Source organism: Kitasatospora sp. NPDC059673 (genome assembly GCF_042734215.1).
GTDB lineage: Bacteria > Actinomycetota > Actinomycetes > Streptomycetales > Streptomycetaceae > Kitasatospora.
On sequence record NZ_JBHWEN010000024.1, the window covers coordinates 57,672 to 110,059 of the forward strand.

The 52,388-nt window shown below is 72.6% G+C and carries 43 protein-coding genes (1 of these 43 only partly in view); 33 read left to right on the top strand and 10 right to left on the bottom strand.

Features of this window, described 5'->3' with window-relative positions; genetic code table 11:
- On the top strand, window positions 1-63 hold the 3' portion of the coding sequence (locus ACFV18_RS25445; protein ID WP_380486903.1) for a DUF4192 family protein. 1,440 nt of this gene lie to the left of the window's left edge; 63 of the gene's 1,503 nt are visible here — the last part of the coding sequence; the start codon falls outside the window, past its left edge; its stop codon occupies window positions 61-63.
- A 37-nt stretch (window positions 64-100) separates the two neighbouring features.
- Here ACFV18_RS25445 and ACFV18_RS25450 read toward each other — a convergent pair whose 3' ends face one another.
- Window positions 101-1,414, bottom strand: a complete 1,314-nt coding sequence (locus ACFV18_RS25450) for an alpha/beta fold hydrolase (RefSeq protein WP_380486905.1) — start codon at window positions 1,412-1,414, stop codon at window positions 101-103.
- An 897-nt stretch (window positions 1,415-2,311) separates the two neighbouring features.
- On the opposite strand from ACFV18_RS25450, the gene ACFV18_RS25455 reads away from it, so the two are divergent.
- The 7 genes from ACFV18_RS25455 (at window position 2,312) to ACFV18_RS25485 (ending at window position 12,941) form a co-directional block, all read left to right on the top strand.
- Window positions 2,312-4,747: a glycogen debranching N-terminal domain-containing protein gene (locus ACFV18_RS25455; RefSeq protein WP_380486906.1), complete on the top strand. Its 2,436-nt coding sequence runs from the start codon at window positions 2,312-2,314 to the stop codon at window positions 4,745-4,747.
- A 147-nt stretch (window positions 4,748-4,894) separates the two neighbouring features.
- Entirely contained in the window at window positions 4,895-5,653 is a 759-nt protein-coding gene (locus tag ACFV18_RS25460) for an NUDIX domain-containing protein (protein WP_380486908.1), read from the top strand.
- Window positions 5,654-5,927: 274 nt separating this feature from the next.
- Window positions 5,928-7,682: an ATP-binding cassette domain-containing protein gene (locus tag ACFV18_RS25465; protein WP_380486910.1), complete on the top strand. Its 1,755-nt coding sequence runs from the start codon at window positions 5,928-5,930 to the stop codon at window positions 7,680-7,682.
- Between the two features lie 43 nt (window positions 7,683-7,725).
- On the top strand, window positions 7,726-8,535 hold the full coding sequence (locus tag ACFV18_RS25470; protein WP_380486912.1) for a hypothetical protein: 810 nt from the start codon (window positions 7,726-7,728) through the stop codon (window positions 8,533-8,535).
- A gap of 378 nt (window positions 8,536-8,913) precedes the next feature.
- The gene (locus ACFV18_RS25475; protein WP_380486914.1) at window positions 8,914-9,786 is read left to right on the top strand and encodes a FadR/GntR family transcriptional regulator; all 873 of its coding nucleotides are present in this window, start codon (window positions 8,914-8,916) and stop codon (window positions 9,784-9,786) included.
- 474 nt (window positions 9,787-10,260) lie between these two features.
- A complete protein-coding gene (locus ACFV18_RS25480; RefSeq protein ID WP_380486916.1) occupies window positions 10,261-11,880 on the top strand; it encodes an RNA polymerase sigma factor in 1,620 nt (539 codons plus the stop codon).
- A 209-nt stretch (window positions 11,881-12,089) separates the two neighbouring features.
- Complete coding sequence (locus ACFV18_RS25485; protein ID WP_380486918.1) at window positions 12,090-12,941, top strand: S1 family peptidase; 852 nt, start codon at window positions 12,090-12,092, stop codon at window positions 12,939-12,941.
- A 112-nt stretch (window positions 12,942-13,053) separates the two neighbouring features.
- Here the strand turns inward: ACFV18_RS25485 and ACFV18_RS25490 are convergent, their stop codons facing one another.
- Complete coding sequence (locus ACFV18_RS25490) at window positions 13,054-13,284, bottom strand: hypothetical protein (RefSeq protein WP_043909846.1); 231 nt, start codon at window positions 13,282-13,284, stop codon at window positions 13,054-13,056.
- A gap of 429 nt (window positions 13,285-13,713) precedes the next feature.
- Here ACFV18_RS25490 and ACFV18_RS25495 point away from each other — a divergent pair, with 429 nt between their 5' ends.
- From ACFV18_RS25495 to ACFV18_RS25520, 6 genes are all read left to right on the top strand, one after another.
- Entirely contained in the window at window positions 13,714-15,864 is a 2,151-nt protein-coding gene (locus tag ACFV18_RS25495; RefSeq protein ID WP_380486920.1) for a type IIA DNA topoisomerase subunit B, read from the top strand.
- 141 nt (window positions 15,865-16,005) lie between these two features.
- Entirely contained in the window at window positions 16,006-16,488 is a 483-nt protein-coding gene (locus ACFV18_RS25500) for a DUF1453 domain-containing protein (RefSeq protein WP_380486922.1), read from the top strand.
- A 72-nt stretch (window positions 16,489-16,560) separates the two neighbouring features.
- On the top strand, window positions 16,561-17,721 hold the full coding sequence (locus ACFV18_RS25505; RefSeq protein WP_380486924.1) for a sensor histidine kinase: 1,161 nt from the start codon (window positions 16,561-16,563) through the stop codon (window positions 17,719-17,721).
- Window positions 17,691-18,467, top strand: coding sequence for a response regulator (locus ACFV18_RS25510; RefSeq protein ID WP_380486925.1), 777 nt, complete (start codon window positions 17,691-17,693; stop codon window positions 18,465-18,467). The genes ACFV18_RS25505 and ACFV18_RS25510 overlap by 31 nt, the downstream gene beginning before the upstream one ends.
- A gap of 114 nt (window positions 18,468-18,581) precedes the next feature.
- Window positions 18,582-19,007: a DUF485 domain-containing protein gene (locus ACFV18_RS25515; RefSeq protein WP_380486927.1), complete on the top strand. Its 426-nt coding sequence runs from the start codon at window positions 18,582-18,584 to the stop codon at window positions 19,005-19,007.
- On the top strand, window positions 19,004-20,611 hold the full coding sequence (locus ACFV18_RS25520) for a cation acetate symporter (protein ID WP_380486929.1): 1,608 nt from the start codon (window positions 19,004-19,006) through the stop codon (window positions 20,609-20,611). Before ACFV18_RS25515 ends, ACFV18_RS25520 begins: the two co-directional genes overlap by 4 nt.
- 48 nt (window positions 20,612-20,659) lie before the next feature.
- Here ACFV18_RS25520 and ACFV18_RS25525 read toward each other — a convergent pair whose 3' ends face one another.
- On the bottom strand, window positions 20,660-21,565 hold the full coding sequence (locus ACFV18_RS25525) for a sucrase ferredoxin (RefSeq protein ID WP_380486931.1): 906 nt from the start codon (window positions 21,563-21,565) through the stop codon (window positions 20,660-20,662).
- 120 nt (window positions 21,566-21,685) lie between these two features.
- Between ACFV18_RS25525 and ACFV18_RS25530 the strand changes: the two genes are divergently transcribed.
- Genes ACFV18_RS25530 through ACFV18_RS25545 form a run of 4 tightly spaced genes read left to right on the top strand, consistent with a single transcriptional unit; the run spans window position 21,686 to window position 24,571 of the window.
- Window positions 21,686-21,982: a WXG100 family type VII secretion target gene (locus tag ACFV18_RS25530; RefSeq protein WP_380486933.1), complete on the top strand. Its 297-nt coding sequence runs from the start codon at window positions 21,686-21,688 to the stop codon at window positions 21,980-21,982.
- Entirely contained in the window at window positions 21,979-23,433 is a 1,455-nt protein-coding gene (locus ACFV18_RS25535) for a putative T7SS-secreted protein (protein WP_380486935.1), read from the top strand. Before ACFV18_RS25530 ends, ACFV18_RS25535 begins: the two co-directional genes overlap by 4 nt.
- A complete protein-coding gene (locus ACFV18_RS25540; RefSeq protein WP_380486937.1) occupies window positions 23,433-23,945 on the top strand; it encodes a hypothetical protein in 513 nt (170 codons plus the stop codon). The genes ACFV18_RS25535 and ACFV18_RS25540 overlap by 1 nt, the downstream gene beginning before the upstream one ends.
- Window positions 23,942-24,571 (top strand): hypothetical protein, encoded by a 630-nt coding sequence (locus ACFV18_RS25545; RefSeq protein ID WP_380486939.1) that lies wholly within the window; start codon window positions 23,942-23,944, stop codon window positions 24,569-24,571. The genes ACFV18_RS25540 and ACFV18_RS25545 overlap by 4 nt, the downstream gene beginning before the upstream one ends.
- A gap of 59 nt (window positions 24,572-24,630) precedes the next feature.
- Here ACFV18_RS25545 and ACFV18_RS25550 read toward each other — a convergent pair whose 3' ends face one another.
- Complete coding sequence (locus ACFV18_RS25550) at window positions 24,631-27,078, bottom strand: DNA topoisomerase (ATP-hydrolyzing) subunit A (RefSeq protein WP_380486941.1); 2,448 nt, start codon at window positions 27,076-27,078, stop codon at window positions 24,631-24,633.
- 227 nt (window positions 27,079-27,305) lie between these two features.
- On the opposite strand from ACFV18_RS25550, the gene ACFV18_RS25555 reads away from it, so the two are divergent.
- The 3 genes from ACFV18_RS25555 to ACFV18_RS25565 all read left to right on the top strand — a co-directional run bounded on the left by ACFV18_RS25555 (window position 27,306) and on the right by ACFV18_RS25565 (window position 31,583).
- Window positions 27,306-28,640 (top strand): M16 family metallopeptidase, encoded by a 1,335-nt coding sequence (locus tag ACFV18_RS25555; RefSeq protein WP_380486942.1) that lies wholly within the window; start codon window positions 27,306-27,308, stop codon window positions 28,638-28,640.
- A 29-nt stretch (window positions 28,641-28,669) separates the two neighbouring features.
- Window positions 28,670-30,037 carry a M16 family metallopeptidase gene (locus tag ACFV18_RS25560; RefSeq protein WP_380486981.1) on the top strand — a complete coding sequence of 456 codons (1,368 nt, stop codon included), beginning with the start codon at window positions 28,670-28,672 and terminating at the stop codon, window positions 30,035-30,037.
- Between the two features lie 346 nt (window positions 30,038-30,383).
- Window positions 30,384-31,583, top strand: coding sequence for an RtcB family protein (locus ACFV18_RS25565; RefSeq protein ID WP_380486944.1), 1,200 nt, complete (start codon window positions 30,384-30,386; stop codon window positions 31,581-31,583).
- Window positions 31,584-31,700: 117 nt separating this feature from the next.
- Here the strand turns inward: ACFV18_RS25565 and ACFV18_RS25570 are convergent, their stop codons facing one another.
- Together ACFV18_RS25570 and ACFV18_RS25575 are read right to left on the bottom strand one after the other, a co-directional pair.
- Window positions 31,701-33,302: an ABC-F family ATP-binding cassette domain-containing protein gene (locus ACFV18_RS25570; protein ID WP_380486945.1), complete on the bottom strand. Its 1,602-nt coding sequence runs from the start codon at window positions 33,300-33,302 to the stop codon at window positions 31,701-31,703.
- A 225-nt stretch (window positions 33,303-33,527) separates the two neighbouring features.
- Entirely contained in the window at window positions 33,528-33,806 is a 279-nt protein-coding gene (locus tag ACFV18_RS25575; protein WP_380486947.1) for an HPr family phosphocarrier protein, read from the bottom strand.
- Between the two features lie 181 nt (window positions 33,807-33,987).
- Here ACFV18_RS25575 and ACFV18_RS25580 point away from each other — a divergent pair, with 181 nt between their 5' ends.
- The 5 genes from ACFV18_RS25580 to ACFV18_RS25600 all read left to right on the top strand — a co-directional run bounded on the left by ACFV18_RS25580 (window position 33,988) and on the right by ACFV18_RS25600 (window position 40,190).
- Window positions 33,988-36,759, top strand: a complete 2,772-nt coding sequence (locus ACFV18_RS25580) for a GNAT family N-acetyltransferase (protein ID WP_380486983.1) — start codon at window positions 33,988-33,990, stop codon at window positions 36,757-36,759.
- Between the two features lie 122 nt (window positions 36,760-36,881).
- Entirely contained in the window at window positions 36,882-37,466 is a 585-nt protein-coding gene (locus ACFV18_RS25585; RefSeq protein WP_380486948.1) for a DUF5998 family protein, read from the top strand.
- Window positions 37,467-37,473: 7 nt separating this feature from the next.
- Window positions 37,474-38,634 (top strand): alkaline phosphatase family protein, encoded by a 1,161-nt coding sequence (locus ACFV18_RS25590; RefSeq protein ID WP_380486950.1) that lies wholly within the window; start codon window positions 37,474-37,476, stop codon window positions 38,632-38,634.
- 46 nt (window positions 38,635-38,680) lie between these two features.
- Window positions 38,681-39,328 (top strand): thymidine kinase, encoded by a 648-nt coding sequence (locus ACFV18_RS25595; RefSeq protein ID WP_380486952.1) that lies wholly within the window; start codon window positions 38,681-38,683, stop codon window positions 39,326-39,328.
- 37 nt (window positions 39,329-39,365) lie between these two features.
- Window positions 39,366-40,190, top strand: a complete 825-nt coding sequence (locus ACFV18_RS25600) for a sulfurtransferase (RefSeq protein ID WP_380486954.1) — start codon at window positions 39,366-39,368, stop codon at window positions 40,188-40,190.
- 28 nt (window positions 40,191-40,218) lie between these two features.
- Here the strand turns inward: ACFV18_RS25600 and sepH are convergent, their stop codons facing one another.
- Window positions 40,219-41,283, bottom strand: a complete 1,065-nt coding sequence (gene sepH, locus ACFV18_RS25605; protein ID WP_380486956.1) for a septation protein SepH — start codon at window positions 41,281-41,283, stop codon at window positions 40,219-40,221.
- A 437-nt stretch (window positions 41,284-41,720) separates the two neighbouring features.
- Here sepH and ACFV18_RS25610 point away from each other — a divergent pair, with 437 nt between their 5' ends.
- Window positions 41,721-42,557, top strand: coding sequence for a hypothetical protein (locus tag ACFV18_RS25610; protein WP_380486957.1), 837 nt, complete (start codon window positions 41,721-41,723; stop codon window positions 42,555-42,557).
- A 7-nt stretch (window positions 42,558-42,564) separates the two neighbouring features.
- Here the strand turns inward: ACFV18_RS25610 and ACFV18_RS25615 are convergent, their stop codons facing one another.
- Window positions 42,565-43,866: a D-arabinono-1,4-lactone oxidase gene (locus ACFV18_RS25615; RefSeq protein WP_380486959.1), complete on the bottom strand. Its 1,302-nt coding sequence runs from the start codon at window positions 43,864-43,866 to the stop codon at window positions 42,565-42,567.
- 148 nt (window positions 43,867-44,014) lie between these two features.
- Window positions 44,015-45,262 carry an MFS transporter gene (locus ACFV18_RS25620; protein ID WP_380486961.1) on the bottom strand — a complete coding sequence of 416 codons (1,248 nt, stop codon included), beginning with the start codon at window positions 45,260-45,262 and terminating at the stop codon, window positions 44,015-44,017.
- Between the two features lie 184 nt (window positions 45,263-45,446).
- Between ACFV18_RS25620 and ACFV18_RS25625 the strand changes: the two genes are divergently transcribed.
- Complete coding sequence (locus ACFV18_RS25625; RefSeq protein ID WP_380486963.1) at window positions 45,447-46,583, top strand: ferrochelatase; 1,137 nt, start codon at window positions 45,447-45,449, stop codon at window positions 46,581-46,583.
- Window positions 46,584-46,588: 5 nt separating this feature from the next.
- Complete coding sequence (locus tag ACFV18_RS25630; protein WP_380486985.1) at window positions 46,589-47,389, top strand: inositol monophosphatase family protein; 801 nt, start codon at window positions 46,589-46,591, stop codon at window positions 47,387-47,389.
- Window positions 47,390-47,464: 75 nt separating this feature from the next.
- Here ACFV18_RS25630 and ACFV18_RS25635 read toward each other — a convergent pair whose 3' ends face one another.
- A complete protein-coding gene (locus ACFV18_RS25635; protein ID WP_380486965.1) occupies window positions 47,465-47,650 on the bottom strand; it encodes a hypothetical protein in 186 nt (61 codons plus the stop codon).
- A gap of 466 nt (window positions 47,651-48,116) precedes the next feature.
- Here ACFV18_RS25635 and ACFV18_RS25640 point away from each other — a divergent pair, with 466 nt between their 5' ends.
- From ACFV18_RS25640 to ACFV18_RS25655, 4 genes are all read left to right on the top strand, one after another.
- A complete protein-coding gene (locus ACFV18_RS25640; RefSeq protein WP_099903185.1) occupies window positions 48,117-48,770 on the top strand; it encodes a response regulator transcription factor in 654 nt (217 codons plus the stop codon).
- Window positions 48,771-48,815: 45 nt separating this feature from the next.
- On the top strand, window positions 48,816-50,120 hold the full coding sequence (locus ACFV18_RS25645; RefSeq protein WP_380486967.1) for a sensor histidine kinase: 1,305 nt from the start codon (window positions 48,816-48,818) through the stop codon (window positions 50,118-50,120).
- Between the two features lie 201 nt (window positions 50,121-50,321).
- Window positions 50,322-51,299 carry an acyl-ACP desaturase gene (locus ACFV18_RS25650; protein WP_380486969.1) on the top strand — a complete coding sequence of 326 codons (978 nt, stop codon included), beginning with the start codon at window positions 50,322-50,324 and terminating at the stop codon, window positions 51,297-51,299.
- 578 nt (window positions 51,300-51,877) lie between these two features.
- The gene (locus tag ACFV18_RS25655) at window positions 51,878-52,177 is read left to right on the top strand and encodes a DUF4193 domain-containing protein (RefSeq protein ID WP_043909894.1); all 300 of its coding nucleotides are present in this window, start codon (window positions 51,878-51,880) and stop codon (window positions 52,175-52,177) included.
- The last annotated feature ends 211 nt before the right edge of the window (window positions 52,178-52,388 follow it).

Sequence of the window (52,388 nt, forward strand, 5' to 3'; positions counted from 1 at the left end):
GCGCCGCGAATCCCCAGGCCCCGCAGCAGGGCACCCCGACACCAGCAGTCCACCGGAGGCTGACATGCGTACGCCCAGCCCGCGCCCGCGCGGCAAGCGGCTAGACCTCGCCGCGCGCCATCCGCATCAGGCGGTCCAGCACCCGGCGGCCGCTCACCCGCACTCCATCGTGCTCCCACTCGTTGGTGATCCAGGTCCGCACACTGGCCACCGCATCCGCGGTCTCCAGCGAATGCGCCGTGTCCACGTACATGTCGTCGTGATACACCGCCGCGTACACCGGTACCTGGTTCGAAGCCAGGCGCTGCGGGTCGTACAGGTCGGGCCACTCGGTGCGCTCGGCCAGCAGCTGCGCCGTCTCGCGCAGCGGCCGCAGAGATGGGTCGGTCTCGAACATCCAGGGGTAGATCATCTCGCCGGTGAGCAGTACCGGTCCGTCCCCCGCCAGCGCCGCCGCAGCGTCGAACTCGGGAAACTCCTTGCGCACCCGCTCCGCCGACCAGTCGGTGGCCCCGCCGTCGACCGAGCGCTGCCCGTAGATCGACTCGTGCAGCACGGCGTACAGCGGCCCCTGGGCGAAGGACAACTGCGCCTGCGCCCCCGCCAGGAAAGTGTCGGAGAGCTCCGGCCCGTCCGGTCCCTCCACCCAGGCCTCCTCCAGCAGGTAGTGCAGGACGAAGGAGCCGGTGCCACTGCCCAGCATCATGCCCAGCGCCTGGAAGGCCTGGACGGTGAGGAGCCCGCCGTCCGGCAGGGTCGCAGGCTGCTCGATCAGGTGCGCCGCGATTCGCCGTACCGCCGCCACGTCCTGGGGGAAGCGCGCGTAGTGCCCGGCGTTCTTGCGGGCGACCCGCGGGTACGCGGCGCGGTAGACCTCGTCAGCCGAGCGGCGAAGCCCGGCCAGCCCGCCGGTGACGAACGCCTCGCGCAGGCCCTCCGGGGCCAGCGAGAGGTAGGTGAGGGTGCAGAAACCACCGAAACTCTGTCCCAGCAGGCTCCACCGGCCGTCCTCGCCCAACAGCTGGCGGCGGATCAGCTCGGCGTCCCGGACGATCGAGTCGGCGCGGAAGTGCGCCAGGTAGTCGGCCTGCTGCCGGGCGTCGCCGCGCCGGGCCAGGCTCTGCCGGTTGGCGGGCGTGGAGCGGCCGGTGCCGCGCTGGTCCAAGAGCAGCACCCGGTGGTCGTCGAGCGCCCGGTCCAGCCAACCGTCCCGGCCGAGCGGCCGGTTGGCCTTGCCGCCCGGTCCGCCCTGCAGGTACAGCAGCCACGGAAGCTCGTCGTGCTCGCGTCCGGCGGCCACCACCTCGCGGGCGTAGACCTTGATCGCCTCGCCGCCCGGAGCTCCGTGGTCCAGCGGCACCCGGAAGACATGATCCGTGGCGACGATCCCGGGGATGCGGCTGAGGGAGGACATGCAACTCCTAGGAGTGAGCTGGTCACAGGCTGGTTGCGGCGCAGATCACCGAGGTCACCGGTGGTTCCGTCGTCGTGCTCGCACCGTATCCTGACGGCGGACAGGAGCCGCCAGGGGGCGCCCGCCAGAGGCGGAGAACCCCGAACGGCGCCACGACACAGCGGGCGCCCCGGGTGCCGACCGCAGACCGCCGATGGACCGATGGCGCGTGGCTGCATCCGACCGGAGGTCCGCCGGACAGGCGTGACCTCGGGCAGGTGTGCGGCGTTCAACCAGCAGAACGCCGCAACCAAATCCGGCACCGCCGGGCCCGTAGCGGCCAGGGCGACCGTGTCGGGCATCGGTCACGCGTCGCTCGACCCGGCACCGCCGGGCCACGCGCGACCCTGGCGTCCGGGCCGGGGCTTCATCCCGGTCGGGGCGGAGCGCCGGCGATCCGGTCCCGCCCAGGTAAGAGCCGCGTGTTCCGGCGGCAGAGCAGCACAGTCCGCGATCGAGCACGCTCGCGGCCGGCCGAGCCCGCAGCCTTCGGCCGGCCGAGGGGAGGAGAGCCTGGTGACCGATTCAAGGCCACCCCACGCAGCATCCCAACCGCTGCCACCCGCCAACCCGGCCGCACCGGGCGGCATTTCGGCACCCACCGGAGCATCGGCTTCCCCCGTCCCCTCACACCTGGCGGGCCCGCCGAATCCCCGCCAGGCCACGCCCCCCTTCGGCACACCCGCCGGCCATGCGCCTGGGACACCCGGCGCGGCCCTGACGGTTCCCGGCGGAGCCCAGGCCCTTGGCACCCCGGCACTTGGCACCCCCGCGCATGGCACGCCGTTCGCGGGTACCGCCGCCCAGCCGTACGGAGCCCCGCTCAGCACGCCTCCGTACGGCACACCCAGCACGCCCATGCCGTTCGCGCCGGGGGCAACTCCGTCGTACGGCACGCTCACCACGCCCACCCCGTATGCGCCAGGGGCGACCCCGCCGTACGGCACCCCGACCCCGCCGTACGGCACCCCGACCCGGCCGGGTCCGGGTGTGACGGCTCCGGGGGTGGCGACACCGGGGCGCGGTGGGGCGGGCGCGTGGTCGGAGCAGGTGGCCGGTGCGGCCGCCCCAGGGGCGGCCCGCCAGTCGAGCCCGGCGGTGGTGCCACGACCGCAGCCGTCGGCGGCGCACGACATCCTGTGCGTCAACGCCCCGGGCATGGCGGCCTCCGGTCCGGACGGGCAGCTTCGAGGCCAGAGCCTGCACGGCTTCTTCCGGCACGGGGTGCGCACCCTGGCCAGGATGGAGTTGCGCCTCGGTGGCGTGGAGCCGCTGCCGCTCCAGGGCACCCTGACGTCCGTGGCGGCGGCGCGCTTCCTCGGCTCGGTCCGGGCACCGGGCGATCTCGACCCGGATCCGGCGTTGACAGTGGAGCGGCTGCGGCACGCCGACGGTGCGGAGACCGTGACGGTCCGGAACACCGGTGCCCGGCCGGCTCGCCTCCCGCTGGAGATCGCCCTGGGTACCGACCTGGGCCAGCTCACCGACATCGCGGCGGGTCGGCGCTCGGCCGACCTACCGGGCCAGGTCCAGTCCTCGGGCCTGCGCTGGGCCGGGCAGGGCCGCGCGGCCACCGTCAGCGCCCGCCCGTCGCCGCACGCGGTGCTGGCCGGTGCGGGCGTGCTCCGGTGGGACTTGGAGATCCAGCCCGGGGCCCGTTGGTCCGTGGACCTGCAGGTGGAACTGGAGGCTCCGTCGACCGGTCGTCCACCGACGGGGCGCGGCCCGGGTGTGCCGCTGCCGTGGTCCGAGCCGGAGGTCCGGGCCGACGACCGCCGCGCCGCACGCCTGGTCGGCCGCGCCCTGGACACACTGGGCGGGCTGCTGCTCGCGGACGCGGACCGTCCGACCGACCTGTACACCGCCTCGGGCGCCCCCTGGCGTTTCGGCCTCACCGCTGCGGACGCGCTCTGGGCAGCCCGGATGACGCTGCCGCTCGGCACCCGGCTCGCCGCCGGAACGCTCCGCGCGACGGCCCGCCGCCAGCACCTCGCGCCCCAGCAACCGGCAGGCGTCGCCCGCCCGGTCGAGGGTGGCACGGCTGACGGGGCATCGAGCCCGTCTGCGGTCGGCCCGGCGCAGGCCGGGAGCGCGCCGGGGGCCGGCGGCTCCGGAGGCGCTCCGGCCGCGCAGCCTGCCGCAGTTCAGGGTGCGGGCAGCCCGTCCGCCCCCGGGGCGGAGAGCGGCGTGGCGGCACAGGCGATGGACGGTGTGATTCCCGGGCCGCTGCGGCACGGCGGTCCCGAGCTGCCGGCGAGCTGCACGGCCACGGAAGCGACGCTGCTGTTCGTCACGGTGCTTGCGGAGGCCTGGCGTTGGGGCATGCCCCGGGCCGAGGTCGCCGAGCTGCTGCCGGCCGCGGAGCGTGCCCTCGGGGCGCTGCGGGCCGCGGTGGCGGAGGGGCCGGTCGGGTTCGTCACCGACCTCGGCCGCCCGGCGGAGGAACGGGCCGCGCGACCAGGTCCGGCCAGGTGCGAAGTGCAGGCGCAGGCGCATCGGGCGGCGCTCCAAGGGGCGGACTTGCTGGAGGCGTTCGGCCGCCCCGGGGCGGCCGAGTGGCGGGCCTGGGCGGCCGAGTTGAGGGAACGGTTCCGCGAGCAGTTCTGGATCGACGACCTGTCAGGTGGTCGGCCGGCAGCCGCGTTGCTGGCCCCGGACCGGCCGGTGCCGGCCCTCGCCTCCACCCTGGTCCACCTCTTCGACGTCGGGCTGGCTGCCGAGGGCGAGCTGCACGAGGGCCTGCTCGACCGGGAGCAGACCAGGTTGCTCGCCCAGCGGCTGGTAACGCCCGAACTCGACTGCGGGTGGGGCCTGCGGACGTTGAGCGCGAAGTCCCCACGGTTCAATCCGCTCGGCCACCGCAGCGGCGTGGTGCGGGTGCAGGAGACCGCGCTCGCGGTGAGCGGGCTGGTGGACGCCGGGTTCGAACGGGAGGCCGAGATCCTGCTGGAAGGCCTGCTGGAGGCGTCCGCACACTTCGAGTACCGGCTGCCGGAGATGTACGCGGGCGAGCAGAAGGTTGCCGACTGCCCACCGGTGCCGCACTCGGCTGCCTGCCGTCCCGCCGCCATGTCGGCGGCCGCTGCCGTCCACCTGGTGCTCTCGTTGGCCGGTGTCCGGCCCGACGTCCCATCAGGGCGGGTGGCGACCCGCCCGGCGAGCACCGCCCCCCTGGGGGCATTGGAACTGACCGGCCTGCGGGTGGCCGGTGAGCCGTTTTCGGTCCGGGTCAGCAGGATCGGGGTCGCGGTCGTGGAGGAGGCGCCGTCGTTCCTGCAACTGGCCGCCAGCTGACCGCCTTCAAGCGGTCCAGAAGCCGGGAGAGGCGATGGGAAGCACGCGGGAAGCACGCGGGAAGGAAGTGGGAGGGAGGCCGGAAAGGAGGCCGGAACAGGGCCGTGGTCTGTGATTATCGTCAGAGAGACGACTAAGATCGGCGACATGTCGCGTTATGACCCGTCGGCCTTCCCCCCGTTCGCAGTCACGGTTGACCTGGTGGTGCTGACGGTGCGCGACCATGAGCTGTGCGCCCTGCTGGTGAAGCGCGGTGAGGCACCGTTCCAGGGCTACTGGGCGCTGCCTGGCGGGTTCGTGCGGCCCGACGAGGGTCTGGCCGAGGCGGCGTCGAGGGAACTGGCGGAGGAGACCGGGCTGCGGGCGCAGTCCGCGCCGGGTCAAGTCCTGGCCGGGCAGAACCCGTTCGGCGCGCACCTGGAGCAACTGGCCACCTACGGTCACCCGCAGCGTGACCCCCGGATGCGGGTGGTGAGCGTCGCGTACTTGGTGCTCGCCCCGGATCTGCCCTCGCCCCGTGCGGGCGGCGATGCCAGCAGCGCCCGGTGGGCACCGGTCAGTGAGTTGTTCGGTGTCGACGGCAACGACGGCGAACTGCTGGCCTTCGACCACGGGCAGATCCTGGCGGACGGCGTGGAACGGGCCAGGTCGAAGATCGAGTACTCCTCGTTGGCAACGGCCTTCTGCCCGCCGGAGTTCACCGTCGGCGAGCTGCGCCGGGTGTACGAGGCGGTCTGGGGCGTGGTGTTGGACCCGCGGAACTTTCATCGCAAGGTCACCGGCACTCCGGGTTTCCTGCTGCCCTCCGGTGGCACGACGACCCGTCAAGGCGGGCGTCCCGCCCAGTTGTTCACGGCAGGCGGGGCGACCGTCCTCAACCCGCCGATGCTCCGCCCCGAGGCCTGACGCCCGGCCCCGGCGGGGTCGTGGTCGTCGTCGTCGAAGGGTAGGCGCTCGCGATACGAGGTGGGCCAGTTTCCTTGCGGCGATGGGGTGGTGGCGACCCGTAAGGAAAGCGTCAGTGGTGTGAGCGCGCTGTCCCCTGTTCGGGTGAGCTCGGCGCTAACACCGTCCACGATGCATCCGGAATGCCTGGTTTCATCGCTTCCGCGTCCTACTGTGCAGGCTCAGGCCTGGCGGACGAACCCCGGTCTGCCGGCGGGCGAGGGAGCGGGCGGCGATGATCCAAATCACCGGACTGACCAAGAAGTACCGAAGGGGCCACCCCCCGGCGGTGCTGGACCTGACTTTCGACGCCCGGCCAAGGATGATCACCACGCTGCTGGGGGACGAAGGGGCGGGCAAGTCCACCGCGTTCCGGCTGATGGTGGAGCTCGAACGCGGCCACGGCCTCACGCTGTTCGACGGCCGCACCTACCGCCGAATCCGGCGGCCGGAGCGGGAGATCGGCGCGCTGCTGCCGTCCGGCAGGCCGGAGGCCGGGCATCCGGGTCAGCGGGCCCGGGCGCACCTGCGGATGTTGGCCGGGGCGGTCGGCGTTTCGGCACGCCGGGCCGATGATCTGTTGGAGCAGGTCCGCCTCGCCCCGGTCGCCGACCACCGGATCGGCACCTTCTCGCCCGGAATGCACTGCCGGCTCGCCCTTGCCGCCGCCCTGCTCGGCGACCCCGCGACGCTGCTGCTGGACGCCCCGGCCGAGGGCCTCTCCCCGCGCAGCGAGGAGTGGCTGTACGGCTTCCTGCGTTCCTTCGCGCTGACGGGCGGCACCGTGCTGATGTCCACCCGCAGTCCGGAAGTGGCCGCCGTGCTCGCCGACCGGGTGGTCACCCTGGACGCGGGCAGGTTGGCTGCCGACCAGCCCGTGGTGGAGTTCCGCCGCAGCCGGTTGCACCCCGAAGTCCTGGTCCGGGGTCCGCAGATGGCCCGCCTCGCGGATCTGCTGGTCGCCCAGGGCGCGCAGGTCCGGCGGGAGGGTGGCGTCGGTCTCGCGGTGAGTGGGGTCGGCCGCACCGAGATCGGTGAACTCGCCTACCGCAACGGTGTCCTGCTGCACGAGCTGGCCGACCGGGTGGTGCAGCGCCCGATCTCCTTCCCCACCGCCCTGCCCAGCGGCTCGGGCCACTCCGGCCAGGTCGCGATCCGGCCGGCCCGCAAGAGCCCGGTCCGCCAGAACATCGGCGGGCAGCCCCAGATCGCCCCGGCCGCCACCCCCGTCGCCTCCGTCGCCCCGAGGCCCGCCACCGTCGGCCGCCCGGCCACCGGCCCCGACGGCGAGCGCACCAGTGAGCACCGCGCCCTCGGCCACCGCGGCCTCCAGGCCGGCCGTTGGGCCACCGCCGCCCTCGCGCCCGACCCGTCCGCACCGGCCGCCCCCGTCGCAGCGCCAGCCCTGACGGCGCCGACAGCCCAGGCCGAGGCGCCCGTTGTGGACCTCACCCGGCGGACGCCCCGCGGCGCCTCCGCGCTCCGCCGCGTGCGCGCCGAGCAGTCGGCCACCGATCATCCGGAGCAGTCGGCCGCACGCGCCTCCGAGCCCACGCCCGTACCCGCTGCGCCCGCACCAGCCGTGCCCGCAGCGACCCCGTCCGGCCCAACTCCCGCCGGGTCCACGCCGATCGTGCTCGACGCCGAGCAACTGACCGCCGAGCAGGTGGCCGCCAACCCGACCGACGCGGAGCTGCTGACTCCCGCCCGGATCAGGGGAGTCGGCCACGGTTCCACCCCGGCGCAACCCCAGGGCCCGGTGCCGGCGCCGGACCAGGACCGGGTGCAGGTGCGTCTCCGGCCGATCCACACCACCGAGTTGCGACCGGCCGGGCAGACCGGGCCGGTCGGGTCGGTCGAGCAGGCCAGGTCGGCCGGGCAGGTCGGTCAGGCCGGGCAGGCGGCGGGTCGGGCGCAGGTGGTGGCGGGTGGGGGCGGGGCGAGCGCGGTGCGCAGGCGTGCCGTCGGTGACGAGAACGGGAGTGAGTGAGACCGTGCGGTTGGTGGCTTGTGAGGTGCGTCGGCTTCGCGGGGTGCGCTCCACGTGGGTGGTGGTCGCGGCGGCGCTGGTGCTGAACGCGGCGCTGGCGGCGGTGTCGGCCCAGCAGTTCCCGGCAGGGGAGTTGGCGGTGTCGGGCGCGGTGCGGGCGATGGCCGGCGTGGTCCCGTGGCTGCCGCTCCCGCTGACCGCGCTGGCCGCCGCGGTGCTCGGCGCGCTGGCGTACAGCAACGAGATGCGCTGGCCGGGCCTGGCCGCGTCCCGGGTGAGTCTGGGCCGTCGGCTCGGCGCGCTCCTCGCGAAGCTGGTGGTGGTCGGGGCGGCGGCGCTCCTGCTGGCGGTGCTGACGCTGGTGGTGAACACCCTGGTGGTCCGGTTCGCGCTGCCCGGCACGGTGGATGCCTCGTCGGTGCTCGCCCTGCCGCGTCCCGGCGAGCTGATGGCCTTCCCGGGCCTGACGCCCGCCCCGGCGACGGGCCCGTTCGCCATGGGCGGGCTCGGTCGCCCGCTCCCGGCGTTCCTGGCGCTGGCGGTGGCCGGCGGCTGGGCCGGCCTGCTGCTGGCGACGCTGGTGCGCAGTGCGGTCGTGGCAGTTCTGCTCACCTGCGCGACGCCCGCTCTGCTGGAGCCGACCGCCGGTCTGCTGCTGCACCGATTCGGCCGGAACTGGCCGCTGTGGGTCTGGGAGTTGATGCCCTTCCAGTACGGCTTCAACCTGGTGCGCGAGGCGGCCGACCGGACGGCGGCGGCGCTGGACGGCGTGGTGATCGCCGCCCTGCTGACCCCGGGCGCCCTGCTGGTGCTGGCCGTGCTGGTGGCCCAGTTCCGCCGCCGCGCCCTGTAGCGCCCGGCGCGCAACAAAGATCCCGTCCGCAACAAAGACCCGCCCGCCGCAAGGATCCTGCCCGCAGCAAAGGCCCGCCCGCCGCAAGGATCCTGCCCACCGCAAGGGTCCGGGCGGAAACCCGCCCCGGAACTCTCGGCGCCGGCGCATTCGGCAACCGGTGCTGACGGTGCGGCAGGTGCGCCGGTGTCGGTGACGGTGCCGATGCGTGCAGGGCTGAGCGTTGTTCGGAACGGCAGCTGAATTCGAGCCAGGATGACCGATATGCGCATTTCCGCCTGATAAGAAGTCAATTATCCAGACACGGCCGATCACCCTTTCGTGTGCTTTTCAGGAGAATGCTCAAGACGGCCTCGCCGATCGCCGACAAAGGATGGCGTGAGTACCCTTGCGCACCCCACCGTGACCGCCGCTCGCCAGGCCGAGTCGATCTCCGCCTCCGAGCTGGACCGTTTTCCGTACGCCGATCGCCCGATGCCACCCGCTCCCCGCTGGGAGGGGGCGGAGAGCGAACTCGCCCGGGCCGGTCGGAAGACCACCAGCAGCCGCGGCCGCGGCCTGCACGGCCAGCTGGTTCAGCAGCTCGGCCAGATGATCGTCTCCGGAGACCTGGGCGCCGACCGCCCGCTGGTGCCGGAGGAGATCGGCCAGCGCTTCGAGGTCTCCCGCACCGTGGTGCGCGAGTCGCTCCGGGTGCTGGAGGCCAAGGGCCTGGTCTCGGCCCGACCGAACGTCGGCACCCGGGTCCGCCCGGTCAGCGATTGGAACCTGCTGGACCCCGACATCATCGAGTGGCGTGCCTTCGGGCCGCAGCGCGACGAGCAGCGCCGTGAGCTGTTCGAGCTGCGCTGGGCGATCGAGCCGCTGGCCGCCCGCCTCGCCGCCGGCCACGGCCGGGAGGACGTCCAGCAGCGGCTGGTCGAGCTGACCGAGATCATGAGCCAGGCCGGCAGTCAGGGCGACCTGGTCAGCTACGCCCGCGCCGACGCCGAGCTGCACAGTCTGGTGCTGCAGATGGCCGGGAACCGGATGCTGGAGCACCTGTCCGGGATCGTGGCCGGCGCGCTCCAGGTGTCCGGCGGCTCCGGCAGCACCTGTGAGCGCCCGTCCGAGTCGGCGGTCGGCCTGCACACCCGCCTGGTCGACGCGCTCGGCACCGGGGACGGCACCGCCTCCGAGGCGGCCGTCCGTGCGCTGCTCACCGTCCACCCGGACGTCGAGCACGCCGTTCCGGCCCCACGGGAGCACTGAGCGGTCCAGCCCTGCCCGTTCCGAACGGATGGCCCTTCTGCTGCTCCACCCGCAGCCGGGGGGCCATCGGCGTGTCGCGTCCCACACAGTTGCGCAGGCCACACCGCGAGGCGGCCCGTGCCGACTCGCGAGTACCGTTCGGCGAAGGCTCGCGGCCCGTTCGTGAAAGGCGCCCCCGAGGCCCTGGCCGCCGACCGCGAAGGCCCCGGCGCCCCGCTCGCCGATAGGCCGCCCGGGGCAGCCCGTACCGGCCGCCGGGTGGTGTGACGGGCGCCACGACGGGCATGCGTAACACTTGAGTGGCGGCAGCGATGTGTACGGAGCGGAAGCAGCTCCGGAATACCACCACAGACCAGATGGCTGTGCTGGTGCGCGGCGCTGCTGCCGTCCTGCAGACCCCGATCACCGTCCACCCACCCGAGCTGCTCGGGTGGTCGGTGCGGGATCGTCCACTCATCGTCCGAGAGGTTGTTCGTGTCGGCCAGCACATCCCGTTCGCTTCCCCCCGAGATCGCCGAGTCCGCGGCACTGCTGGCGCTCATCGAGCGGGGCAAGGCCCAGGGGCAGATCGCCGGTGACGACGTGCGCCACGCGTTCGAGGCGGACCAGATCCCGGTCACCAAGTGGAAGAACGTCATGCGCAGCCTCAACCAGGTGCTGATTGAGGAGGGGGTGGAGCTGATGGTCAGCGCGGCCGAGCCGGCCGGCGCCAAGCGCAAGAGCGTCGCGGCCAAGAGCACCACCAAGCGCACCGCGACCAAGGCGGTCACCACCCGCACGCCGGTCGCCCAGACCAAGCCCCCGGTCCGGATCGCCCCCAACGCGACCGTGTCCCCGTCGGTGGCCGTGGCCGCCGCGGTGACGACCAGCGAGGTCACCGTCGTCGAGACCATCGGTCTCGCCGAGGCCCGCCCGGCCGCCAAGAAGGCCGCGCCGGCGAAGAAGGCGGCGGCCAAGAAGACCGCCGCTCCCGCGAAGAAGACCGCCGCCAAGAAGACCGCGGCCGGCAAGCCGGGAGCCAAGGGCGAAGAGGACATGATCGGCGAGGAAGAGCTCCTCGAAGACGTGGCCCTGCCCGGCGACGGCAAGGAGGAAGGCGGCCCCGAGGAGGAGTCGGACCAGGGCTTCGTGCTCTCCGACGACGACGAGGACGACGCCCCGGCGCAGCAGGTCGCGGTGGCCGGTGCCACCGCCGACCCGGTCAAGGACTACCTGAAGCAGATCGGCAAGGTCCCGCTGCTCAACGCCGAGCAGGAGGTCGAGCTCGCCAAGCGGATCGAGGCCGGCCTGTTCGCCGAGGACAAGCTGAGCCAGGCCGACAAGCTCGCCCCGAAGCTCAAGCGCGAGCTGGAGATCATCGCCGAGGACGGCCGCCGCGCCAAGAACCACCTGCTGGAGGCCAACCTCCGCCTGGTGGTCTCGCTGGCCAAGCGCTACACCGGCCGCGGCATGCTGTTCCTGGACCTGATCCAGGAGGGCAACCTCGGTCTGATCCGTGCGGTCGAGAAGTTCGACTACACCAAGGGCTACAAGTTCTCCACCTACGCGACCTGGTGGATCCGGCAGGCGATCACCCGCGCCATGGCCGACCAGGCCCGCACCATCCGTATCCCGGTGCACATGGTCGAGGTCATCAACAAGCTCGCCCGCGTGCAGCGCCAGATGCTCCAGGACCTGGGCCGCGAGCCCACCCCGGAGGAGCTGGCCAAGGAACTCGACATGACCCCCGAGAAGGTCATCGAGGTTCAGAAGTACGGCCGCGAGCCGATCTCGCTGCACACCCCGCTCGGCGAGGACGGCGACAGCGAGTTCGGTGACCTGATCGAGGACTCCGAGGCGGTCGTCCCGGCCGACGCGGTCTCCTTCACCCTGCTCCAGGAGCAGTTGCACTCGGTGCTGGACACCCTGTCCGAGCGCGAGGCGGGCGTGGTCTCGATGCGCTTCGGCCTGACCGACGGTCAGCCGAAGACGCTGGACGAGATCGGCAAGGTCTACGGCGTGACGCGTGAGCGCATCCGTCAGATCGAGTCCAAGACCATGTCGAAGCTGCGCCACCCGTCGCGTTCCCAGGTGCTGCGCGACTACCTGGACTGACAGTTCGTCACCTGGACGGGCCCCTTCGCCACCGGCGGAGGGGCCCGTTCGCATGTCCGGGGGTCGCTCGATGGGGTGGCCGGTGCGCTCAGGTGGGGCACGGTGGGTGAGGGGATGACTACGCTGGGCAGGTTGTCGCACGTCGAACCCCCACGACGAGCCCCGCTGTCGCACGCCGAACCCCCACGCCGAACCCTTCTGGAGAACCGGTGCCCATCCTGGACCCGTCCGCGCCTCGGCTCCGCCGCCGGGCGGTCGCGCTCGTCGCCCTGGCGGCCCTGCCCGCCCCGCTGGTCGCGCTGGGTGCGGCTGCCCCGGCCGCCGCGCAGCGGCGGATCGTCGGGGGGACGAGCGCCAGCACCAGTGATCACCCGTGGATGGTGGCGCTGTCCAGCCGTGCGCAGTTCGGTTCGTCCCGTTCCGGGCAGTTCTGCGGTGGGGCGCTGGTCACCCCGACCAAGGTGGTGACGGCCGCGCACTGCTTCTACGACGAGGTCACGGGCCGGCCGGTCCAGCGGCCGGGGCTGCGGGTGATCGTCGGCCGGGACGACCTGCGGGGCAGTGCGGGACGGGAGGTGGCGGTCAGCGGGGTGTGGATCGAGCCGGACTACAGCTTCGCCGCGAACTCCCGGGACGTGGCGGTGGTCACCCTGGCCGAGCCGCTGGAGGACCAGCGGACGCTGGAGATGGTGGGCGCGGGCGAGAGCCGGCCGTACGCGGTGGGCACCTCGGCGACGGTGTTCGGCTGGGGCGACACCCGGGGCAACGGCAGCTACTCGAACACGCTGCGGCAGGTGACGGTGCCGATCATCTCGGACGCCGCCTGCGGGCGCGACTACCCGGGCGGTGCGGACAGCGCGTACGACGCGCGCAGCATGGTGTGTGCCGGCGACGAGCGGGGCGGCAAGGATGCCTGCCAGGGCGACAGCGGGGGTCCGCTGGTGGTGGCCGGGCGGCTGGCCGGGCTGGTGTCCTGGGGGGCCGGCTGCGCGCAGGCCAATCACCCGGGGGTGTACACCAGGATCTCGGCGGTGGCGGAGTCCGTGCAGGACGCGCTGTGACACGCCCGACATGACCTGCCGCAGCGGCCGGGCAAACGCCACGGCCGGGCGGCCCGCCCGGAAGGGGAGGGCCGCCCGGCCGCTCAGGCAGCTCGGGTTTCGAGCGGGAGCGTCAGCGCTCGCCCTCGGCAGCCGTTGCCGCGGTGCCGGAGAGGCGGTCGCTCTCGTCGTGTATCTCCACGGCGATCTTCTTGAGCTCGGGCTCGAACTTACGCCCGTGGTGGGCGCAGAACAGCAGCTCTCCGCCGCTGGAAAGGACGACGCGCAGGTAGGCCTGAGCGCCGCAACGGTCGCAGCGGTCTGCCGCGGTGAGCGGGCTCGCAGGGGTCAGAACAGTAGTCACGTCGCCTCTTCTCTAGCTCGACGAGCTGTGTACCAGGATCAACATCCAACCAGGTCGAATTCGTTCCCGCTCGTGGCTTTTCTCTTTGAGGATTCTGCTGTCTCGTTGATGAGGGCGTGCCCCGGGCACCGGTGGTTCATGCGTACCGATTCCGATGGTCCGCCAATCACCTCGAACGCCCGATCGGGCCGGGGTGCGAGGTCCGCGTAGCATAATCCTCCGCTGGGTTGGAGCATAAGCCCCGTCCCGGGCCCCGCTTGACCGCATCACAGCAGCTCCGCCGCCCTCTCCGGCCGCCCCGGTCCGCCAGGACCCGTGGTGTCGGCAGGAGATGGCAGGGTGAGGGCCGCGTCCGCGGTGGGAGTCGTGTTCGCGCAGCGCGTACAAGGCGCGCGGGCCTCGGCGGCCGAAGTCTCAGTTGCTGAGAGCATGCGGGGTGTCCGTCAACATCATGGAGGAGTGCAGAGCGTGAGTGGAGAAAAGACCGTCCCGTCCTCACTGGTGACCGGCGAGGGCGGGTCCGACTACACCGCGCGGCATCTGCTCGTCCTCGAGGGGCTGGAGGCGGTCCGCAAGCGGCCGGGCATGTACATCGGGTCGACCGACAGCCGCGGCCTGATGCACTGCCTGTGGGAGATCATCGACAACTCGGTGGACGAGGCCCTCGGCGGGTTCTGCGACCGGATCGACGTGCTGCTGAACCAGGACGGCTCGGTGGAGGTGCGCGACAACGGCCGCGGCATCCCGGTGGACGTGGAGCCCAAGACCGGGCTGTCCGGCGTCGAGGTGGTGATGACCAAGCTGCACGCGGGCGGCAAGTTCGGCGGCGGCTCGTACGCGGCCTCCGGCGGTCTGCACGGTGTCGGCGCCTCGGTGGTGAACGCGCTGTCCGCCCGGCTGGACATGGAGGTGGACCGGAACGGCGCCACCCACTCGATCAGCTTCCGGCGCGGCACCCCCGGCACGTTCACCGGGGACGGCCCGGACGCGAAGTTCACGCCGGGCAGCGGAATGACCAAGAAGGGCAAGTTCGCCAAGACCCGCACCGGCACCCGGACCCGCTTCTGGGCGGACCGGCAGATCTTCCTCAAGGACGCCAAGCTCTCGCTGGAGCTGCTGCACGCCCGGGCCCGGCAGACCGCCTTCCTGGTGCCCGGTCTGACCATCGTGGTGCGTGACGAGCGGCTGACCGAGAGCGAGCAGGTCCAGGAGGAGACCTTCCGATTCGACGGCGGCATCAGCGAGTTCTGCGAGTTCCTCGCCCCCGACCGCCCGGTCTCCGACGTGCTGCGGCTGCGCGGCGAAGGCACCTTCAAGGAGACCGTCCCGGTGCTCGACGAGCTCGGGCACATGACCCCCACCGAGGTCACCCGCGAGCTCGGGGTGGACATCGCGCTGCGCTGGGGCGCCGGCTACGACACCACGCTGCGTTCCTTCGTCAACATCATCTCCACCCCCAAGGGCGGCACCCACGTCAACGGCTTCGAGCGGCAGCTCGCCAAGACCGTCAACGAGGCGCTGCGGGCCGCCAAGTTGCTGCGGGTCGCCGAGGACGACATCACCAAGGACGACGTGCTGGAGGGCCTGACCGCGGTGGTCACCGTCCGGCTGGCCGAGCCTCAGTTCGAGGGGCAGACCAAGGAGGTGCTGGGCACCTCGGCGGCCAACCGGATCGTGGCCGCGGTGGTGGCCAAGGAGTTGAAGAGCTTCCTCACCTCCGCCAAGAAGGACGAGAAGCTCCAGGCCCGGGCCGTGCTGGAGAAGGTCGTCGCCGCCGCCCGCACCAGGGTCGCCGCCCGGCAGCACAAGGAGACGCAGCGCCGGAAGACCGCGCTGGAGACCTCCTCGCTGCCCGCCAAGCTGGCCGACTGCCGCAGCGACGACGTGGACCGCAGCGAACTGTTCATCGTCGAGGGCGACTCGGCGCTGGGCACCGCCAAGCTGGCCCGCAACTCGGAGTTCCAGGCGCTGCTGCCGATCCGCGGCAAGATCCTGAACGTCCAGAAGGCCTCGGTGAGCGACATGCTCAAGAACGCCGAGTGCGCGTCGATCATCCAGGTCATAGGAGCGGGCTCCGGCCGCACCTTCGACATCGACCAGGCCCGGTACGGCAAGGTCATCTTCATGGCCGACGCCGACGTCGACGGCTCGCACATCCGCACCCTGCTGCTGACGCTGTTCCACCGCTACATGCGGCCGATGGTCGAGCAGGGCCGGGTGTTCGCCGCGGTGCCGCCGCTGCACCGGATCGAGCTGACCAACCCCAAGCGCGGCCAGGAGAAGTACCACTACACCTACTCGGACGCCGAACTGCGGCGCACCCTGCTGGAGTTCCAGGGCAAGGGGCTGCGCTGGAAGGACCCGATCCAGCGCTACAAGGGCCTCGGCGAGATGGACGCCGACCAGCTGGCCGAGACCACCATGGACCCGCGGCACCGGATCCTGCGCCGGATCAATCTGGGCGACCTGGAGTCCGCGGAGAAGACCTTCGACCTGCTGATGGGCAACGACGTCGCGCCGCGGCGGGAGTTCATCGTGGACTCGGCGGCCACCCTGGACAGGTCCCGGATCGACGCCTGAGCAGACCTGCGCGAAAGGGCTCTCCACCCACGGGTGGAGGGCCCTTTCCGTCTGTGCTTCCACCCTCGCTCCGAGGATTCGGAGGCCTGTCCTCCGTAGATTTCGTGGTGTCGAGAACAACCCGCCCAGGAGGCACCCGAAATGACCGCCCTGTCCAACGTCCTGATCGCCGTCGCCGTGATCGTCCTGGTGGTGGGCCGGCAGCTGCGGGCCCGCCGACTGGACACCGAACGCCGGTTCTGGCTGCTGCCGCTGATCCTCGCCGCGGTGGCGCTGCGCGACCCGGTGCTGATCGACCCGGACCACAAGGGCGCCGCCGCACTGATCCTGGCCGGCTCGCTGGTCACCACCCTCGGCATGGGCTGCGCCTGGGGCTGGACGATGCGGATCTGGCGCGACCACGACGGCCTGCTGTGGACCCAGGGTTCCGCCGCCACCGTGTTCGCCTGGGTCGGCGCGATCCTGATCCGGATCGGCTGGTACGGCGTCGCCGTCGCGCTGCACGTCCACCAGTCCAGCAGCGTGCTGATGCTGTCGCTCGGCCTGCTGCTGCTGGTCCGCTCGGCCGCCGTCAGCTGGCGGGCCCGCCAGCTGGACGACCACAAGCACACCCTGGCCGCCTGACGGACCGCCACCATCGTGCCGCCGACCCCCCACCGGGTGTCGGCGGCACCGGCATTGAGAGAGGATCATCCGGTGAGCACCCTGGAACGCTGGACCCGCTGGCCGGCCGGAGACGTCCCGATCCGGGAACGCCACTCACGGGCCCGGACGGCGCTGTCGCTCTTCGGCCGGATCGCGGGGCTGACAGCGGTGGTGTTCGGCACCTTCACCGAACAGCACTTCACGGGCTGGCGGTTGCTGTTCCCGATCGGCTGGATCACGGGCTCGGTCGCGCTGTTCGCCGGCTGGTACTTCAACTGCCGGGCCCAGCGGCTGTGGCCCGCGCTGGGCTGCGCCGCCGGGCTGCTGGTGTTCGCCGGGCTGGCCCACGAGGGCGGCGCCGACACCCTGGCCTCGGTGATCTGGTGCGGGCTCGCGGTGCTCTCCGTGGTCCGGCTGCCGCTGGCCGCCGGGCTGCTCACCGCCGCTGCCGCGGTGGGCAGTTACGGCCTCGGCTCGGGCGACTCGCTGCTGATGATGCTGGCCGTCGCCGGCGGTCTCGGGCTGCTCGGCTACCTGCTGCGCCTGGACAGCCAGGCCCGCGCCGCGCAGCGCGCCCTGCTCGCGCAGGAGCGGGCCGCGCAGGTCGCGCAGACGGAGTCCGCGGCGCTCGCCGAACGGGCCAGGATCGCCCGGGAGATCCACGACGTGCTGGCGCACAGCCTGTCCGCGCAGCTGGTGCACCTGGAGGCGGCCCGGCTGATGCTGGACGCCGGCGCCGAGCGGGCGGAGATCCGCGAACGGGTGGTCGCCGCCCGGCGGATGGCGCAGGACGGGCTCGCCGAGACCCGGCAGGCGCTGTCCGCGCTGCGCGGCGAGTTCGCCCCCGTCGCCGAGTTCGTGGCCGGGCTGGTCGCGCAGTCCGGGGCGGAACTGGCCGTCGACGGGGTGCCCCGCCCGCTGCCCGTCGAGGCCGGGCTGGCCGTGCGCCGGGTCGCCCAGGAGGCGCTGACCAACGCCCGCAAGCACGCGCCCGGCGGCCGGGTGGACGTCCGACTCGGCTACCTGGACGGCGCGGTGGAGCTGCGGGTGCACAACTCCCGGGCGCCCCGCGGGGCGCACCCGGTGCTGGGGGACAGCGGGAGCGGGTACGGTCTGCTCGGGATGCGCGAACGCGCGGAACTGCTCGGCGGCGAACTGCTGGCGGGCCCCGAGGAAGGAGGGTGGCGCGTGCTGCTGCGGGTGCCGACGTGACGGGTGCGGAGACGACGGGCGGGCCGGTCCGGGTGGTGGTCGCCGACGACCAGACCGTGGTCCGCGAGGGCATTGTGATGCTGCTCGGCCTGCTGCCGGGCATCACGGTGGTCGGCTCGGCGGCGGACGGCGAGGAGGCGGTGCGGCTGGTCGCCGAACACGCCCCCGACGTGGTGCTGATGGACCTGCGGATGCCGCGCTGCGACGGGGTGGAGGCCACCCGCCGGGTTCGTGCCGAGCACCCGGGTACCGCGGTGGTGGTGCTCACCACGTACGCCGACGACGATTCGCTGTTCTCCGCGCTGCAGGCCGGGGCGCGCGGCTTCCTGACCAAGGACGCCGGGGCGGAGGAGATCGCCCGCGCGGTCGCGGACGTCCGCTCGGGGGCGGCCGGGCTCTCCCCGCAGGTCCAACTTCGGCTGCTGGAGCGGTTGTCGGGCGCGCCGGCGGCCACCGGGCCGGATCCGGAGCCGCTGAAGCCCGAGCCGCTGAAATCCGGGCCGCTGAAGCCGGAGGCCGGGAAGGCCGCGCGGGCGGTGCTGCCGGACGGGCTGACCCAGCGGGAGGCCGAGGTGCTGGCGCTGATCGCGTCCGGACTGTCCAACGCGGAGATCGCCGGAAGGTTGTTCGTCAGCCCCGCAACGGTGAAAACCCATATCAACAACCTTTTCGCGAAGACGGCGGTCCGGGATCGCGCGCAGGCTGTCGCGTACGCCTTCAAGCATGGAATTTCCGAAGGTTGGTGAACGTACCGTCCTTTCGCTGCTTCGGTTGAAGGTTTCTTCACGGGTTTCCTTGTGTGGTTTGTGACACTCCATCATGGTTCGGTCGTAACGACCGGAATGATGAGGTGTCGGCAAGTGGCGCAGCAGGAGAGAGTCGACTGGTGGGCCGGGGCCGCCGCCCCCCAGCCCCGGGTGGTGGCGCCGCGGCGCAGCGTGGAAGTGGACGCGGTACCGCCGGAGGACCGAATCGGGGGCGCGGTGTACCGGAGCGTCCAGGACAGTGAGGCCTTCCGGGAGATCCGGCGGGGCTACCGCTCGTTCGTGTTCCCGGCCACCGCCGGGTTCCTGGCCTGGTACCTGCTGTTCGTGACGGCCGAGGCCTTCATGCCGGACCTGCTGGGCCGCCGGATCGCCGGGCCGCTGAACGTGGCCTGGACGCTCGGCCTCGGCCAGTTCGCCTCGACCTTCCTGCTCACCTGGCTCTACGCCCGTAATGCCCGCACCAAGCGCGATCGAGCCGCCCTCGAACTGCGCTGGGACACCCAGGACCAGCTGCGATGACCGCTCACCACCCCAACCACGGCCTCGCCGTCGCCCTGTTCGCCGTCGTCGTCGCGGTGACGCTGACCATCACCATCTGGGTCGGCCGCCGCGGCCACGCCGCTGAGGACTTCTTCGCCGGCGGCCGGGACTTCTCCCCGCTGCAGAACGGCTTCGCGCTGTCCGGCGACTACCTGTCGGCCGCCTCCTTCCTGGGCGTGACCGGGCTGATCGCGCTGTACGGCTACGACGGCGTGCTGTACAGCATCGGCTTCCTGGTCGCCTGGCTGGTCGTGCTGATGCTGGTGTCCGAACTGGTCCGCAACGCCGGCCGGTACACGCTGGCCGACGTGCTGGCGCTGCGGATGCGCCAGCGGCCGGTGCGGGCCGCGGCCGGCCTGTCGTCCATGGTCGTCACGCTGATGTACCTGATCGCGCAGATGGTCGGCGCGGGCAGCCTGGTCGCGCTGCTGCTGGGCACCAACAGCGGGGCCGCCAAGGCGTGGACCATCATCGCGGTCGGCGCCTTGATGATCGTCTACGTGACGGTCGGCGGGATGCGCGCCACCACCTGGATCCAGATCGTCAAGGCCTTCCTGCTGGTGGGCGGTTCGGTGCTGCTCACGGTGCTGGTGGTGGCCCGCTTCCACGGCGACCTGGGCGCGCTGATGGAGACCGCCGCGCGGCGCAGCGGCGAGGGCGAGGCGTACCTGCGGCCCGGCCTCAACTACGGCTCCAGCGCGCTCGACCGGCTGGACTTCGTCAGCCTCGGCCTGGCGCTGGTGCTCGGCACCGGCGGACTGCCGCACATCCTCAGCCGGTTCTACACGGTGCCGACCGCGCGGGCCGCCCGGCGCTCCACGATGTGGGCGATCGGCCTGATCGGCTCCTTCTACCTGATGGCGATCGTGCTCGGGCTCGGGGCGGGTGCGGTGGTCGGCGGGCACGACCTGCGGCTGTCCAACTCGGCGGGCAACACGGCGGTTCCGCTGCTCGCCCTGGACCTCGGCGGTGGCGACGGCTCGACCTGGGGCCTGCTGCTGTTCGCGGTGATCTCGGCGATCGCGTTCGCCACCATCCTGGCGGTGGTCGCCGGACTCACCCTGGCCTCCTCCGCGGCCTTCGCCCACGACCTGTACGCCCGGGCCTGGCGGCGGGAGGGCAGCCGGCAGGTGTCCGAGCGCGAGGAGGTTATCGCCGCCCGGGTCTCCGCCGTGGTGATCGGCGGCCTGGCGATCGTGCTCAGCCTGTACGCGCAGCGCCTGAACGTCGCCTTCCTGGTCGGTCTGGCCTTCGCGGTGGCCGCCTCCGCGAACCTGCCGACGCTGCTGTACTCGCTGTTCTGGAAGCGCTTCTCCACCCGCGGCGCGGTCTGGTCGGTGTACGGCGGCCTGGTTCCGGCGGTGGTGCTGGTGCTGTTCTCGCCGGTCGTCTCCGGGGCGAAGACCTCGGTGCTGCCCGGCATGGACTTCCACTGGTTCCCGCTGGAGAACCCCGGGCTGGTCTCCATCCCGCTCGGCTTCCTGGCCGGCTGGCTGGGCACCATGCTGGACCGGGAGCCCGCCGACGAGGACGGTTACGCCGAGCTGGAGGTCCGCGCCCTGACCGGGGCCGGCGCCGCCTGACCGGGCATCAAGGACGGGCCCCGCACCGGGTGGTGCGGGGCCCGTTGGTCATTCGGCGATGGCCACGAGGGCGGTGACGTCCATGCGGGACGGGGTGCCCGGGGCCTTGCCGCAGCTCTCGGCGCGGGGCGGCTCGCTCGCGGCTTCCGCGACCGTCGCCCGCCAGCGGCGGCCGTCGGTGTGCGCCACCTCCACCGTCCAGCCGTCGCCGTCCGGGGTCTGGCGCATGGTCAGCGCGTCGGCGGCGCCCTCGCCGGTCAGTTCGCGGACGGCCTGCTCGGCGGCCTGGGACGGGCGGGGCCAGTACGAGCGGCCGCGTGAGTGGGCGGGGGTGGTGTGGCCGGCGGCGGTGGCGGACAACACCTCCTTGGCGGACTCCGCGGTGAGCCGGCCGTAGGCGTAGCCGTGCGGCAGCACCAGCATGGTGGGGGAGAAACGGTGGCCGCCGAGGTGGGTGACCTCCCAGACCTCGCTGTGGCCGGCCGATGCCAGGTCGGCGGCCAGCGGGCGGCCGAGCAGTGCGCAGCAGCGGTCGCGCCGGCCGTTGGTGCACACCAGGGCGATCGGGCCGCCGATGTGCTCGCTGCCGAAGCCGTCGTGGTGGCCCGCGCCGAGGGCGGCGAAGTCGAGGTCGAGCAGTTCGGCGGGGGAGCCGAGCCGGGCCCGGCGCACCCACGGGTCGGCGGGTGCGGTGTGCGCGATCAGCACCTCGTGGTGGGCGGCGGTGTCGGTGTCGGCGTGCCGGCCAGGCCGGCGGATCAGCGCGATCCGGACGCCGGTGCCCTCGGCCGCCCGGTCCAGCGCGGCCCCGAGTTCGGGGTCGAGGTGGCTGGCGGTGAGCGCCTTGGCGCCCCACGGGCCGGGCTGTTCGAGCAGCAGCCAGGTGGTGGCGGTGGCCGCGGTGGCGGCCAGTGGCTCGGTCAGTTCGCGCGACAGTGTCGTACAGGTGCTCACCTGCCCACCTTATGTCCGGACGGCGGGTCGGAGCGGGTGGAGCTTCGCCTGCGGAGGGCCGGGCGGGTGCGGACTATGCTGGGCTCCATTACCTGGATTTGACGTTCTTTTGGGGGAGTCTTGGGGTCCTTCTTCGCGGTCGATGTGGCGGACCTGGACCGTCTGTTGGCGGATCTGCACCGAAGTCAGGGCGAGTTGCGCACCGCGTTGAACGCGATGCGGGACACCGGGCCGAAGACCACCGGCGCCAAGTCCTTGGATCACGCCTGCGACGAGTTCCACGACAGCTGGGACGACGCGATCAAGAAGATCGCCGAGTCCACCCAGCAGGTGGAGGAGGGGCTGAACATCACCCGGCGGGCCTACGCGGAGACCGACCAGGCGCTGCGTGAGGTGTTCGGCGGCGGTGCCGCGTGAGCGACACGGCGCAGTTCCCCGCGCTGGGCTTCGACCCGGCGCCCGGAAACCCGGCCAGTGTGGACGAGTTGGTGCAGCGGTTGACCACCGCCGCCGGGGCGCTGGAGAGCGCCCACGGCACCCTGGAACGGCTCACCCGGGCCGGCGGCAGCTGGCGCGGCGACGCGGCGCGCGCGTTCGCCGGAAAGGTCGGCGAACTGCCCGGCCTGCTCCGCGACAGCGACGACGCGGTGCGCACGGCGGCCCGGCAACTGGAGGGCTGGCGCGGCCAGTTGACGCACTTCCAGGAGACCGCGCGGCGCTACGAGGCGGACGCGGAGGCGGCCAAGCGGCGCTGCGAGAGCTGCGAGCGGCAGCAGGACGGCGCCCGCTCGCGCTACGAGACGGCGGCCGGCGCCCCGGCGTTCCGGCTGGCCGGGCGGATGTACGCGGACCAGGCGCAGCTGCAGCAGGCCCAGGCCGAGATCGACGCCGCGCAGCGCGAGTTGAACGCGGCGGGCGGGGAACTCGACGACGCCAAGCGGGCGCTGGAGGACGCCGAGGACGCGTTCCAGGCGATAGTGAAGCAGGCGAAGGAGCTGCGCGAGGACCACCTCGACGCCGCCGGGAAGGTCGCCCGGGCCCTGCGCAAGGCCAACCAGAACGCGCCGACCACCAGCGCGTGGGACAGCTTCAAGGACGCCCTGAAGCGGGCCGGCCACGCGCTCAAGGAGTGGGCCACCAAGCACGCCGACCTGCTGAAGAAGATCGGCGACTGGCTGGGCATCGCCTCCACCGTGCTGGGCGTGGCCGCCCTGTGCACCCTGTGGTTCCCGCCGCTGTCCGGCGCGCTGGCGCTGGCCGGCGGCGTGCTCTCGGCGGGCGCGCTGGCCAGCCACGGCCTGGCCAAGCTCGGCGGGGCGGACGTCAGCGCGATGGACCTGGTCGGCGACGGGCTGGGGGCGCTGCCGTTCGGCAAGCTGGTCGGCACGGCGGCCAAGCCGGTGGTGAAGGTCACCACCAAGCTGGTCCCGAAGATCGAGAAGGTGACGCTGGAGACCGGTGAGACGGTGATGCGGCAGACCGGCGGGAAGGTCCGGGAGATCGCCAAGAGCCAGACCGTCGATCACCTGGGCGACGCGCTGCGCGGCTCGGCGGTCCGGGTCACCGAGATCGGCGCGGAGGGCGCGCTGAACACCACCTTCAAGGCGCTGCCCGGCATGGGCAACCGGCTGAAGTTCGCCTGGGAGAAGCACGTCGCCGAGTCGGTGTACGGCACCGCGGTCGACACCTTCAAGTCCACCCGGGTCGCCAACCTGCCGGGCCTGCGCTCGATCCCCTCGTTCCAGAACGCGATCCGGGCCGACGGCAGCCTCGACCCGATGTCCTGGTGGAGCCGGGGCATCAACGGGGTGCCCTCGCTGCCGGGCATCGTCACCGGCATCCACGACCAGTTCAGCGGAGGCAACTGATGTACGGCACACCACCGTTGACCCCGTCGGCGGGGCGGCGCTCGCGGATCGGACTGGTGCTGTGGTGCGCCGTGCAATGGGTGGTGATCCCGGTGGACGTGCTGACCCGGCTGGTGTGGATGCCGCTCACCGTGCTCGCCGAGACGGTCGACTCGGTGGAGTGGCTGGAGCGCGGCTGGCGGCGGACGCTGGTGCGGCCGCTGAGCCGCTTCGTCGGCCCGGCGAGACTGGCCCGGGAGTGGGGCGAGGACCAGCGGCGCTGGGACGCCAGGATGGCCGAGATCTGCGGCGTCGCCGCCGCCGCTTACGCTCGGGGTTCGAACGCCAAATACGCCCTCCGCGGCTGGGCCGACATGCGGTGGGGGTACGGGACCCGCAGCTTCCTGATGACCCCGAAGGACTACCGGGGCGCCCACCCGGAGCGGATCCGGGCGATCGCCGCCCAGCACGGCCTGGTGGCCCGCTCCCTGGGGAAGGCCGGGATCGAACTGGTGCCGGCGGTGGCCCGATGAGCAGCTACACCTTCGACGTGCCGGTGCACTTCCACGACCTCGGCATGCACCTGGACGCGCAGCAACGCGCCGTCCACCTGCGGGAGTTGGCCTGCGAGATCTGGGCGGGCGGCACCGAGGCCCAGCGCGAGGGCGTCCAGCGGTTCTACGGCGAGCTGGCCGACGCGGCCGCCGAGGACGGCGCGAGCTACGCCGGGGTGTGCCTGATGGCCACCGAGGACGACCGGATCTCCACCGCCTCGTTGATCGCCCGCAGCGAGACGCTGGAGCCGGCAGCCGACCCGGAGACGGTGATCGAAACCCTGGAGGAGACCCTCTCGCTGGACCCGGCCGCCGACGTGCACCGCACCGAGACCGAGCAGGGCCCCGCCGTGGTCGCGTTCAGCGGCGTCGAGTGGACGCCGGTGCCGGAGCAGCCCGCGCTGCCGCTGGCCAGGGTGGACGTCTACCTGCCGCTGCCCGCGATGTCCGAGCTGCTGGTGTTCTCGCTGACCACCCCGTCGCTGCCCGACCTGCCGCAGTACGTCGCGCTGCTGTCCGAACTGACCGACACCGTCGAGGTGGTGACGGACAACCCGGCGCCGCTGCCGGTGCAGCGGCCCGGGGAGCGCGCGCCGCTGTTCTGAACCCGCACGCGCGGAACGGCGGGCACCCCCCATCAGGGAGGCCCGCCGTTCCGGGGGTGTCACATCCGGCCGCCGACCGCCGCGATCCTGGCCGGCACCGGGGTGCCGGAGCCGTCGCGGCGCGGGTCGCGCTCCGGGAGGGGGACGGGCTGGCCGTTGGCGGCGGCGCCGAGGGCGGGCACCGGACCGGCCCAGGCGAACGCCAGGCCGTCCTCGCCGCGCAGGAAGCGCTGGCAGCGGACGCCGCCGGTGGCCCGGCCCTTGCGCGGGTACTGGTCGAACGGGGTGAGCTTCCAGCTGGTCTGCTGCTCGCCGTCCAGCGTGCCGGAGGCGGCGGCCACCGAGAGGACCACCGCGTCCTCGGCCGGATCGACGGCGGTGAAGGACAGCACCCGGGCGCCGTCCGCCAGCTTGATGCCGGCCATGCCGCCGGCCGGGCGGCCCTGCGGACGGACCTGGCTCGCCTGGTAGCGCAGCAGCTGGGCGTCGGAGGTGAGGAAGACCAGGTCCTCCTCGCCGGTGCGCAGCTCGACCGCGCCGACCACGGTGTCGCCGTCCTTGAGCGCGATCACCTCGAACTCGTCCTTGTTGGCGGGCCATTCGGGCACCACCCGCTTGACCGTGCCCTGCACGGTGCCGAGCGCCAGGCCCGGCGAGGACTCGTCCAGGGTGGTCAGCGCGAGCGCCTTCTCGTCCGCCTCCAGCCGGAGGAACTCGGAGACCGCGGCGCCGCCGGCCAGCGCCGTGGTGCCCGGGGGCAGCGCGGGCAGGTCGATCACCGGCAGGCGCAGCACCCGGCCGGCCGAGGTGACCAGGCCGACGTCGCCGCGCGCGGTGGCGGGGACGGCGGAGACCAGCACGTCGTGCCTGGCCCGGGACGGCTCCTCGGTGACCGGCTCCAGGTCGAAGGTGCGGGCGAGCAGACCGGTGGAGGACAGCAGCACCCGGCACGGGTCGTCGGCGACCTCCAGCGGCACCGACAGCGCCGCCGACGGCACCGACCCGGCCTCCAGCAGCACGGTGCGCCGCTCGGTGCCGAACTGCTTGGCCACCGCGCCGAGTTCGGAGGACACCACGGAACGCAGCCTGGTGTCGGACTCCAGGATCTCGGTCAGCTCGGCGATCTCCTTGAGCAGCTTCGCCTGCTCGGCCTCCAGCTCGACCCGGTCGAAGCGGGTGAGCCGGCGCAGCGGGGTGTCCAGGATGTACGCGGTCTGCGTCTCGGAGATGCCGAAGCGCTCCATCAGGCGGTCCTTGGCCTGGGACGCGTCGTCGCTGCTGCGGATGATCGCGATCACCTCGTCGATGTCGACCAGGGCGATCAGCAGGCCCTCGACCAGGTGCAGCCGGTCCTGGCGCTTGCGGCGGCGGAAGTCGCTGCGGCGCCTGACCACCGTGAAGCGGTGATCGACGTAGACCTCCAGCAGCTCCTTCAGGCCCAGCGTCAGCGGCTGGCCGTCCACCAGCGCCACATTGTTGATGCCGAAGGTCTCCTCCATCGGCGTCAGCTTGTACAGCTGCTCCAGCAGCGCCTCGGGGACGAAGCCGTTCTTCACCTCGATGACCAGGCGCAGGCCGTGCTCGCGGTCGGTGAGGTCCTTGACGTCGGCGATGCCCTGGAGCTTCTTCGCGTTGACCAGGTCCTTGATCTTCGCGATCACCTTCTCCGGGCCGACGGTGTACGGCAGTTCGGTGACCACGATGCCCTTGCGGCGGGCGGTGACGTTCTCGATCGTGGCGGTGGCGCGGATCTTGAAGGTGCCGCGGCCGGACTCGTACGCGTCACGGATGCCGGACAGGCCGACGATCCGGCCACCGGTCGGCAGGTCCGGGCCGGGGACGAACCGCATCAGGGTTTCCAGGTCCGCGGCCGGGTGCTTGATCAGGTGCCGGGCGGCGGCCACCACTTCGGACAGGTTGTGCGGCGGCATGTTGGTGGCCATGCCGACCGCGATCCCGGTGGCGCCGTTGACCAGCAGGTTCGGGTACGCCGAGGGGAGCACCTGGGGCTCCTGCTCGGAGCCGTCGTAGTTCGGGCCGAAGTCGACGGTGTCCTCGTGGATCGACTCCACCATCGACATCGAGGCGGCCGTCAGCCGGGACTCGGTGTAGCGCATCGCGGCCGGCGGGTCGTCGTTGCCGAGCGAACCGAAGTTGCCGTGGCCGTCGATCAGCGGCAGCCGCATCGAGAACGGCTGCGCCATGCGCACCACGGCGTCGTAGATCGAGGCGTCGCCGTGCGGGTGCAGACGGCCCATCACCTCGCCGACCAGGCGGGCGCACTTGACGTGGCCGCGCTCCGGGCGCAGGCCCATCTCGTTGGCCTGGTAGAGGATCCGGCGGTGCACCGGCTTCAGGCCGTCGCGGGCGTCCGGCAGGGCCCGGGAGTAGATCACCGAGTAGGCGTACTCCAGGAACGAGCCCTGCATCTCGTCCACGACATCGACATCGAGGATGCGCTCCTCGAAGTCACCGGGCGGCGGGGTGGGCGAACTGCGGCGGGCCATCGCTGCGGGGCTCCCTTGCGGTACTGGGGTGGGCAGGGCCAAGGCATGAACGCCCCCCATTGTGGACCCTCGGTGGGACACCACCTGTCACCCGGGCCGCTTCCGCCGCTGGCGAACGCGCCCGACGCACGGACACCTGACGGCGGCACCGGGCGTTGCACCAGAATGGGGGACGTCACAAGCCCCCGGCCCGGACACTCCGGAACCGACGACGGGAAGGACCCCGCATGGCCAACCCCGGCCCCGCCAGCGGCCTCGCCATCACCGAACACCGCCTGGCCAACGGCCTGCGCGTAGTGCTCTCCGAGGATCACCTCACTCCGGTCACCGCCGTGTGCCTGTGGTACGACGTGGGCTCCCGGCACGAGGTGAAGGGGCGCACCGGTCTCGCCCACCTCTTCGAGCACCTGATGTTCCAGGGCTCGGCGAACGTCTCCAACAACGGGCACTTCGAACTGGTCCAGGGCGCCGGCGGCTCGCTCAACGGCACCACCAGCTTCGAGCGCACCAACTACTTCGAGACCATGCCCGCGCACCAACTGGAGCTCGCGCTCTGGCTGGAGGCCGACCGGATGGGCTCGCTGCTGGCCGCCCTGGACGACACGTCCATGGAGAACCAGCGCGACGTGGTGAAGAACGAGCGCCGCCAGCGCTACGACAACGTGCCCTACGGCACCGCGTTCGAGAAGCTCACCGCGCTGTCCTTCCCCGGCGAACACCCCTACCACCACACCCCGATCGGCTCGATGGCCGACCTGGACGCCGCCACCCTGGAGGACGCCCGGACGTTCTTCCGGACGTACTACGCGCCCAACAACGCGGTGCTGTCGATCGTCGGCGACCTCGACCCCGAGCAGACCATCGCCTGGGTGGAGAAGTACTTCGGCTCCATCCCCGCCCACGACGGCAAGCAGCCGCCGCGCGACGGCAGCCTGCCCGACACCATGAACGGCGAGGCCCGCGAGCTGATCCGCGAGGACGTCCCCTCCCGCGCCCTGATGGCCGCCTACCGGCTGCCGCACGACGGCACCCGGCAGGCCGACGCCGCCGACCTCGCGCTCACCATCCTCGGCAGCGGCGAGTCCTCCCGGCTGTACAACCGGCTGGTCCGCCGCGACCGCACCGCCGTCGCGGCCGGCTTCGGCCTGCTGCGGCTGGCCGGCGCGCCCTCGCTGGGCTGGCTGGACGTCAAGGCCGGGGCCGGCGCCACCCTGGAGCAGATCGAGACCGCCGTTGACGAGGAGCTCGCCCGGTTCGCCGCCGAGGGCCCCACCGCCGAGGAACTCGAGCGCGCCCAGGCCCAGATCGAGCGCGAGTGGCTGGACCGGCTCACCACGGTGGCCGGCCGCGCCGACGAACTCTGCCGCTACGCCGTGCTGTTCGGCGACCCGAAGCTGCTCAACAGCGCCCTGCCGAAGGTCTTCGACGTCACCGCCGAGGAGGTCCGCGAGCTGGCCGCCGCGCGGCTGCGCCCCGACAACCGGGCGGTGCTGGTGTACGAGCCGACCCCCGACGACAGCACCGACGAAGACAGCTCCGAGAACGAGGAGGCGGCGGCGTGAGCGACACCCCCGCGCAGTACATCCCGGCGATGGACTTCCACCCGCAGCCGAAGCCCGGCACCCCCACCCCGTGGGCGTTCCCGGCTCCCGAACGGCTCACCCTCGCCAACGGCCTGACGGTGCTGCACTGCCACCGCCCCGGCCAGCAGCTGGTCGCCGTCGACGTGGTGCTGGACGCGCCGCTGGCCGCCGAGCCCGAGGGCCTGGACGGCGTCGCCTCGATCCTCGCCCGGGCGCTCTCGGAGGGCACCGACACGCTCACCGCCGAGGAGTTCGCGGCCGAGCTGGAGCGGGCCGGCGCCACCCTGGACGCCCACGCCGACCACCCGGCGCTGCGGGTCTCGCTGGAGGTCCCGGCCTCCCGGCTGGAGCGCGGCCTCACCCTGCTCGGCGACGCCCTGCGGGTGCCGGCGCTGCCCGCGGAGGAGATCGAGCGGCTGGTCGCCAACCGCCTCGACGAGATCGTCCACGAGCAGGCCAACCCGTCCCGGCGGTCCGCCAAGGCGCTGTACGCCGCGCTGTTCGCCGAGTCCGACCGGCTGTCCCGGCCGCGGGCCGGCTCCACCGACAGCGTCAAGCGGATCGACCGGGACGCGGTGAAGGCGTACTACGACGCCCACCTGCGCCCGTCCACCGCCACCGTCGTGGTGGTCGGCGACCTCGCCGGCGTAGACCTGGCCGCCCTGCTGGAGTCCACCCTCGGCCGGTGGACCGGCGAGAGCGTCGAGCCGTCGGTGCACGGCCCGGTGGTCGCCGACGACACCGGCCGGGTGGTCATCGTCGACCGGCCCGGCTCGGTGCAGACCCAGCTGCTGATCGGCCGGATCGGCCCGGACCGGCACGACCCGGCGTGGGCCGCGCAGGTCCTCGGCATCTACTGCCTCGGTGGCACCCTCACCTCCCGGCTCGACCGGGTGCTGCGCGAGGAGAAGGGCTACACCTACGGCGTCCGGGCGTTCGCCCAGTCGCTGCGCTCCGCCGCCGACGGCTCCGGGCGCGGACTGCTGGCGATCAGCGGCTCGGTGGACACCGAGTCCACCGCGCCCGCGCTGCAGGACACCTGGACCATCCTGCGCACGCTCGCCGCCGAGGGCCTGACCGACGGCGAGCGCGAGGAGGCCGTGCAGTTCCTGGTCGGCGTCGCCCCGCTGAAGTACGAGACGGCCGGGTCGGTCGCCGCCACCCTGGCCGACCAGGTCGAGCAGTACCTGCCCGACACCTACCAGGCCGAGCTGTACCGGCAGCTGGCCGAGCTCGACACCGACGCCGCCACCCGCGCCGTGGTCGCCGCCTTCCCGCCGGACCGGCTGGTCACCGTGCTGGTCGGCGACGCCTCGGTGATCGCCGAGCCGATCAAGGCGCTCGGCATCGGGGACGTCACGGTCATCCCCAACTGACCTGGTCGTTCACGAGGGTCCGACGGGGCGTCAGCCCCGCCGGACCCTCCGCGTTTTAATCGATTGCGCCGCTGCCACCGGACGTGGGTAGATATCCCCGGCCGGGCGAGAGACGCGCGGCCGTCGCGAGGCGGAAGGAGGCGGTCACCATGCGGGTCGAGCCACGACGACGCTCCCCGAGGCTGCCCTTCCACCGTTCGTCCCGAACTGCCTGAGCAGTCGCCGCGCAGCACCGTCTGCCGCCCGCGGTCCCGCTTCGCCGGGCCGCCCCCTGATCTTCCCCGCCGCCGCACCGGGCGTTTCCGTGCGGCACCATGAACTCACGGACCCTGGAGGTCGAACCAGCATGTCGTACACCGAGATTCCGGGCGCCCGGGTACCGATCCGGATGTGGACCGACCCGGCCACCGTCGAGGGCCAGGCCCTGCAGCAGCTGCGCAACATCAGCACCCTGCCGTGGCTGCACGGCCTCGCCGTGATGCCGGACGTCCACCTGGGCAAGGGCGCCACCGTGGGCTCCGTCATCGCCATGAAGGGCGCGGTCTGCCCGGCCGCGGTCGGCGTCGACATCGGCTGCGGAATGACGGCCGTGAAGTCCTCGCTCACCGCGAAGGACCTGCCGGACGACCTGTCGCACCTGCGGCACCGGATCGAGCAGGCCATCCCGGTCGGCCGCGGCCTGCACACCGACCCGATCGAGCCGGGCCGGCTGCGGCTGCACGGGCAGTCCACCACCGGCTGGAACGACTTCTGGCAGCGCTTCGACGGCATCGCCCCCGAGGTGCGCTGGCGGCGCGAGCGGGCCGCCCAGCAGATGGCCACCCTCGGCGGCGGCAACCACTTCATCGAGCTCTGCCTGGACGACGACGGCGCGGTCTGGCTGATGCTGCACTCCGGCTCGCGCAACATCGGCAAGGAGCTCGCCGAGCACCACATGTCGATCGCCCAGTCGCTGCCGCACAACCAGGGCCTGATCGACCGCGACCTCGCGGTCTTCATCGCCGACACCCCGCAGATGGCCGCCTACCGCTCCGACCTGTTCTGGGCGCAGGAGTACGCCAAGCACAACCGGGCGCTGATGATGGCCCTGTTCCAGGACGCGGTCCGGCGTGAACTGCCCAAGGCCAAGGTCACCTTCGACGAGATGATCTCCTGCCACCACAACTACGTCGCCGAGGAGCGCTACGACGGCGTCGACCTGCTGGTCACCCGCAAGGGCGCGATCCGGGCCGGCTCCGGCGAGTACGGCATCATCCCCGGCTCCATGGGCACCGGCTCGTACATCGTGAAGGGCCTCGGAAACGCGGCCTCCTTCAACTCGGCCTCGCACGGCGCCGGCCGCAAGATGAGCCGGACGGCCGCGAAGAAGCGCTTCACCACCAAGGACCTGGTCGAGCAGACCGCGGGCGTCGAGTGCCGCAAGGACTCCGGCGTGGTCGACGAGATCCCGGGCGCCTACAAGCCGATCGAGAAGGTCATGGCCCAGCAGAAGGACTTGGTCGAGGTGGTCGCGCACCTCAAGCAGGTGATCTGCGTCAAGGGCTGACACGACGCCAGCGGCCCGGTGGTGCCTGGAATCCGGGCACCACCGGACCGAATCCACGCGATCACCACCGCGTGGGTGCGTGCGTCGAGCGGCAGCCCGACCGCGGCCGACCGGCGGCTAGGCTCCGGCTTCCACCAGCGCGCGGTAGCGGTCGTGCCACAGGTCCTCGTGCGCCTGCGGCAGCAGCAGCACCCGGTCCGGGCGCAGCGCGGCGAGCGCGTCCGGATCGTGGGTGACCATCACCATCGCGCCCGGGTACCCGGCGACCGCCCGCAGCACCTCGTCCCGGGAGGCCGGGTCGAGGTTGTTGGTCGGCTCGTCCAGCAGCAGCACGTTGGCGCCCGAGTGCACCAGGCAGGCCAGGGCCAGCCGGGTCTTCTCGCCGCCGGAGAGCACCCCGGCCGGTTTGTCCGCGTCCGCCCCGCCGAACAGGAACGATCCGAGGGCGGCACGCACCTCGCCGTCCGTCAAGTGCGGTGCGGCGGCCGACAGATGCTCGAACACGGTGCGGTTCGGGACGAGCGTGTCGTGTTCCTGCGCGAAGTAGCCCAGCCGCAGGCCCGGGCCCGCCACCGTCCGCCCGCCGTCCGGGAATTCGCGGCCCGCGAGCAGCCGCAGCAGGGTGGTCTTGCCCGCCCCGTTCGGGCCGAGCACCACGAGCCGGCTGCCCCGGTCCACCGCCAGGTCCACGCCGGCCAGCACCCGGTGGTCCCCGTACGCCTTCGCCAGGCTGATCGCGCCCAGCGGGATCCGCCCGCACGGCGCGGGCTCCGGCAGCCGGATCCGCGCCGTCCGCTCGGCCTTGCGCACCGGCTCCGTTCCCGCCAGCAGCCGGTCCGCCCGCTTGGCCATCGACTTCGCCGCCGAGGCGGTGTTCGTGTTGGCCTTCATCTTCTCCGCCTGCGCGTGCAGGCTCGACGCCTTGCGCTCCGCGTTCGCCCGCTCCCTGGCCCGCCGCCGCTCGTCCGCCGCCCGCTGCGTCAGGTACGTCGACCAGCCGGTGTTGTGCACGTCCAGCGCGGCCCGCTGCGGATCCAGGTGGAACACCCGGTTCACCGTCGCGGCGATCAGCTCCAGGTCGTGGCTGATCAGCACCAGCCCGCCCCGGTGGGACGCCAGGAAGCCGCGCAGCCAGGCCACCGACTCGGCGTCCAGGTGGTTGGTGGGTTCGTCCAGCAGCAGTGTGTCGTGATCGGCGAACAGGATCCGGGCCAGCTCCACCCGGCGTTTCTGCCCGCCCGACAGGTCGCCGACCGGCTGCTCCAGCAGCCGCTCGGGCAGCCCCAGGCCCGCCGCGACCCGGGCCGCCTCCGCCTGCGCGGCGTACCCGCCGCACCGCTGGAAGGCGGCTTCGGCCCGGGCGTAGGCGTTCATCGCACGCTCCAGCGCTGCCCCTTCGGCCGTGGCCATCGCGGATTCCGCGGTGCGCAGTGCGCGCTGCGCGCCGTCCATCCCGGATGCGGACAGGATGCGGTCCAGCACCGGGACGGCCGGGTCCGCGGCGCGGGAATCCTGCGGCAGGTACCCGGTCGAACCCGTCCGCGCGATGGTTCCGGCGGCGGGCTCGGCGAGGCCGGCCAGAGTGGAGAGAAGAGTGGTCTTCCCCGCGCCGTTGCGGCCGACCAGGCCGACCCGGTCGCCCGGTGCGAGGTGGAAGGAGAGGTTGTGCAGCAGCAGACGCGCGCCAACGCGCACGTCGAGACCACGAACGGTGATCATGAAAGGACGCTCCGAAACAGCAAGAGGACACACGGGTGGCGTGGAAGCTGGTCCTCTTGCTAGGAGATGCGGGGCGTCGACATGGGGCCGACAGTACGCCGCCGGCGGGGCGGCCCGCATGCGAATTTCGGGGAGGGGCCGCCGCGGCGGACAGCGGTGCGGCCGTGCTGCTGCGGGTCGGAAACGGGGGCCGGAAGCGGCGGAACGCGAAGCGCGCGGCTGAAGCTACGCCGCCGGCAGTTCGTCCAGGCCCTCGTGCACCATCTTCGCGACCCGGTCCAGCGCCGCGTCCGCGCCCTCCGCGCTCGCCGACAGGATCACCGTCTCGCCGCCCTCCGCGCCGAGGGTGAGCACGCCGAGCATGGAGCCGGCGTTGACCGGGGTGCCGCCTTCCTTGGCGATGGTCATCGGGACGCCGGTGGAGGTGACGGCCTTGACGAAGATCGAGGCGGGACGGGCGTGCAGGCCCTCGGCCCAACCGATGGTGACGCGGCGCTCAGCCATGAGAGGTGCCTTTCAGGTGGTGCAAGGTGGTGCAGATGTTGTCTAGACCAGTGTTGCACGCCGGTGCTGTTACGGCCGGGCGGCGAGCAGGGTCAGAGTGCCGTCCCCGGCAGGGGCGGCGCCATCAGGCTCGCCGACGGCTACCCTGACGACCGTGGAGCACGACACCGTCAAGCACGCCATGGCGCGCGAAGAGGCCGAGCACGGTTATCCGCAGCACTGGGAGGCCGACGTCCTGCTGCGCGACGGCGGCACGGCCCGGATCAGACCGATCACCGCGGACGACGCGGACCGGCTGGTGGAGTTCTACGAGCAGGTCTCCGACCAGTCGAAGTACTTCCGGTTCTTCGCCCCGTACCCGCACCTGTCCGACAAGGACGTGCGCCGGTTCACGCACCACGACTACGTGAACCGGGTCGGTCTCGCGCTGGTGGTGCGGGACCGGTTCATCGCCACCGTCCGCTACGACCGGATCGACAAGGCGGGCATGCCGTCCACCACCGGCACGGACGCCGAGGTGGCGTTCCTGGTGCAGGACGCCCACCAGGGGCGCGGCATCGCGTCCGCGCTGCTGGAACACATCGCGGCGGTGGCCCAGGAGCGCGGCATCCGCCGGTTCACGGCCGAAGTGCTGCCGGAGAACCGGAAGATGGTGAAGGTGTTCACCGACGCCGGCTACACCCAGCGGCGCAGCTTCGCCGACGGCGTGGTGCACCTGGAGTTCGACCTGGAGCCGACCGCCGCCTCGCTGGCGGTGATGCGGGCCCGTGAACACCGCGCCGAAGCCCGTTCCGTGCAGCGCCTGTTGACGCCCCGTTCGATCGCCGTGATCGGGGTCTCGCGCAACCCGCAGTCGGTCGGCCGGGCGCTGCTGCGCGACATCCGGGCGGGTTTCGACGGCCCGGTGTACGCGGTGAACCGCACCGTCGAGCCCGGCACCGAGCTGGACGGCGTCCCCACCCACCGCTCGGTGCTGGACATTCGCGGTCCGGTGGACCTCGCGGTGATCGCGGTGCCGGAGTCCGCCGTCCCGGCCGTGGTCGCCGAGTGCGGCGCGCACGGTGTGCGGGGCCTGGTGGTGGTCACCGCCGGGTACGCCGAGACCGGCCCGGACGGGCGCGACCGGCAGCGCGAACTGGTCCGGCAGGCCCGGGCCGCGGGCATGCGGGTGGTCGGCCCGAACGCCTTCGGCCTGATCAACACCGACCCCGAGCACCGGCTGAACGCCTCGCTGGCCCCGGTGCTGCCCGGCCGCGGACCGTTCGGCGTGTTCTGCCAGTCCGGCGCGATCGGCGTCGCGCTGCTGGAGGCCGCCCACCGGCGCGGCCTGGGCATCTCCTCCTTCGCCTCGGTCGGCAACCGGGCCGACGTCTCCGGCAACGACCTGCTCCAGTACTGGGAGGAGGACGCCGCCACCGGGGTGGTGCTGCTCTACTTCGAATCCTTCGGCAACCCGCGGAAGTTCACCCGGATCGCCCGCCGGCTGGCCGCCGCCAAGCCGGTGGTGGTGCTCAAGGGCGCCCGGCACACCGGCAGCCTGCCGCCCGGCCACGCCGTCCAGCCCGCCGCCACCCGGCTGCGCGACGCCACCGTGGACGCGCTGTTCCAGCAGGCCGGCGTGATCCGGGTGGACACCATCACCGAACTGTTCGACACCGGCGAACTGCTGGCCGGCCAGCCACTCCCGGCCGGCAACAAGGTCGCCGTCGTCGGCAACTCCGACTCGCTCGGCCTGCTCACCTACGACACCTGCCTGGGCACCGGCCTGCGCCCGCGCACCCCCGTCGACCTGACCACCGGCGCCAGCGGCGAGAACTTCCGGATAGCCCTGGACACCGCGCTCAGTGACCCGCAGGTGGACGCGGTGATCGCCGTCGCCATCCCGCCGATCGGCGTGCTGGGCGGCCCCGAGTCCGCGCCCGAACAGGTCGAGGACGCCCCGGAGATCGCCCAGGCGCTGCTGGACGCCGCCGAGCGCGGCCGGGAACTCGGCAAGCCGCTGCTGCTCGCCCACCTCGCGCTGCCCGCCCTGGTCGCCCGCCTGCGGGCCGGGGGAGTGCCCGCCTACCCGGCCCCCGAACGCGCCGTCCACGCCCTGGCCGACGCGGTGCGCTACGCGAAGTGGCGCCGCCGCAGCGCCGAGGCCGAGCAGACCGCCCGGGTCCCCGAACTCGACGGCGTGGACGAGAGCGCCGCCCGCGCCCTGGTCGAGCAGGCGCTGGGCAGCCGCGAGGCGGTCGCCGCCCGGCTGCAGTCCGGCGGAGCCCGGGTCACCCTGCCCGATCCCGACGCCGCCGCCCTGCTCGGCCACTACGGCATCCAGGTCAGCCCGACGCTGGCCGCACCCGACGAGAACAGCGCCGTCAAGGCGGCGGCCACGCTCGGCTACCCCGTTGCGCTGAAAGCCACCGCCGAACACCTGCGCCACCGGCCCGACCTCGGCAGCGTCCGGCTCGACCTCACCAGCGAGGCCGAACTGCGCCGCGCCCACCGCGAGCTGGACGCCCTGCTGGGCGGCGCCGCGCAGGCGGAGCTGGTGGTGCAGCGGCTGGCCCCGCGCGGCGTGGACACCGTGATCGGCGCCGCCGTGGACCCGGCGGTCGGCACCATCCTGTCCTTCGGCCTGGCCGGCGCCCCCGCCGAACTGCTCGGTGACGTCGCCCACCGCCTGGTCCCGGCCACCGACCGGGACGTCGCCGAACTGATCCGCGAGGTCCGGGCCGCGCCGCTGCTGTTCGGCTGGCGCGGCGCGGAGGCGGTGGACACCGGCGCCCTGGAGGAGCTGCTGCTGCGGGTCTCCCGCCTGGTCGACGACCTGCCCGAGATCGCCTCCGTGGACCTGGAACCCGTGGTGGTCGCCCCGCACGGCCTGACCGCGCTGGGCGCCCGGGTGCGAATCGCCCCGCTGCCGGTCCGCACCGATCTGGGACCGCGCGCCATGAGCACGCTGTAACCTTGCGTGGTTGCCCGCCCGGCAGGAGCGGGCAACCCCCGGGCCGGACGGCAGGACGACGGGCCGGGCGACCCCGGCGCAGTGCCACCCGCCGGACCGGCGGGACATGCCAGGATGGAGATATGGCGAAGACCGGTACCACCACGCAGGACCTGCGGTCCGCGATCGAGCGCAGCGGTTACTACCCGGCGCTGGTCTCCGAGGCGGTGGAGTCCGCGGTGGGCCCCGAGCCGATCAGCTCGTACCTGGTGCACCAGGAGACCACCTTCGACGCGAACGAGGTCCGCCGACACGTCACCGTGCTGGTGCTCACCCCGTCCCGCTTCGTGGTCAGCCACACCGACGAGCAGAACGGCGACGCGGCCACGCCCGTTCCGTACGCCACCACCTCCACCGAGACGGTCCGGCTGGACCGGATCAACTCCGTGGTGATCAGCCGCATGGTCGCCAACCCGGAGACCTACACCCCCGGCACCCTGCCCCGCGAGGTCGTCCTCACCATCGGCTGGGGTGCCGTGCAGCGCCTCGACCTGGAGCCGGCCGGTTGCTCCGACCCCAACTGCGAGGCGGACCACGGCTACACCGGCTCCGCCACCGCCGACGACCTGTCGTTGCGGGTCAGCGAGGCCGGGGACGGCCCGGAGACGGTCGCCCAGGCGCTGGTGTTCGCCCGGGCACTGTCCGAGGCGACCGTGGGCAACGGCTGAGCCTGGCATGCATCACGGCTACGACTCGTTCGAACCGCTCGACCCCGCCGACGCCCCCGCCCCGCGCTACGGCTGCGCCGCCCTCTCCGACCTGCTGCCCACCCTGGCGGCGGGCCTCGGCGTGCCCGGCTACCGGCCCACGCTGCCGCTGGAGCCCGCCGACCGGGTGTGTGTCTTCCTGGTGGACGGCCTCGGCTGGGAGCTGATCCGCCGGCACCCCGACTGGGCGCCGTTCCTCACCTCGCTGATCGCCGCGGGCACGCCGATCACGGCCGGGTTCCCGTCCACCACCGCCACCTCGCTGGCCTCCGTCGGCACCGGCCTGCCGCCGGGGCAGCACGGACTGGCCGGGTACACGGTGGCGATCCCGGGCCGCGGGCAGCTGATGAACCAGCTGCGCTGGCAGCCGCCCGTGGACCCGCACGCCTGGCAGCCCTATCCGACCGTCTTCGAACAGGCGCACCTCGCGGGGGTGGCCACCGCGCAGGTCTCCTCCCCGCTGTTCGCCACCACCCCGCTCACCCAGGTCGCGCTCTCCGGCGGCACCTTCCTCGGCCGCACCACCGGCGAGGAACGGATGGACCGGGCCGCCGCCTGGCTGGCCGAACACGACCGCGCCCTGGTCTACACGTACCTGAGCGAACTCGACGCCGCCGGGCACCGCTTCGGCGTCGACTCCGACGAGTGGCGGCTCACCCTGTCCACCGTCGACCGGCTCGCCCGCCGCCTCGCCGAACAACTCCCGCCGCGCTCCGCCCTCTACATCACCGCCGACCACGGCATGATCGACGTCACCCCGGAGAACCGGATCGACTTCGACGAGGACTGGGAACTCTCGGCCGGCGTCGCCCTGCTCGGCGGCGAGGGCCGCGCCCGCCACGTGTACGCCCACCCCGGTGCGGCCGGCGACGTGCACGCCGTGTGGAGCGAGGTGCTCGGCGAGCAGATGTGGGTCGCCACCCGCGACCAGGCCATCGCCGCGGGCTGGTTCGGCCCCGAGGTGGACGAACGGGTCTACCACCGGATCGGCGACGTGGTCGCCGCCGCGCGCGACGACATCGCGATCATCGCCAGCCGCAACGAGCCCGGCGAGTCCCAGATGGTCGGCCTGCACGGCTCGATGACCCCCGTCGAACAACTCGTCCCGCTGCTCGAAGTCCGTGGCTGAGACCGGCCCGTCAACCACCCACGCCCGAAAGGCTGACGCTCCACCCATGGCTGAACTGGTGTTCTTCTCGGGCACGATGGACTGCGGCAAGTCAACGCTCGCCCTCCAGATGGACCACAACCACACCGCCCGCGGCCGGCAGGGCATCATCTTCACCCGCCACGACCGGGCCGGCGCCGCCACCATCTCCAGCCGCCTCGGCCTGCGCGCCGAAGCGGTCGAGGTCGGCGACGCGTTCGAGTTCCAGACGTACGTGGTCAACCTGCTCTCCGCCGGCGGCAAGGTCGACTACCTGATCTGCGACGAAGCGCAGTTCTTCTCCGCCGGACAGATCGACCAACTCGCCCGCATCGTGGACGAGTTGGGCATCGACGTGTTCACCTTCGGGATCACCACCGACTTCCGCACCAAGCTGTTCCCCGGCTCCCAGCGGCTGATCGAACTCGCCGACCGGGTCGAGGTCCTCCAGGTCGAGGCCCTCTGCTGGTGCGGCGCCCGCGCCACCCACAACGCCCGCACCGTCGGCGGCGTCATGGTGGTCGAGGGAGCCCAGGTCGTGGTCGGCGACGTCGCCGTCAACGAGGACGAGATCGGCTACGAGGTGCTCTGCCGGCGCCACCACCGCCGCCGCCTCACCGCGGCCACCGCCCGGGCCGCCGTGCTCTCCCCGGACGTTCTCCCGTTCGAAGGCTGACGCCCCGCCAGGTCGGTTGCCGCGCCACAATGGCAGCATGACCTCGCCGCTGATCACCGCCGCCGAACTCGCCGCCGCGCTCGACACCCCCCACCCGCCGGTACTGCTCGACATCCGCTGGCAGCTCGGCGGCCCGCCCGGCGCCGAGGAGTACGCCAAGGGCCACCTGCCGGGCGCGCACTACCTCGACCTCGACCACGACCTCGCCGACCCGCCCGGCACCGCCGGCCGCCACCCGCTGCCCGGCACCGACCGCCTCACGGCCGCGCTGCGCCGGGCGGGCGTCACCGCGGCGCGACCCGTGGTCGCCTACGACGCCGGCCCCTCGCTCTCCGCCGCCCGCGCCTGGTGGCTGCTCCGCTGGGCCGGCCACCCCGACGTCCGGGTCCTCGACGGCGGCCTCGCCGGGTGGCTTGCCGCCGGGCAGCCGGTCACCACCGAGACGCCGGCCGCCGCCGACGGCGACTTCACGGTCAACCCCGGCCACCTGCCCGCCGTCGGCGCCGCGCAGGCGGCCGAACTCGCCCGCACCGGACTGCTGCTGGACGCGAGGGCCGGTGAGCGCTACCGGGGCGAGACCGAGCCCATCGACCCCCGCGCCGGCCACATCCCCGGCGCGGCCTCCGCCCCCACGACAGAGAATCTCGCGCTGGACGGGCATTTCCTCCCCGCAGCGGATCTGGCTCGCCGATTCGCGGCCCTCGGCGTCACCGACCCCACCCGCACCGCCGTCTACTGCGGCTCCGGCGTCACGGCCGCGCACCAACTCCTCGCCCTGGAACTCGCGGGCCACAAGGGCGCTGCGCTGTACCCGGGCTCCTGGAGCGAGTGGTCTGCCGACCCGGCCAACCCGGTCGCTTAGGCCCCTGGTTTCGTGCCCTACCGCGTTCTTACTCCGGCTTCTTGCGGCGGGAGCCGAAGACGATCTCGTCCCAGCTCGGCACCGTCGCCCGTCGGCCGGGGCGGACGCCGTCCGCCTCGGCCTGGCGGTCCGTCGCGCCGACCATGCGGTCGCGGTGCGGGGAGACCGAGCGGGGCATCAGGATGTCCGCGTACGCGGAGCCCGCGCCGACGCTCGCCGCAGGCGCACTCGCGGGTTCGTCGATCTCCTCCGGCTCCTCGGTGACCGTGGACTCCACGCTCGGCCCGACCGGGGTCAGGTCGCCGCGGTAGGAGGGCACCACGTCCAACAGGCTGGTGAGCGAGTCCCGTTCGGGGGAGACCGCGGCGACTGCCTCGCGGTGCATGATGCGGTCGGCGGAGGGACGCTCGATCATCGGGCGGGCCGGGCGATCCTGGGGGAGCCGGGCGATCCGCGGGATGAACGGGAAGACCGAGTCCTCCTCGCGTTCGACGTTCTCGCCGATCAGCGCGCGGGCCTCGTCGTCGTTCGGCTGTACCAGCCGGCGCGGCGGGTCGTAGGACCAGGCGGCACGCCGGGTCTCGCCCTCGGCGCGGTAGACGAGGATGACTTCCCAGGTGCCGTCGTCGCGGCGCCAGGAATCCCAGCGTTCGGTGTCCTTCTCGGCACCGCGCAGCGCGAGCCGCTCGGCGACGGCTTCGCCGAGCTGGGGGCCGGTGGACTCGCCGTGGCGGCGGATCGCCGTCTTGCGGGCCCGCTCGGCCATGAAGGCGCGCTCGGCCAGCACCGGACCCTCGAAGCGGCGCACTCGCTCGACGGAGATGCCGGCGGCCTGCGCGACCTCCTCGGCGGAGGCACCGGCTCGTATCCGCGCCTGGATGTCCCGCGGGCGGAGGTGGCTCTCCACCTCGATCTCGATCTGGCCGAGCCGCGGCCGGTCACCCCGGACGGCGGCGCGCAGCCGCTCGTCGATCGGAAGGGTGTACTCCGTGCTGTCGGCAGCCTTGAGCACCAGCCGTGTGCCGTCGTTGCTGACGGCCACGACGCGCAGTTCGGGCACGGTTACCTCCCGGGTGGTGCCTGCCGACGTCACCTGCGTCGCTGCTCCCGTACTGAGTGTGGCCTGCCCGCTGGCGAGTGGCCACAACCTTGCAGAGTTACCCGGCGTGTCGGGCTTTCACCCGGGCGCGCCGCTGTGGCACGGTTGCCTGTTTGCCACGTCGACGGTCGACATCGCACCCGGGCGCCGGGCCATCGTCTGACGGAGTGTCGACAGGCGGGACCGAAGGCTCAGGCTCCACGAACAGTACTCCATTCGTGGCATCCACAGGGGCGGCTCGCCGCTCAAGTGTCCCGCGAATCATCGGAATCTCAAGAGTGGGCACCCCAATGGACGGCCGATGATCAACCGACGGTGATCATCTTCACATATATCGACCGGGAGCAACCGGATTTTCGACCCTTGTGTCCTTCTTTGGGCAAGATGGAGAGACTTGTTCGAAATTCCAACACGCCGACCGAGGGGGCTGGATGCCGCAGCAGAGGGAGCAGTTCGCGCACGGAGCGGCCCAGGGCGACCAGAAGCCCGAGCGCAAGCGGCTTGACCTGACGGTCGCTCAGGTCGCGGCGAGCGCGCTGGCGACGGTGGTCGGTGCGGTACTCGCCTCGGAACTCGGAGTGTACGGAACGATACTCGGAGCGGCCGTCGTCTCGGTGGGGGCGACGACCGGAAGCGCGGTCTTCCAGCACTTGTTCAAGCGCACCGGGGAACAACTGCGCAACGTGGTGGAACGCGGCACCGAATCCGCGCCGGCCGCGCATCCCCGGCCGGTCCCGGAGGGCGGAATCAGCCAGGACTGGAACGAGCCGCAGCTGGTACGGGCGAAACGCCGTTGGACCTGGAAGTCCTACACGGCGGTATCCGCACTGGTGTTCGTTATTGCGATGGTGCCGATCGTGTCGGTGGAACTCGCGGCCGGAAAACCGCTGCACGACATCACCACCGGCCAGGACGGCAGCGGCACTTCGTTCAACCCCCGCCCGTCCGGCAACAACGGCAACAGCAACGGCAACAGCGACAGCACCGACAGTGATGGCGGCAGTGGCAAGGGTGACCGGCCGCAGCCCGGCCCGACGCAGTCGCCGAGCGGCGAGCCGTCCCGGCCCGGGCCGAGCGACCTTCCCTCGTCCGGGAGTTCCGGCTCGCCCGCGCCCAGTACCTCGGCCCGGCCGTCCACCAAGCCCGAGCCCTCCGCCTCGCCGAGCGCTGGCGGCTCCCCGGCGCCCACCGGGGAAGCCTCGCCCGGCCCCGCCGGGGTCGGCGCCGCCGGGCAGGGCGCCTCGCCGGCCGCGGGGGCAGCGGGCTGACCGGCGGTCAGGCGCCGAGCACCCGGCGCAGGTAGTCGTTGGCGAACCGGCGTTCCGGGTCGACCTTGTCGCGCAGCGCGGTGAAGTCGCCGAAGTGCGGGTAGACGGACGAGAGGTACTCGGCGTCCCGGGTGTGCAGCTTGCCCCAGTGCGGGCGTCCCTGATGGGCTGTCATCAGCTTCTCGACCTCGGTGAAGTAGCCCAGTTCGCGGGTGCCCCGGTACAGGTGGACGGCGATGTACACGCTGTCCCGGCCGTTCGCGGTGGACAGCCACAGGTCGTCCGCCGGGGCCACCCGGACTTCGACGGGGAAGCTGATCTTCCAGTTCGAGCGCTCCACCAGGGCCTTCAGCTCGCGCAGCACGGTGGTGGCCGATTCGCGCGGCACCGCGTACTCCATCTCGATGAAGCGGACCTTGCGGGGGCTGGTGTAGACCTTGTACGCCTGGTCCGTGAAGCGGCGCTCCGACCAGGCGCGGCTGGCGATCTGGGCGATGGTCGGGATCGCGCCGGGGAAGGTCCGGCCCACCCGGCAGACGCCCTCCCAGACCGTGTTGGAGACGAAGTCGTCGTCCAGCCAGGCCTTGAACCCGGGCAGCGGCGCGGCGGGGCCCTGGCTGCGGTTGTTGCGCTTGGTCGAGCAGCGGTCGGTGTGCGGGAACCAGTAGAACTCGAAGTGCTCGTTGACGGCGGTCAGTTCGTCGAAGCGGTCGAGCACCTCGGCGAAGCCCATCGGCTGCTCGTGCGCGCTGAGCAGGAACATCGGCTCCACGGCGAAGGTCAGCGCGCTGATCACGCCCAGCGCGCCCAGGCCGAGGCGGGCGCCCTGGAAGAGTTCGGGGTTCTCGGTGGCCGAGCAGGTCTGCACCGAGCCGTCGGCGAGGACGATCTCCACCGCCCGGATCTGCGCCGCCAGCGAGCCGGAGTCCCGGCCGGTGCCGTGGGTGCCGGTGCTGGTGGCGCCGGCCACCGTCTGCACCTCGATGTCGCCCATGTTGGTCAGCGACAGGTCGGCCGCCGCCAGCAGCCGGTTCAGCTTGTGCAGCGGCAGGCCCGATTCGACGGTGACGGTGCCGGCCGCGCGGTCGATCCCGCGCACCGCGGTCAGCCGGTCCGGGCGCACCATCACGGCGTCGCCGGCGGCGGCGATCGCGGTGAACGAGTGGCCGGAGCCGACCGCCTTCACCGGGCGGTCGGCCTCGGCGGCCGTCTTGATCGCCGAGGCCAGTTCCTCGACCGAGCCCGGTGCCACCACCTGCGCGGGCCGCGCGCTCTGGTTTCCCGCCCAGTTCCGCCAGACCTCGGTCATCTCCAGAGCCCTCCCGCTCGCGTGTCCCGCCTGCCGGTTCTACCGGTGGGTAGGGGGGAGCGTAGTCACTGCCTCGGGCGCAGGTCCATGGCCCGAAGGGCCCAACATGAGGGCGGCTCACATCGTGGACGCCGGGGCCGGGCAGACCCTAGGGGGCGACGGCCTCCGGGACGGGCGCCTGATCGGCCGCGGCCAGCTGGTGGCGCAGCCGGGACATGCCGGCGTACGCGGCGAGCGCCCCGAAGCCCGCGGCGGCGACCGGCACCCAGTAGCCGTTGGCCGCGCCACTGGCGTCCACCACCAGGCCCGCCGCCGAGGAGCCGATCGCCACGCCCAGCGCCATGCCGGTGGTGGTCCAGGTCATGCCCTCGGTCAGCTGGGCGGCCGGGACCAGGCGCTCGACCAGCGCCATCGCGGTGATCAGGGTCGGCGAGATGGCCAGACCGGACAGGAACAGTGCGGTGCCGACGCCCACCAGCGCGGCGGTGCCGTGCATCAGCTGCGCGGCGAGGATCAGCGGCACCATGCCGGCGGCCATCACCGTCACCCCGACCAGGAAACGGCGGGCCATCGAGCCGGACAGCTTCAGGGTGCCGAACACCGCGCCCGCCAGGCAGGAGCCCAGCGCGTAGACGGCGAGCACCGGGCCGGAGGCGCCGGTGTGCTGCTGGGCCTTGGCGAAGGCGACGGTGACCACCTCGACCGAGCCGAACACAGCGCCGGTGGCGACCAGCGTCATCACCAGGATCTGCAGGCCCCGGTTGGCGATCACCGCGGGCCCGGCGTGCTGGGTGGCCGGATGCACCGGCGGCTCGGTGCGCCGCTGGCCGGTGAACAGCAGGATGCCGACCACCAGGAAGATCCCGGCCAGCAGCACGCCGGACTCGGGGAACACCGTGGTGGCCAGCGAGACCGCGAGGATCGGGCCGACGATGAAACAGAGCTCGTCCGCGACCGCCTCGAAGGAGTACGCGGTGTGCAGCTTCGGCGGCTCGTCCCGGTACAGGTGGGCCCAGCGGGCGCGGACCATCGACCCGGTGCTGGGCATCACGCCCATGCCCGCCGCGAACACGAACAGCGTCCAGTCCGGCAGGCCGGTCCGGGCGCCGAGCAGCAGGCCGGCCGCCGCCAGTACCGAGGCCAGGGCGGCGGGCAGTGCGATCCGGCGCTGACCGTGCCGGTCGACCAGCCGGGAGATCCACGGGCCGAGGACCGCCGCGGAGACCGCGAGGGTGGCGGACAGCGCGCTGCCGAGCCAGAAGGTGCCCTTCATCTCGGCGAGCATGGTGACGGTGCCGATCCCGGTCATCGAGATCGGCAGGCGGGCGATCAGCCCGGAAGCGGAGAAGGCCAGAGCGCCGGGGGCGGCGAATATCTGGCGGTAGCTGGACAGCACGGGATGGCTCCGTCGGACGGGGTGCGGCACGGGGGCAGGGCGGTCGGGATATAGGCGTAAGGCACAACTATCGCCCACACAGCTTACGAACCGTGATCCATCGTCCGCACCCCGGATAATTCGGACACCCCGCCATTGGAAGGCGCGCACCGGGCGCACCGCGGCGAGTGGCAGGATCGGAGCCATGCCCGACACGCGCACCCTCACCGACCCCGCGCCGTACGACGCGCTGCTGCTGCTGTCCTTCGGCGGGCCGGAGGGCCCCGAGGACGTGGTGCCCTTCCTGGAGAACGTCACCCGGGGACGCGGCATCCCGAAGGAGCGGCTGACCGAGGTCGGCAAGCACTACTTCCTGTTCGGCGGCGTCAGCCCGATCAACGAGCAGAACCGCGAGCTGCTGGCCGCGCTCCGCAAGGACTTCGCCGACCACGGCCTCGACCTGCCGGTCTACTGGGGCAACCGGAACTGGGCCCCGTACCTGGTGGACACCCTGCGGGAGATCGCCGACGCCGGGCACCAGCGGGTGCTGGTGCTCGCCACCAGCGCCTACGCGGGCTTCTCGGGCTGCCGGCAGTACCGGGAGAACCTGGCCGACGCGCTCGTCCAGCTGGCCGCCGAGGACCGGCCCGAGCTGACCGTCGACAAGCTGCGGCACTTCTACAACCACCCCGGATTCGTCCGCCCGATGATCGACGCCACCCTCGCCGCACTTGCCCAACTCCCGGACGGCACACGGGAGAACGCCCGGCTGGCATTCACCACGCACTCGATCCCGACCGCCATGGCGGAGACCTCCGGCGCCCCCGACGACCCGGCCCGAGGCACCCCGGGCGGCGCCTACGTCGCCCAGCACCTGGACGTCGCCCGGCTGATCGCCGACGCGGTCGCCGAGCACACCGGCACCACCGACCGGCCCTGGGAGCTGGTCTACCAGAGCCGTAGCGGTGCCCCGCACATCCCGTGGCTGGAGCCGGACATCTGCGACCACCTGGCGGCCCAGCACGCCGACGGCGCCGCGGCCGTGGTGATGGTGCCGATCGGCTTCGTCTCCGACCACATGGAGGTCAAGTACGACCTGGACACCGAGGCGGTGGCGAAGGCCGCCGAGCTCGGCCTGCCGGTCGCCCGGGCCGCCACCGTCGGCGCCGACCCGCGGTTCGCCGCCGCCGTGCGCGAACTCGTCCTGGAACGGGCCGCCGCGCAGCGCGGCGAGCCGGTCACCCGCTGCGCGCTGGGCGCCCTCGGCCCCAGCCACGACGTGTGCGCCGTCGCCTGCTGCCCCAACCCGCGCGCCCCCCGCCCCGCTGCCGCCCAAGCCTGAAGGATCTGATCGTGGAACTGCTGGACGACCTGCTCGCCACCGCCGTCGAGGCCGCCACCCGGGCCGGTGAGCTGCTGCGCGACGGCCGACCCGAGGACCTCGGGGTGGCCGCCACCAAGAGCAGCCCGGTGGACGTGGTGACCGAGATGGACCTGGCCTCCGAGAAGCTGGTGCTGGAGCTGATCTCGGCCCGCCGCCCCGACGACGGCTACCTCGGCGAGGAGGGCGCCGACCGCCCCGGCACCAGCGGCGTGCGCTGGGTGGTCGATCCGCTCGACGGCACCGTCAACTACCTCTACGGGTTGCCGTCCTGGGCGGTCAGCGTGGCCGCCGAGCTGAACGGCGAAGCGGTGGTCGGCGTGGTGTCCGTGCCCGCCCGGGGCGAGCTGTTCCAGGCGGTGCGCGGCCGCGGCGCCCAGCTGAACGGCAGGCCGCTCCAGGTCCGCCCGGCCCCGGTCTGGGGCCAGGCACTGGTGGCGACCGGCTTCGGGTACCTGCGCGAGCGCCGGGTGCACCAGGCCGAGGTGCTGCACGCGCTGATGGGCGAGGTCCGCGACATCCGCCGGGCCGGCGCGGCCGCCGTTGACCTGTGCGACCTCGCCGCCGGCCGCTTCGACGGCTACTTCGAGCGCGGCCTGGCCCCCTGGGACCGGGCGGCCGGCGTGCTGATCGCCCAGGAGGCCGGCGCGCTCACCGGCTCCCGCCCCGGCCTGCCCGCGGACGGCGAACTCACCGTGGCCGCCCCGCCCGGCGTGTTCGAGCCGCTGCAGGCCCGGCTGGAGGAACTCGGCGCCTGGCACGACTGAGCACCGCCGACGGACAGCGAAAGGCCCTGGCTCGGGAAACCGTGCCAGGGCTCGCTGGTGCGTTGAAGGAGGGGATCAGGCGGCGGAGCGGTGCGATCCGAGCATCGGGTCGACGCCGTGTTCGGCGGCGAGACGCTGGAGGTCTTCCAGCTCGGACTGCTCGACCTCGGCCAGGAACTCGTCCCCGGACTCGATCGCGCGGTGCAGATCCTGCTCGGCGTTCTTGATCCGCTGAAGGATTCCGGCGGTGAAGGCGTCCATACGGGCCCCCTTTTCCTGTGTCGGACGGGCACGGTCCGAGACACCCCCCGGCACGGAATCGGATGAACCCCGGACGGACACCACGACCGGTGCAGGATCCGGTCGGGTGCTCGGGCGACGCTTGAGTCGCGACCCGGTGGCTCTCGATCCACGGCCGGTGCGGATGGGGCACTCGGCGGGTGGTGGCCGTGAAAAGCCGCCACGGGGCGGCATCACGGTGTGCACGTGTCCTCCCCACCCGGGGCCCCGGGAAACCTCAACTTGCCGGAAAGTTGCCCGAGTCACAGTCCAACCGGCACCCGGAGCCTCCGTTTTCGCCGTCGGCGCACCGGACTTACGACTGCTTTACCGCGCGACCAGGCAGGATGGAGGCACCGTCGGATCCATCTGTCCGGATCCGCGCCCGGCGCACCACGGCCCGCACGGGCAGCACGGCCTGGGCCGCTCCGGGAGAAGGGAAACCACCGTGCGGGTACTCGTCGTCGAGGACGAGCAGCTGCTCGCCGAGGCCGTCGCCACCGGTCTGCGCCGGGAGGCCATGGCGGTCGACGTCGTCTACGACGGGGAGGCCGCGCTGCAGCGGATCGCCGTGAACGACTACGACGTGGTGGTGCTCGACCGGGACCTCCCGCTGGTGCACGGCGACGACGTCTGCCGCCGGATCGTCGAGCAGGGCCTGGCCACCCGGGTGATTATGCTGACCGCCTCCGGCGACATCAGCGACCGGGTCGAGGGCCTGGAGATCGGCGCCGACGACTACCTCCCGAAGCCGTTCGCGTTCAGCGAGCTGGTCGCCCGCGTCCGCGCCCTGGGCCGGCGCGCAACCGTCCCGCTGCCGCCCGTGCTGGAGCGCGCCGGGATCAGCCTGGACCCGGGCCGCCGCGAGGTGATCCGGGACGGAAAGCCGGTGCAGCTCGCTCCCAAGGAGTTCGCCGTGCTGGAGGTCCTGATGCGGGCCGGCGGCGCCGTGGTCTCCGCCGAGCAGCTGCTCGAAAAGGCCTGGGACGAGCACACCGACCCGTTCACCAACGTGGTCCGGGTCACCGTGATGACCCTGCGCCGCAAGCTCGGCGACCCGCCGGTGATCGTCACCGTCCCCGGCTCCGGCTACCGGGTCTGACCCGTCCCGCCGTAAACCCACTGTCGTCTGAGAGGACTTCCGGCCATGACCACCCCGCCACCCCCCGGCGGGGCCCCCGGCGTGCCCACCCCGGGCCCGGGCCAGGTGCCCCCGCGTCCGAACCACCCCCCGCGCCCGCCCGGCCCGCGCCGCGACGACGACGCCTACCGCCCCGGCGACGGCCTGTTCGCCTGGCTGTCGCTGCGGCCCACCATCCGCATCCGGCTCACCCTGCTGTACGGCGGGATGTTCCTGATGGCCGGCGTGGTGCTGCTGCTGCTGATGTACTACTTCGTCCGCTCGGCCTTCCAGGTCGACCTGGTGCCGCACTTCACCCTCGGCCAGGGCGTCACCCTGCGGGCCTATGACGGCACCAACCTGACCAACCAGGGCGACCTCGACCGGTGGCTGGCGAACTTCCAGGCCACCCGCAGCAGCGAGGCGCTCTCCACCCTGCTGCGCAAGGCGCTCACCGCGCTGGTCTGCCTGGCCGTGATCGCCTTCGCGGTCGGCTACACGGTGGCCGGCCGGGTGCTGCACCCGCTCGGCCGGATCACCCGCACCGCCCGCGAGGTGGCCGGCTCCGACCTGCACCGCCGGATCAACCTGGACGGCCCGGACGACGAGCTCAAGGAACTCGCCGACACCTTCGACGAGATGCTGGAACGCCTCGACCGCGCCTTCGACTCCCAGCACCGGTTCGTCGCCAACGCCTCGCACGAGCTGCGCACCCCGCTGGCGATCAACCGCACCCTGCTGGAGGTGCAGCTCTCCGACCCGAACACCTCGCCCGACCTGCAACAGCTCGGCAAGACCCTGCTGGCCACCAACGAGCGCAGCGAACAGCTGGTGGAGGGCCTGCTGCTGCTGGCCCGCAGCGAGAACGAGCTGACCGAGCGCCGCCCGGTCGACCTCGCCGAGGTCGCCCAACGCGCCCTGGAACAGATCCGCCCGGAGGCCGGCAACCGCGAGGTCGAGCTGCGCCCCGAACTGGCCGCCGCGCCCGCCCACGGCAACGGTGTGCTGCTGGAGCGGATCGCGCTCAACCTGCTGCAGAACGCCGTCCGCTACAACAGCCCCGGCGGCTGGGTCGAGATCACCACCACCACGGTCCGCGGCGGAGGCGGAGAGCTGGTGGTGAGCAACACCGGCCCGGTGGTCCCCGGCTACGAGCTGGACCACATCTTCGAGCCGTTCCGGCGGCTGAAGAACACCGACCGCACCCGCAGTGACAAGGGCGTCGGCCTCGGCCTGTCGATCGTCCGCTCCGTGGTGCGCGCCCATGGAGGCACCCTGGAGGCCACTGCCCGCCCCGGAGGAGGCCTGCGCATCCAGGTCCGTATCCCTTAGCCGCCGGACCGCCCTCCGGGCCACCTGCGCCCGTCCGTGGCGCTTCCCGCTGCCGGACGGCCCCAGCCGCCCCTGCTCAGCCTCTGTCGGAACGACATAAGTGCTGGACAGGGGCGGCTTGTCATTTGCGGCCGGAAGAACTTACGGTGTCGTAACCTACGCAGCCGTAGGTCCGCCCGCACATCCGCAGGAGCAACCGCCGTGACCATCGCCCCCGTGCAGCGCATCGCAACGACCGCCTGGACCGACGCCAGGCTGATCCTCGCGCTCGAAGAGGTCGTGGAGACCGAGCTCAACCGCCACCTCAAGGCGGCCAAGGAGTGGATGCCGCACGAGTACGTGCCGTGGAGCCAGGGGCGGGACTTCGACGGCGTGCTCGGCGGCGAGGCCTGGTCCCTCGACCAGTCCAAGGTCACCCCGCTGGCCCGGATCTCGCTGGTGGTCAACCTGCTGACCGAGGACAACCTCCCCAGCTACCACCACGAGATCGCCACCATGTTCGGCCGCGAGGGCGCCTGGGGCACCTGGGTGCACCGCTGGACCGCCGAGGAGGGCCGGCACGGCATAGCGATCCGCGACTACCTGCTGGCCACCCGCGCCGTCGACCCGGTCGAGCTGGAGCGGGCCCGGATGGCACACATGTCGGCCGGCTTCGAGTCCGACAACGCGCACAGCATGCTGCAGTCCGTCGCCTACGTCGCCTTCCAGGAACTGGCCACCCGGATCGCCCACCGCAACACCGGCCACCACTCCGGCGACCCGCTCTGCGACCAGCTGCTGGCCAAGATCGCCAACGACGAGAACCTGCACATGGTCTTCTACCGGAACCTGCTCAAGGCCGCCCTGGAGATCGCCCCCGACCAGGCCATGCGCGCCATCGCCGACGTGGTGCTGAACTTCCGGATGCCCGGCCACGGCATGCCCGGCTTCGAGCGCTCCGCCGCCCAGATCGCCATCGGCGGCATCTACAACCTGCGGATCCACCACGACGACGTGCTGCAGCCCGTGCTGCGCCACCTGAAGGTCATGGAGTTCACCGGCCTCGGCCCGGCCGGCCGGCAGGCCCAGGAGGAGCTCGGCGCCTTCCTGGAGGGCCTGGACGCCCAGGCCACCCGCTTCGACGAGCGCCAGGCCGCGCTGCTCGCCCGCCGCGCCGCCGCGGCCGCCGCCCGCGGCTGAGCACGGCCCGCCGCGCCGAGTCGGGCGTGGCCGCCGTACAGAGCTGAATGCGGTCACCGCGCGGGGCCGGGAGCGGAACGCCTCTGTTCGATTCCGGTCGGTATGCGGACAATCCGACCGCGCACAGCTGAGCCAAAAGGCCCGTTTTTGCGGGAAACGCCCGCACTCGCGCCAGATGTGACGAACATCACACTCCGCCGGGTGGCCCATGCGCGCCACCCGGCCGAGTGATCACCCGTTCGGATGGGTCGATTGCGTTGAGTCACTGCACCGGGGGGTCGCGGGCAACTCAACCATTGGTCAAGAACCTTTCCTGCCCGCCGAGTTGCCGCCCCCGGCGCCGATCGGCCACCACGCACCGTGACGACCGCTGACTCGCGCCCCTGGCCCGTTCACTCGCACGGTGGACCTCGTTCGAACTCTGTTCGATCATCCCAACGGGCCTCGGGTCGGGTGTCGATTGAGTAACAGGGCTTGAAGTAAGGCACAATCTCGGCCTCGGGTCGGGCACAAGACCGGCCCCCCAGGCGTTACGTGCGCTGGAGATACCGCACACACCCAAAGGGGGAGAGCGAAACATGGCAACGGACTACGACACCCCACGCAAGACCGATGACGACCTCAACGAGGACAGCATCGAGGAACTGAAGGCCCGCCGGAACGAGAAGGCCTCCGGCTCCGTCGACGTCGACGAATACGACGCCAACGAGGGCCTGGAGCTCCCCGGTGCCGACCTCTCCAACGAGGAGCTGTCGGTCCGCGTGCTGCCCCGGCAGGCCGACGAGTTCACCTGCATGAGCTGCTTCCTGGTGCACCACCGGAGCCAGCTCTACAGCGAGAAGAACGGCCAGCCGATCTGCCGGGACTGCGGCGCCTGAAAACGGAGCGGCACTGGCCCGGGCGGGCGGCACCCCTCCGCCGGCCCGGTACGCCGCCCCGTCCGGCCTTGAGCAGCGAGGCCGGAGGCAGAAGCAGCGACCGTCCCGAGCGGTCGCACCCGGCAGAGCGCGAACCGCGCGCCTGCACCCGCAGTGCACGCAGACAGACCGAAAGGGACGGCCCCGGAGTGTGGGGCCGTCCCTTTCGGTC

Excerpts from the sequence above, each read along its gene's own strand:
- ACFV18_RS25570 (WP_380486945.1), bottom strand. The coding sequence starts at position 33,302 with ATGATCACCGTTCGTGGTCTCGACGTGCGCGTTGGCGCGCGTCTGCTG.
- ACFV18_RS25590 (WP_380486950.1), top strand. The coding sequence starts at position 37,474 with ATGCATCACGGCTACGACTCGTTCGAACCGCTCGACCCCGCCGACGCC.
- ACFV18_RS25540 (WP_380486937.1), top strand. The coding sequence starts at position 23,433 with ATGTACGGCACACCACCGTTGACCCCGTCGGCGGGGCGGCGCTCGCGG.
- ACFV18_RS25560 (WP_380486981.1), top strand. The coding sequence starts at position 28,670 with ATGGACTTCCACCCGCAGCCGAAGCCCGGCACCCCCACCCCGTGGGCG.
- ACFV18_RS25555 (WP_380486942.1), top strand. The coding sequence starts at position 27,306 with ATGGCCAACCCCGGCCCCGCCAGCGGCCTCGCCATCACCGAACACCGC.
- ACFV18_RS25595 (WP_380486952.1), top strand. The coding sequence starts at position 38,681 with ATGGCTGAACTGGTGTTCTTCTCGGGCACGATGGACTGCGGCAAGTCA.
- ACFV18_RS25610 (WP_380486957.1), top strand. The coding sequence starts at position 41,721 with ATGCCGCAGCAGAGGGAGCAGTTCGCGCACGGAGCGGCCCAGGGCGAC.
- ACFV18_RS25545 (WP_380486939.1), top strand. The coding sequence starts at position 23,942 with ATGAGCAGCTACACCTTCGACGTGCCGGTGCACTTCCACGACCTCGGC.
- ACFV18_RS25625 (WP_380486963.1), top strand. The coding sequence starts at position 45,447 with ATGCCCGACACGCGCACCCTCACCGACCCCGCGCCGTACGACGCGCTG.
- ACFV18_RS25495 (WP_380486920.1), top strand. The coding sequence starts at position 13,714 with ATGCGGGGTGTCCGTCAACATCATGGAGGAGTGCAGAGCGTGAGTGGA.
- ACFV18_RS25645 (WP_380486967.1), top strand. The coding sequence starts at position 48,816 with ATGACCACCCCGCCACCCCCCGGCGGGGCCCCCGGCGTGCCCACCCCG.
- ACFV18_RS25615 (WP_380486959.1), bottom strand. The coding sequence starts at position 43,866 with ATGACCGAGGTCTGGCGGAACTGGGCGGGAAACCAGAGCGCGCGGCCC.
- ACFV18_RS25585 (WP_380486948.1), top strand. The coding sequence starts at position 36,882 with ATGGCGAAGACCGGTACCACCACGCAGGACCTGCGGTCCGCGATCGAG.
- ACFV18_RS25500 (WP_380486922.1), top strand. The coding sequence starts at position 16,006 with ATGACCGCCCTGTCCAACGTCCTGATCGCCGTCGCCGTGATCGTCCTG.
- ACFV18_RS25575 (WP_380486947.1), bottom strand. The coding sequence starts at position 33,806 with ATGGCTGAGCGCCGCGTCACCATCGGTTGGGCCGAGGGCCTGCACGCC.
- ACFV18_RS25465 (WP_380486910.1), top strand. The coding sequence starts at position 5,928 with ATGATCCAAATCACCGGACTGACCAAGAAGTACCGAAGGGGCCACCCC.
- ACFV18_RS25635 (WP_380486965.1), bottom strand. The coding sequence starts at position 47,650 with ATGGACGCCTTCACCGCCGGAATCCTTCAGCGGATCAAGAACGCCGAG.
- ACFV18_RS25460 (WP_380486908.1), top strand. The coding sequence starts at position 4,895 with ATGTCGCGTTATGACCCGTCGGCCTTCCCCCCGTTCGCAGTCACGGTT.
- ACFV18_RS25565 (WP_380486944.1), top strand. The coding sequence starts at position 30,384 with ATGTCGTACACCGAGATTCCGGGCGCCCGGGTACCGATCCGGATGTGG.
- ACFV18_RS25455 (WP_380486906.1), top strand. The coding sequence starts at position 2,312 with ATGCCGTTCGCGCCGGGGGCAACTCCGTCGTACGGCACGCTCACCACG.
- ACFV18_RS25580 (WP_380486983.1), top strand. The coding sequence starts at position 33,988 with ATGGCGCGCGAAGAGGCCGAGCACGGTTATCCGCAGCACTGGGAGGCC.
- ACFV18_RS25450 (WP_380486905.1), bottom strand. The coding sequence starts at position 1,414 with ATGTCCTCCCTCAGCCGCATCCCCGGGATCGTCGCCACGGATCATGTC.
- ACFV18_RS25600 (WP_380486954.1), top strand. The coding sequence starts at position 39,366 with ATGACCTCGCCGCTGATCACCGCCGCCGAACTCGCCGCCGCGCTCGAC.
- ACFV18_RS25655 (WP_043909894.1), top strand. The coding sequence starts at position 51,878 with ATGGCAACGGACTACGACACCCCACGCAAGACCGATGACGACCTCAAC.
- ACFV18_RS25550 (WP_380486941.1), bottom strand. The coding sequence starts at position 27,078 with ATGGCCCGCCGCAGTTCGCCCACCCCGCCGCCCGGTGACTTCGAGGAG.
- ACFV18_RS25520 (WP_380486929.1), top strand. The coding sequence starts at position 19,004 with ATGACCGCTCACCACCCCAACCACGGCCTCGCCGTCGCCCTGTTCGCC.